Source organism: Solwaraspora sp. WMMD937 (genome assembly GCF_029581175.1).
Lineage (GTDB): Bacteria > Actinomycetota > Actinomycetes > Mycobacteriales > Micromonosporaceae > Micromonospora_E.
The window spans coordinates 5,466,623-5,524,293 of sequence record NZ_CP120738.1 but is presented as its reverse complement, the minus strand read 5'-3'; the positions used below and the strand labels follow the sequence as shown (position 1 = coordinate 5,524,293).

Below are 57,671 nucleotides of genomic sequence, written 5' to 3'. Positions count from 1 at the left end.
CGGGACCGCCATTGTCGACAGTGGGAAATGTCACTGTAACAATCTCGGGGGTGTCGGCGCCGACGGTCGGCAGTCCGGTGCCGGTACCGTCGGACGCGGCGAACGCGGCCCGGGCGATGGTGAACCAGGTGGTGAGATCGGCCGCGAAGTCGGATGAGTCCGGGTCGAGCAGCCGGACCGGCCGGTCGGCGAACCGGTCAACCGGGGGCAGAACGGCCGGGTCGAGCACCATCAGCGGTGCCTGCCGCACGCCGAGCCCGGCCGACCTGGCCACCGCCAGCAGGTCCGGGTTGATCTCGTGGATCCACTCGAAGGACTCGGGAAGGCCCAGTTCGCGCTGTCGGGCGCGTACGGTGGTGATGTCGGCGGCGGCCGGCGGTGCGGTCACGCCTACCCGGGGGCGGGCGTAGAACGGCCAACCCGCCTCCCCATTCCGCACGAAAAGTACATAGTCACCCAGCTCTTCGGGGTGGGCGGCAGCACGCGGTACGGCATCGCAGAACCGGTCCAGCCGGCCGAGGAGTTCGTTCTCCTGGTTGGCCACCTTGTGAGACTACACGTCCCATACAATGGACGTGTGATCAATTCGCACTGGTGATGTCCGGTGGCCCCTCACGTAGACTCAGAAAACTCTCCAGGGCCGACGTCGTCCCGAAACCTGTTCATGCGCGAGTGACGACAGGAGGCCCGGTGGTTCTTCCGTACCCGCAGGGACCGCACCCCTGCCCGCCGCAGGCATCCCAGCCGCCGGCGCAGGGTCTCTACGACCCCGCCCACGAGCACGACGCGTGTGGTGTCTCGTTCGTGGCGGACCTCAACGGCCGCCGCTCGCACGACGTGGTGGCCAAGGGCCTGGCCGCGCTGTGCCGGCTCGACCACCGTGGTGCGCGGGGTGCGGAGCAGAACACCGGTGACGGCGCCGGCATCATGATCCAGGTCCCGGACGAGTTCCTGCGGGCCGTCGTCGACTTCGACCTGCCGCCGGCCGGGCAGTACGCCACCGGCCTGGTGTTCCTGCCCGCTGATCCGGCCGACGAGGCCCGGGTCCGCCGGATCGTCGAGAAGTACGCCCTGGTCGAGGGTGCCGACGTGCTCGGCTGGCGGGACGTGCCGGTGCAGCCGGACGGGCTCGGCGAGACCGCCGACGCCGCCCGCCCCCGGATCGCGCAGCTCTTCCTGTCCGCGCAGCGGCTGACCGACTCGGCGGCCGGCCCGGCCGGCACCCCGTTGGCCGGGCTGGACCTGGACCGGGTGGCGTTCTGCGTCCGCAAGCAGGCCGAGCGGGAGAGCGCCGAGCGCGGCGTGACCGCCTACTTCCCGTCGCTGTCCGGCCGGACCATGGTCTACAAGGGCATGCTCACCCCCGACCAGCTGCCCGAGTTCTACCCCGACCTGCGCGACGAGCGGGTGGCCAGCGCGATCGCCCTGGTGCACTCGCGGTTCTCCACCAACACGTTCCCGTCCTGGCCGCTGTCGCACCCGTACCGGTTCATCGCGCACAACGGCGAGATCAACACGATCCGGGGCAACAAGAACTGGATGAACGCCCGCGAGGCGCTGCTCGCCACGCCGGACATCCCCGGCAACATCCGCCGGCTGTTCCCGGTCTGCACCCCGCAGGCGTCCGACTCGGCCAACTTCGACGAGGTTCTCGAACTGCTGCATCTGGCCGGCCGCAGCCTGCCGCACGCCGTCCTGATGATGATCCCGGAGGCATGGGAGAACGACCCCGGGATGGAGCCGGCGAAGCGTGACTTCTACCGCTTCCACGCCAGCCTGATGGAGCCGTGGGACGGTCCGGCCTCGGTCGCCTTCACCGACGGTGAGCTGGTCGGTGCGGTGCTGGACCGCAACGGGCTGCGGCCGGGCCGCTGGTGGCGCACCAGCGACGGCCTGGTGGTGCTGGGCAGCGAGGCCGGCGTGCTCGACCTCGACCCGGCGACCGTGGTCGCCAAGGGCCGGCTGCGGCCGGGCCGGATGTTCCTGGTCGACACCGCCGTCGGGCGCATCGTCGAAGACGAGGAGATCAAAGCCGAGCTGGCTGCCGCCCACCCGTACGGCGACTGGCTGCACGCCGGCCTGATCGACCTGCGGGACCTGCCGGAGCGGGACCACATCGTCTACGCGCACGACTCGGTGCAGCGCCGCCAGCAGACCTTCGGCTACACCGAGGAGGAGCTGAAGATCCTGATCGCGCCGATGGCCCGCAAGGGCATCGAGCCGATCGGGTCGATGGGCACCGACACCCCGATCTCGCCGCTGTCGACCCGGCCCCGGCTGCTGTTCGACTACTTCCACCAGCTCTTCGCCCAGGTCACCAACCCGCCGTTGGACGCCATCCGGGAGGAGATGGTGACCAGCCTGCAGTCGACCATCGGCCCGGAGGCCAACCTGCTCGACCCGGGTCCGGCGTCCTGTCGGCAGATCGTGCTGCCGTACCCGATCATCGACAACGACGAGCTGGCCAAGATCCTGTCCATCGACGAGGACGGCGACCTGCCCGGCTTCAAGGCGGTCCGGGTCTCCGGCCTGTATCCGCTGCGTGACGGCGCCGACGGGATCAAGGCCCGGCTCACCGAGATCTGCCGGCACGTGTCCGAGGCGATCGAGGACGGCGTACGGATCTTCGTCCTGTCGGACCGGGACTCGACCGTCGACCTGGCGCCGATCCCGTCGCTGCTGCTCACCGCCGCCGTGCACCAGCATCTGGTGCGTGAGCAGACCCGCACCCAGGTGGCGTTGCTCGTCGAGTCCGGCGACTGCCGCGAGGTGCACCACGCCGCCGTGCTGATCGGCTACGGCGCCGCCGCGGTCAACCCGTACCTGGCCTTCGAGTCGGTCGAGGACCTGATCGCCACCGGCGCGCTGGCCGGTATCACCTCCACCGAGGCGATCCGCAACTACGTCAAGGCGCTCGGCAAGGGCGTGCTCAAGATCATGTCGAAGATGGGCATCTCGACGGTCTCCTCGTACTGCGGGGCCCAGGTCTTCGAAGCGGTCGGCCTGGACCCCCGGCTGGTCGAGCGCTACTTCGCCGGCACCCCGGGCACCGTCGGCGGGGTCGGGCTGTCCGGCATCCACGCCGAGGTCGCCGCCCGGCACGACCGCGCGTACCCGTCGAACAGCGCCGAACGCTCGCACCGCCGCCTCGACGTCGGCGGCGAGTACCAGTGGCGGCGTGAAGGTGAACTGCACCTGTTCAACCCGGAGACGGTGTTCCTGCTGCAGCACGCCACCCGCTCCGGGCAGTACGACGTGTTCCGCCGCTACACCGCCACCGTCGACGGCCTGGCCGCCGAGGCCGGCTCGCTGCGTGGGCTGTTCACCCTGCGCGACGGGGTCCGCGAGCCGGTGCCGATCGACGAGGTCGAACCGGCCAGCGAGATCGTCAAGCGGTTCTCCACCGGCGCCATGAGCTACGGGTCGATCTCCGCCGAGTCGCACGAGACCCTCGCCATCGCGATGAACCGCCTCGGCGGGCGGTCCAACACCGGCGAGGGCGGCGAGGACGTCGACCGGCTCTACGACCCGACCCGCCGTTCGGCGGTCAAGCAGATCGCCTCCGGCCGGTTCGGCGTCACCAGCGAGTACCTGGTCAACGCCGACGACCTGCAGATCAAGATGGCGCAGGGGGCCAAGCCGGGTGAGGGCGGCCAGCTGCCCGGCAACAAGGTGTGGCCGTGGATCGCCAAGACCCGTCACGCCACCCCCGGCGTCGGGCTGATCTCTCCGCCGCCGCACCACGACATCTACTCGATCGAGGACCTCGCCCAGCTGGTGCACGACCTCAAGTGCGTCAACCCGGCCGCCCGGGTGCACGTCAAGCTGGTCAGCGAGATCGGCGTCGGCACTGTCGCCGCCGGCGTCGCCAAGCTCAAGGCCGACGTCATCCTGATCTCCGGGCACGACGGCGGCACCGGTGCGTCCCCGCTGAACTCGCTCAAGCACGCCGGCACCCCGTGGGAGCTGGGCCTGGCCGAGACCCAGCAGACGCTGCTGCTCAACAAGCTGCGTGACCGGGTCACCGTCCAGGTCGACGGCCAGCTCAAGACCGGCCGGGACGTGCTGATCGCGGCGCTGCTCGGCGCCGAGGAGTACGGCTTCGCCACCGCCCCGCTGATCGTCTCCGGCTGCGTGATGATGCGCGTCTGCCACCTGGACACCTGCCCGGTCGGCATCGCCACCCAGAACCCGGCGCTGCGGGAACGCTTCACCGGCAAGCCGGAGTTCGTGGAGAACTTCTTCCTGTTCCTCGCCGAGGAGGTCCGCGGCTACCTGGCCGAGCTGGGCTTCCGGTCGATCGACGAGGCGATCGGCCGGGCCGACCTGCTGGACACCACGCCGGCCGTGGAGCACTGGAAGGCCAGGGGCCTGGACCTGTCCGCGGTGCTGCACGTGCCGGCGCTGCCGGCCGGTGCCGCGCTGCGCGGCGTCCGCGCCCAGGACCACGGTCTGGACAGGGCCCTGGACAACGAGCTGATCACCCTGGCCGGACCGGCGTTGACCGAGCGGACCCCGGTGCGGGCGTCGGTGCCGGTCCGCAACGAGCACCGCAGCGTCGGCGCGATGCTCGGCGGCGAGGTGACCCGCCGGGTCGGCGGGGCCGGGCTGCCCGACGACACCATCGAGTTCACCCTGACCGGCACCGCCGGGCAGTCGTTCGGCGCGTTCCTACCGCGCGGGGTGACGCTGCGGCTGGTCGGCGACGCCAACGACTATGTCGGCAAGGGCCTGTCCGGCGGCCGGCTGATCGTCCGCCCGGACCCGGCGGCCCCGTTCGCCGCGCCCGGTGGCGCCGGCGCCGAGGAGCAGATCATCGCCGGCAACACCATCCTGTACGGGGCGACCGCCGGTGAGTTGTTCCTCCGCGGGCGGGTCGGCGAACGGTTCGCGGTGCGTAACTCCGGTGCGGTCACCGTCGTCGAGGGCGTCGGCGACCACGGCTGCGAGTACATGACCGGCGGTACGGTCGTCGTGCTCGGCCCGACCGGGCGCAACTTCGCCGCCGGCATGTCCGGCGGTACGGCGTACCTGTGGCGCCTCGACGAGAACCTGGTCAACCGGGAGCTGGTGGACCTGGAGCCGGTGGCCGCCGACGCCGAGCCGATGCTGCGTGAGCTGGTCGAGCGGCACTTCGCCGAGACCGACTCGGCGGTGGCTGAGGCGCTGCTCAAGCGCTGGCCGGAGGCGGTGGAGGAGTTCACCGTGGTGGTCCCGCGCGACTACCGACGGGTGCTGGAGACGATGAGGGCCGCCGAAGCCGCCGGCCGTGACGTGGATGAGGCCGTCATGGAGGTGGCTCGTGCCTGACCCGACCGGATTCCTGCGGATCGACCGGCGGCTGCCGCATCGCCGACCCGTGCCGGTGCGGATCATGGACTGGCGGGAGGTCTACCCGCCGGCCACCGACGAGCTGATCCGCGAGCAGGCGACCCGCTGCATGGACTGCGGCATTCCGTTCTGCCACGACGGCTGCCCGCTGGGCAACCGCATCCCGGACTGGAACGACCTGGTCCGTACCGGTGGCTGGGCGGCGGCGATCGAGTCGCTGCACGCCACCAACAACTTTCCGGAGTTCACCGGCCGGCTCTGCCCGGCGCCCTGTGAGGCGGCCTGCGTGCTGGGTATCGCCGGCGGCGCGCCGGTCACCATCAAGCAGGTCGAGGTGGAGATCATCAACCGGGCGGTCGGCGCCGGCCTGGTCACTCCGCATCCGGTGCCGGAGCCGTCCGGCCGGCGGGTCGCGGTGGTCGGCTCCGGTCCGGCCGGGCTGGCCGCCGCCCAGCAGCTGGCCCGCGCCGGGCACGCGGTCACCGTCTTCGAGCGTGACGACGCCATCGGCGGCCTGATGCGGTACGGCATCCCCGACTTCAAACTGGAGAAGGAGCACATCGACCTGCGGTTGGCCCAGTTGGCGGCCGAGGGCGTGCAGTTCCGCACCGGGGTGAACGTCGGCGTCGACGTGACCGCCGAGCAGCTGCGCGCCGATCACGACGCGGTGCTGCTGGCCTGCGGGGCGCTGGCCGGCCGGGACACCCCGGCGACGCCGGGCCGGGCGCTGCGCGGGGTGCATCTGGCGATGGAGCACCTGGTCGAGTCGAACCGTGTGGTGGCGGCCGCGGCGGCGCACGCCCGCACGGCCGAGGCGGCCGGGGTGGTGGCCGTCGAGCCGCCGTCCGACGCCGGGTCGTCGCACGTGGACGGCGTACCGGTGGACCGGCCGGCGATCGACGCGGCCGGCCGGCATGTGGTGATCATCGGCGGTGGTGACACCGCCGCCGACTGCCTCGGGGTGGCGCACCGGCAGGGTGCGGCCGGAGTGTACCAGCTGGACCTCTACCCGGAGCCGCCGAGCGCCCGCGACGAGGCCCGGGATCCGTGGCCGACCTGGCCGTGGGTGCTGCGCGAGTACCCGGCGCACGAGGAGGGCGGCGAGCGGGTCTTCGCCGTCGCGGTGCAGGAGTTCGTCGACGACGGCACCGGCGCGGTACGGGCGGTCCGCATCGCCGAGGTGACAGTGACCAAGCGTGACGGCGAGCGGATCCTGACCGTGGTGCCGGGCACCGAGCGGGAACTGCCGGCGGACCTGGTGCTGCTGGCGATCGGCTTCGAGGGCACCGAGCAGCAGCCGTTGCTGGAGCAGCTGCGGCTGGTCCGTAACCGGCGCGGGGCGATCGACTCCGACGGTGACTGGCAGACCGCCACCAAGGGGGTCTTCGTCGCCGGTGACATGCACCGGGGGGCGTCGTTGATCGTGTGGGCGATCGCCGAGGGACGAGCGGCGGCGGCCGCCATCCACTCGTACCTCGGTGGGGTGGGGGAGCTGCCGGCACCGGTGGTGCCGACGGCGCAGCCACTCGCCGCCCGCTGACCCGGCGCCCCCGTTGCTGGCACGGACGGTTACTCTGCGTGGTCCGGCTCAGGGCGCACTCGCTCGAAAGCCTTGATGCCACAGGTGCATCTTGCTGCACCTGTGGCATCAAGCTGGAAACAGCACAGCTGCCTGCACCTCTTCCGGGGATGCAGATGTTTCGATAGCATTACCGGCTAGTAACAACCGTTACTCCCCACGGCCACGCGCGCGGCCACGAGGATCCCCCCATCCTTGTGAGGTCCGTCCATGCCCCTTCGTCCCCTGGCCCGCGCCGCCGTCGCGCTGGCCGTCACCCTCGGCGCCACCGGCGTCGGCGTCGGCGCGGCCATCGCTCCGGCGCACGCCGCACCCGCCGCCGTGCACTATGTCGCTCTCGGCGACTCGTTCTCCTCCGGCGTCGGCGCCGGCCCCTACGAGACAACCTGCCTGCGCAGCGACCGCTCGTACGCGCCGCTGTGGGCGGCCGCCAACGCGCCGGCGAGCTTCCGCTTCGTCGCCTGCGGCGGTGCGGTCACCGCCGACGTGCTCGACAACCAACTGTCCGCGCTCGACGCCGGCACCACGATGGTCACCATCACCATCGGCGGCAACGACGCCGGATTCGCCGACGTCGTGCTGAGCTGCCGGCTGGGCAGCGAGTCCTCCTGTGCCAGCGCGGTCGACCGGGCCGAACGGTTCGCCACCACCGAACTGCCCGGCCGGCTGGACGCCACCTATGCCGCTATCCGGCAGCGGGCACCGAACGCGCAGCTGATCGTGCTCGGCTACCCGCGCCTGTTCGATGAGGTCCGCTACTGCGGCCTGTTCAGCATGAGCCTGACCAAGCGATCCATCATCAACGACGCGGCGGATCTGCTGGCCGACGTCACTGCCGCCCGCGCGTCGGCTGCCGGGGCCACCTTCGTGGACACCCGGCCGCAGTTCGCCGGGCACGGCGTCTGCGCCGGCAGTCCGTGGATCAACGACTTCTCCGCGTTGATCGCCGCGTACCACCCGAACGCCGCCGGCTACCGCGACGGCTACCTGGCCGCGCTCAACACGGTCACCGGCTGACAGACGGTGCCGCCCGCCTGACGGCGCCGCGTACCTGGCGGTCCGGTCCCCGCCCGCACCACGGGGACCGGGCCGCCCGTCACGTGGCCGCCTGGTCCCGGTCGCTGTCGCCACCGCTGTCGTCGCCGGGAGTCGACCGGTTGCTGAGGAAGTAGGCGCCGAGTGCGCCAGCCAGGGTGCCGAAGACGACGACCGAGTACGCGGCCAGAATCAGCTCCATGCCTTGGGCGAACGGGTCCCGCGCAGCCATCCGCTGACCGGTGATCGTGGTAAGCGTGACGTCGTGCAGCGCCTGTGCGTAGCTCGGGTAGGAGCCGGAGACCACGAGCAGTTGGCCAGCGGCGAGGATGAGGCTCACCGTCACCGCGAAGAGCCAGGCGAGACGGTCGGTGAGCAACCGGCCGGCGGAGCGTGAACCCCGTACGGCTGCGGTGATCGCCGCACCGGCGCGGGCCGTCCGCAAGGCCAACGCCACCCGGGCGAACCGCAGCACCGGAACGGCCAGGAATAGCAACTGCCACCAGTTGCGCCGCCAGAACCGGCCCGGGTGATGTCGGCCCAACCAGGCCCGCAGCGAGAACTCGGCGACGAAGACCACCCACAACGCCCAACTGGCCGCGCCCAGCACGGCGGCCGTCGGCGGATGGGTGGTGACGAACTGGCCGATCACCAGCAGCAGGAACAGCACACCGAGGACACCGAGCGGCTTGTCGAGGCGGTCGGCGAGCCGGCGCAACATCGTGTCGCGTTCCGTGTCGTCGCGCTCAGTCTCGTCGTGCTCCGTATGGTCGCGGTTGCCGTGCCCGGTCTCCCGGCCGTCGGCGTCAGCGCCGTCGTTGTCGCCAGGTCGCATCGATCGCACTTCCGACGGTGGTCGGGACACTCCGATTACGGATACTAGTACGGCAGCCGCCATTAGGGCTGTGACCAGGTAGGACGCGTTGGCAGGGTGGTGCGACGTAGACGCAGCCGCCTGTTGATCATGTGTTTGTGAGGACAACAAGATCGAAGGCGGCTGCTGCTGCCAGGGTAGCGGCCGCCCGCGCTGAGCGCGCACGGGCCGAACTGTTGGAGCGAACGCGGTCCTGTTTCGTCCAGGTGCGGACGTGGCTGCACGCGGGCCGGTACGTGTCGGCGCTGGTCAGCAGGATGCCGAAACGCAACGGGTGGACCATCGCCGAGCATGTCGGGGATGCCACGCCGGACCGGACTCAGCGGTTGTTGAACCGGGCGGTGTGGGACGCCGAGGGTGTGGCGAGCCAGGTGCGGCGGTACGCGGCGGCCGGGTTGGACACGGCGGCCGGCCGGCGGCGTGGGTTGGTGGTGGGGGCGCTGGACGAGACCGGGCAGCCGAAGCAGGGCACCGGGACGGCCGGGGTGAAACGGCAGTACATGGGATGCGCCGGTCGGGTCGCCAACGGCATCAACACGGTCCACCTGGCCTATGTGCGGGAACGGACCGGGCACGCCCTGGTCGCCGCCCGGCAGTGGATCCCCGCCGAGCAGATCACCGACCCGGACACCGCCGCGCGGACGGGGCTGCCGACGGACACGCAGTTCCGCACGAAGGGCCAACTCGCGATCGACCTGTGCACCCACGCGTACGCCGACGGCTTGACCTTCGACGTGATCTGCGGTGACGAGGTGTACGGCGGCTGTACCGAACTGAGGGAGTTCCTCGAACAACGTGGGCAGGCGTACGTGCTGCGGGTCGCCTCCACGTTCATGATCCAGATGCCGTCCGGTGACAGGCTGGCCTGCACGCAAGCCGTCACGGGACTCGCCGGCAGGCGCGGTCGTGGCTGGCAGGTCCGCTCGGCCGGTGCCGGGTCGAAGGGACACCGCTGGTACGCGTGGGCGTGGATCGCCACCGCCTCACCCCGCCACCATCTCCTCGTGCGTCGTCACCTGGCCACCGGTGAACTGGCGTTTCACTACTGCTTCGTGCCCGAGGGGCAGCCGGTGGTCGTGTCGCGGCTGGTCCGCGCCGCCGGCCTGCGGTGGCCGGTCGAGGAATGCTTCGAGTTCGGCAAGGACCACTTCGGCCTGGACCAGTGCCAGGCCCGCCTGCACGGGGCGATCGCCCGGCACACCGTGCTGGTCATGGCCGCCCTCGCCGTCTGCGCGGTCACCGCCGCGCGGCTACGCCACCGCACCGACAGCCAGGCACCCCCACCGACCACACCCGACCAGCCGCCACCGACCGAGCCCGGACTGATCCCACTGACCGTGCCCGAGATAGGACGGCTTCTCGCTGACGCCCTCCACCACCCACAACCACCCGACCACGCCCTCAACTGGCTGACCTGGCGACGACGCCACCAGGCCCGAGCCCGCTGGTTCCACCAACGCACCCGACTCAACCGCGAATACGCCCTGGTCAACTAGCAAATGGCGGCTGCCGTACTAGGCGCATTTCGGGCTCGATGCCGGCACTACCGTCCGCTGAGGGGTTGTCGACCATGCCGGTCGGGTCCCCCCGGCCGGCTGCTATTTATGCAAGCGAATGCGCCTTGTCTGTCAATATCGTCAGCGATAAGATCATCGCCGGGGAGCTTTGATGAGTGCGACGCCAGGGCTGGGTGTCCGCTCGGTGAGGAGCACCATCTTGCGTCTCCGTCAACTATTGGCAGTGGCCGTGACGGCACTCGTCGCCGCTGTCACGACTCCGTCGACAGCCGCTGCCGCACCACAGCAGATCATCGGCGGCGACACCGTCTCGTCGGCACCCTGGGCAGCCGCTGTCTACAGCGACGGCTCGTTCAGATGCTCCGGCTCGATCATCGCCTCCCGCTGGGTGCTCACCGCCGAGCACTGCATCGGCGGCTCGATGTCGGTGCGGGTCGGCAGCGTCCATCACGCCGCCGGCGGCCAGGTGAGCGCGGTCAGCGCGACCTACTCCCAGTACGGATACCTCTACGACATCGGGCTGCTGTATCTCAGCACACCGATCAGCACCACGTACGTCACGCTCGCCACCAGCGACCCGCCGGTCGGCTCGACCAACACCATCTACGGCTGGGGCCGTACCTGCCTCAACTGTCACCTGTCGCCGCAGCTCAAAACAGCCTCGGTGCAGGTGGTGTCGGTGCGGGGCCGGGACGCGTACGAGGGACCGGCGCTGCGCAGCTCCCCGGTGACCGGCATCGCCTGGCAGGGGGACTCGGGCGGTCCGCAGTTCTACAACGGACAACAGGTCGGTGTCTGCTCGAACTCCAACGGGTCGAGCTCGCAGAACTACTCCTCGGTCGCTGCCAGCCGCGACTGGATCACCTCGATCACCGGCGTCTGACCGTCGGGCAGCTGACTGCCACGGCGGAGGTGGTCCGGTCTCCGATGGGGCGGGGACCGGACCACCTCGACCTCCGTTGTCGACGGCGAGACGGACAGAGCGTCCTTCGCGCCGCAGCTGTCCACTACAGGGCTGCGGCCAGGGACGACCAGGCGTTACTCGGCGTAGTCAGGAACCAGGTATCGTCCCAGGCGCCTCGGACGGATCGGGGGGAAGCATGGTTCGGGCCTTTTCCGTCAGGTCACTCAGGAACTCGTCTGCCGGCACCACTCGATCTTCCTTCCCGACCGGCGAGGGCTCCAACGGAATGATCAGGTCCCGTCGGGGAAGGTGCAGCCACAACGCCATCACGTACAGGGCTGGCACCCGCAGTAGACGTAGCTCGTATCGGCCGGTCCTGAGCGTGGCCAGTTTGAGCACACCCTTGAGAGCCTTGTTGGTCGACGCGACGAACGGTCCCTCGGTGAACTGCGACATCTGCTCGGTACCGTCCGCCGCGGAAGCAGTCTCGGCGCTGGCGATGGGTTGTCCAGCTTCCTCGATCAGGTACCGCCAGCCTACCGGCTGCGCGCTGTCGAGCCCATTACCAGCGATAATGTCGTCGAGGCCCAGCACATAGATCTGGTGCGGGTTGGACAACTCGAGCTGATCTTTGCGGGCGTTGCGCAGCGCCTTGGTGGAGAACTTGGAGGCGTCGGCGAACGTGCGCATCCTCGACCGGATCCGGTCGCGCACGCCGCTCGGTGGCTCGGGCATTTCGAGTGGCATGTCGATCTCCTAGCGCTGGGTCTTGTAACTGACGTTCCAGGTTCCGCTTCCCTGGTACGCGTCGCGGAAGGTGTTGTACGACACGTCGGAGTCCCCGTACCACGGGTCTGCCACGCTGACGTATTCCTCCCCATCGAGGAAAAAGCGTCCGCGGATCGCCAGGATATGCCCGCCTCCGCCCCGCCAGGAGGTATTCAATCCGATCGGGGTCGCGCTGGCCATCTCGGCTCCGATCTCGGCGGGGGTCAAGGCACGGTTTTCGCGTTGGCGCAGGACGCCGACCCGCTGCAACGCCGTGTCCGGCCACCGACCCTGGTTGCCGGGCGACACGACGCCGGGTGGCACGCAGCAGTCGTTTCGCTCGAGCTCCGCGTTGGCGAGGGTGCACTGGGTCCAGTCGGTGTTCGGGTCGTAGTAGGCCGCGAGGCTCACGGTGGCCGCCGACCAGCACCACATGTTCTGCTCCTGGCGCTGCATAGCGAAGTCGAGTCGCTGATCGATCATCGAGATGACGAACGTCTCGTGGACCCCGCCGTTAGCGTTGAACTGGCAGTTGACGCGCCCGCCGCCGTTGTCGGTGGAGGTGGTCACGCCGGTGCCGTTCATCCGGAGAAACACGTTGGAGGTGAGGGTGGACTCGAACGAGAACGCGTCGCCCGCGTGGGGGTGGAGCCGGAACCTCTCGGCGGAACCGCCGTTGGCGTTGAACTGCGCGTTGACCAGTCCGCCACCGTCTGCGGTCTGTGCCGTCACGCCTCGGCTGTCCATTCGAAGCCACACGTTTGGGAAGGCGGCCGACTCGAACGAGTACGTGCCGTCGGCCTGTCGGCGAATCTTGAACCTTTCGTAGGGTCCGGGCGTTTCGGCGCTGAACTGGCAGTTCACCAGTCCGCCACCGTCCGCGGTCTGTGAGGTGACCCCTCGACCATCAAGGCGGAGATAGACGTTCGGGAAAGCCGTCGATCGAATCGTGATCGGGGTCTCGTCGATCACGGCAAGATCGGCCGCTGACAAGGGCATGAGTGTCTCCAATCCGTGTTGCGATGCCGAAGAAGCTCTCGTCGGCGCAACTCATGGCAAGGCGTCATAACTATAGATCACCTCGCGATTACCTCAAGTGTCCGGAGCGCGACTGTTAAGGGGTTGACAAACGAGGGTTTGAAACAATGCTACGGTTGTTAACCGTTCCGCTTTTTCGGTGTTCAGAAGGCAAGTTGTGATGTGCTGGGCGATCGTACGAATTGCCGCCAAAGGCCGGCCAGTGTCCGGGCTCGCTGCGGTCGATCGCCGGGCGACGCCGTACGACGCGACCAGGCCACCCGACGCCTCGCGTCACGACACCCGCCGGCTCGACCGGCCAGCGCATCGCCGTACCGGCCCGGGTCGGCGACCCACAGTCGATTCGGATAGTGTTTTCCCGACTACCCGAGGGCAGGTGGGGTGCGGGTGAACGATCGATGCGGGGCACTGGCGCAGGCGGGCGGGGCACTGCTGAGGACGGTGGGATGAGCTTCGGTGCCGCGTACCGTCGGGCGGTCGCCGCCCACCGGCAGGCCGTGACCCATCTGACCACCGCGCGATCGGCCATCGCGGACAGCCCGGCACCGCCGCCACCGGACCTCGGCGACGTCACCGAACGGCTGCGCCACGTCGGCGAAACCCTCACCACCGGCGCGACCAGCGCCACCCAGGACCTGTCCGCCGGCCCAGCCCCGGTGCGGGTCGGCATGGCCCGCCCGGTCGGACTGGCCGGCACGGGCGACCCGGTCGAATTCCCGGCGCTGGTGCCGCTCGGTGCCGGCGCGCATCTGGCCATCGACGCCGACGCCCGCCAGCCACGGATCGCCGCCCTGCTGCGCAGCCTCGTCGTGCGGCTGCTCGCCGCCGCCCCACCCGGCACGGTACGGGTGACCGCGCTGGACACCACCTCGATGGGCGCCACCTTCCTGCCGCTGCGCCCGCTGGTCGAAGCCGGCGTGCTGGCGGCACCGGCCGCCACCGACGCCGAAGCCAAGGAACGCCTCGACGACGCCGACCAGCACGTACGCGCCGCCCAGGCCCGCACCGGCGGGCAGCCGGGGGAGCTGCTGGTGGTGGTCGCGGCGGCGCTGCCGGACAGCCGCGCCGAGCTGATGCGCCTCGCCGCGCTCACCCACGCCGGCACCGCCGCCCGGGTCTGCGTGATCGTCGCCGGCTACCCGCCGACCGGCACCGGAGCGCAGCCGCCGACGCTCGGCCCGACCACCCAGTTGCGACTCGACGGCAACCGGGGCTGGGTCGGCGACCCACCCGGCCAGCCGTTCAGCTCCGACGGCACCGGGCTGGCCGCCCCCGTCGCCCTCGACGGCGACCCGCCGGCCCGGGTCGTGCAGGCCCTCGCCGACCGGCTCGGCGAGATCCACCGGCGCGGCTCCGCACTCGACTTCGCCGACCTGCTGCCGCCCCGGATCTGGACCGAGACCGCCGGCACCGGCCTGCACACCGTCGTCGGCCGGGCCGGCCGGGAGCCGGCGATCCTCGCCTTCGACGACGTCACCCCGCACTGGCTGGTCGGCGGGCGCACCGGCTCCGGCAAGACCGTCTTCCTGCTTGACCTGCTGTACGGCCTGGCCGCCCGCTACCCGCCCGACGAGTTGGCGCTCTACCTGCTCGACTTCAAGGAAGGGGTCAGCTTCACCGAGTTCGTGCCGACCGGCCGCGACCCGTCGTGGATCCCGCACGCCCGCGCCGTCGGCATCGAATCCGACCGGGAGTACGGCGTCGCCGTGCTGCGTGAGCTGCGCCGCGAGCTGAACCGGCGGGCGTCGGCGATGAAACGCCACGGCGTGACGAAGCTGGCCGACCTGCCCCGCGACGGCGCTCCGACGCCGCGTACCGTCGCCGTGATCGACGAGTTCCACGTGTTGTTCGACGGTAACGACTCGGTCGCCCGCGAGGCCGCCGCCCTGCTGGAGGAGCTGGCCCGCAAAGGCCGGTCGTACGGCGTACACCTGGTCCTGGCCAGCCAGAGCATGTCCGGCATCGAAGCCCTCTACGGCAAGACCGACTCGATCTTCGGCCAGTTCCCGCTGCGGGTGGCGCTGCCCGGCGGCAACGGCGTCCTCGACCCGCTCAACCAGACCGCCGGCGGGCTGCCGGTCGGGCAGGCGATCGTCAACGCCTCGGCCGGCATCGCCGGCGCCAACACGGTCGTCCGGTTCCCGGACGCGCACGGCGGTGCCCGGCGGATCGCCGCGCTGCGCCACGAGCTGTGGCAGGCCCGCGCCGCCGGCTCCCGGCCACCGGCGATCTTCAAGGGGTACGAGGCGGCGCACCTCGACGGCGACCCGACGTACCGCTCACTGGCCCCCGGCGGGCGGCGCCCGCTGGCGCTGGTCGGCCGGCAGGTCGACGTGGATCTGACGTCGGCGGTGTTCCCGCTGGACGCCACCCCGGGCCGGCACATCGCGGTGGTCGGCACCACCGGCCACGCCGCCGACGTTCTGCACGCCGCCACGGTCAGCCTGGCCCGGCAGGAGCCGCCCGGCCACGCCCGGTTCCTGTTCGCCCCGCTGGTCGCCTCCGCCGACGAGGTCGCCGATGAAACGGCCGACGCGTTGCATGCCTTCGGGCATTCGATCACCCGGTTGACCGCCGCCGAGCTGCGCGAGGAGCTGCGCCGACTGGCCACCCCGGACGTTGCTACGCCGACCGACGGCGGGCGGACGTACCTGGTGGTGTTCGGGATGGACGCCGCCGCCGGGGTGCTCGGCGCGAAGGACGACATGTTCAAATCCGGACTGGACGACCTGCAGGTGGTGCTGCGTCAGGGGCCCGGCCACGGCGTACACCTGCTGGGTTGGTGGCGTGGGCTGCGCCGGCTCGCCGACGACCTGGGCGGCTCACACAACCGCGACGACCTGGCCTGCCTGGTGGCGATGAACGTGCCCGGCGGTGAGCTGGGCTCCTACCTGGGCACCCACGACCTGGCGTACCGGCCACGGCCGAACCGGGCGCTGCTGATCGACCGGCACGACCAGCGGACCCGGCTGATCGTGCCGTTCGCGTTGCCCGGCCGCGAGCTGGACGAGGAGGGCTGAGCGCGGTGAGCAGCGACTTCGACGAGTACGCCGCCCTGGCCCGGCACCTGCACGAGCTGCACCGCACCGGCCAGGCCGGTGCGGCGCAGCACCAGACGCGCCGTCAGCGGCTCACCGGGTACGCCGATCAGCTCGGCCAGCGGCTGTACGCCCAGTGGCAGCGGCTGGCGGCGATCGCCCAGGCCGCTGGCGAGCAGGCACCGCCCGCGCCGCCGCCGATCGCGGCGACCCCGGCCGCCGGCTCCGCACCGGGCCAGCGACAGTCCGGCGGGTACGGCGCCTCGCCGGCCGGTGTCCCGTGGCCACCGCCTCCGCCGCCACCGCCGGGGCCGGCGGTGCCGGGGCCGGCCGGGCTTCCTCCGCCGCCACGCCGCCCCGAGCTGGCCACCGGCGAGCAGCGGGTGCCGCTGCCGACTGGGGCCTCCGGGCCGCCTGCCCAGGCCGGGTCGGTACAGCCGTACGGCGGCGGCGCGGGCGCCGCCGGCCCGGTGCCGGTGGCACCGGTCTCCGGCGACCCGGCTGCGGCAGGCGGGTTCCCGCCGGACGCCGAGCAGGAGCTGGAGGCGGCCCGCCGGCAGCTCGACGAGGCCGACGCCGCCGCCACCGAGGCGGAGCAGGCCGCCGGCCGCCCGCCGCTGCTGCCCGGCTGGTCACCGCTGGCCCGGGCGGTCACCGTCTACCTGGGGTTCGCCGCCGCCGTCGCCGTCCTGCAGTTCGGGTTCTTCCTGAACCCGGTGACCGCCGGCGTCGACTACAGCACCAAGTGGATCTGGTCCTGCGCCGGCTTCCCGGCGACCGGCTTCTTCGCCGCGTACTTCGTGATCAGCAAGTGGGGCACCGCCCGGCTGGAAACCGACGGCGGCCCCCGGTTCCCGAAGCTGGGTTTCCTGATCAGCTTCGCCGGTGCCGCCGTCTCGATGCTCCTGCTGCTGGTCTTCCTCCAACTCGACGAGTTTTGAGGCGATTCGGTCAGGAACCGCCATTTGCGACGGCGAGAAGGTCGTCGGGGTTCCAGACGTGCTTGGCGATGGCCTGATAGAGCTTACCTCGTTCGATGATGTCGGCTGCCTTGAACTCTTCGTGCGCCCTAAATGGGAGGCCACTGGACTTGATGAAGGCGAGGAAGCCCGGGTTCTTCTCGTAGGTTTGGGGGTCGAGGCTGGCGGCAAGCAGGTTCTGGCTGTAATAACGGGGCCGCTTCATGACGTATGTGTCGTCGCCGTAGCTCGCGTTGAATTGTTTGGGTAGCAGGAGCAGATCGCCGATGCGGTTGCGATGACGAGCAAAATCAGCCTCGTGGGTGAATTCGTCGATATGGCGCGACGCGTGATCGGCCCACACGTGCTCCACCTCGTACTTCACGTTCGAGTCGTTGGTCAATTCGATGTAGTTGGACGCTTGATTTGAGCCGACGGTGATGTAGTCGGTTATTCTGGCGAGGATCTTATGGATTTGACTGCGGTTCTGTTGGTGGACGTAGAGGTCTTCGTTGCTGTCGAAGGTTTCGGCAACCCCCGTCAGGTAAGTGTGCAGAAATTGTCCGAGTTCCTCGACGCCCAATCTGCGGATGCCACGCATTACCGTAAACATCGCGTACTGCATTGTCGAGTAGGCGGTGGTGCGAAAGTTCCAGATGCGCCGGGCAAGCAGGATGTCGGCGAACCGGCCGACCAGTTCCAGCTTGCGGTTAATGGTGGCGAGGTCGTCTTCGATGTTTAGCGGTGCAAGCAAAAGCTGGTCTTGGAGTGTGAATCGGTGATCGGAATTGTAGCGGATGAAGCGTAGTGGGCTGGTGGGGTCAAACGAGCCCCGAGTGGCTTCGATGATGCGTTCATACTGGTGGCTGTAGAAGTCGAAATCAATGTGGATGAAGTCGTAGAAGGCGTTCCTGCTTGTCAGCCCGATACGCTCACTGTCGCCGCGGAGCCATCGGTGAAACTCGGTGCCGATCCGATCCCAGTTCTCTGGGCGGGCGTTCCTCTTGCGCTCACGGATTCTTGTCGAGTACTGGCTACGCAACCAGTTCTTCAAAAAGTCGGAGCTGGCGTCCTCGCTCTTGTCGTCGAGCTCACGCAAGCGCCTGCGCCAGAGATCGTTGGCCTTGGTGCGCGGTTCGCCGTCCTCTACGTTGGCGAGCAGGTACCCCTTGAGCATGTCGGCTGGGGTGAGGCGCAGGCCACGGTCGTTCATGGTCTCGAAGATTGCATAGGCATCATCGTCATCGTACGCCGTGATCTGTACCAGCTGCACGCGGTCCTTCAGCCAGTCGATGAAGTAGGGCAATGTCTTGCGGCGTAGCTCCTCGGGGAACAGTCCTTCGAGTTCCTGGTAGCGTGCGACAAGTGTATGCACCGATGTCGGGTCGTCGGGCTTGGGATTGTAGGCGCCGTGACCGAACAGTGCCTTCATGCATTCCGTGCGGTCACCCACATCGAGGTTAAAAGATTTCTCGCCATACATCTCGGAGTAAATCAGTGGGTCGACGTCGACCTTGTCGCTGCGGTCAGCCTGGAGGCGACGGAGGAAGGTGAGAAGGAGAGTGAGGCTCGTCAAACGTTGTTGGCCATCGACGATGAATGGCCGATTTTCCTTCTGTGAGATGATGATGGAGCCAAGGAAGTATCCAGGGTAATTCGCGACGTCCTTGCGGACGTGTCCAGCATCATAGAGATCCAGGAACTTGGTCGTCAGATCCGCGACGAGTTCGGTGATCTGCTTGGATTCCCAGCGGTATTCGCGCTGGTAGTAGTCGATCTCGTACTTTTTATTGGCCAGCACCTCGTTGATGGTCTTTGCTCCACCCTCGATGCTGCGGTCAACGGTAGCCAAGATATACCCTTCGCGTTTCCGGCGACGAGGTCGTCGATCAAAATTTCCTGGTCACGACCGCCAGACGGCCGTGGTCGGCGTTTTTCACCAGCCAGCTCCCCACTGCACCGCGATGCGTAAAGTTCCGTCAGAACGTGTCACGGGCAGAGTAGGCGGGAGATTACCTGCCGTTGTGTGTCTGTATCAAGGGAGTGCTGACAGCGACATCGGTTGGGGGTAGGGCCCGATGGTGCTGGCGAGTGGGCTGACGTGCGCCGACCGCGACGCACTGTGTCGGTCAGTGTCCTCGGGTGGTTGGTAGGATCGGCACCATGACCAAGCCCGTGCTCGCCTACCGATGGAGCCAGAGCGAGTTTCTGCGCGCCTCGGAAGCGGGGGCGTTCGACCACCGGGTGGAGCTCGTCGAAGGAGAAATCTGGCCCGTGGTGATCGGATCATGGCACGGTGACACGGTCGGTCAGTTGCTGGCGACGCTGCCGCGAGACGGGGTGCGGGTGACGACCGCGACCCTGCCGACCGGGGAGTCGCTTCCCGACCCGGACTGCTGGGTGCGTCGCGTCGATGCTGGTCCGATCGGGATGGTCGGGTCGCGGTTGTCGGTCTGGGCCGCCGTCGATGTGTTGCTCGTGGTCGAGGTCGCCGACGAGACGATGATCCAGGATCTCAACGTCAAGACCAGGCTGTACGGCCAGGCAGGCTATCCGGTGTACTGGGTCGTCACCCAGCGGGCGGTCTACGAACACACCGGGCCCATCTCGACCGGTTACCGGACCCGGGTCGAGTACCTCCCCGGGGAGCGCATCCCGGTCCCGTACGCCGGCATCGAGCTTGCCGTCGACGACCTGATCGCCCCGCCCGCCACCTGAGCGGATCGCTGTGGTCCGACCGGCCGACGGTGCCGTTCGGTAACGCCGTTGAAAACAACCGCCGGGACCATGGGTGGATGGCCGACGAGCCGGTGCGACTGGAGATCCGGACGCTGGGCGGGTGCCTGTTCGACTCGCCGCTGGCCCGACTGCTGCTCGGGCGCAACACCAGCTGGCACTACGTCGACGAGTCCGACCGGGTGCTGCTCGACGACACCGTCGGGATGCTCACCGGCCGGGGTCTGCCCATCGACGAGCTGCCCAGCCTGGAGCCGGGCGGACCGCGACAGAAGATCTTCTTCGAGCCGGCCCGGACCCGGGTCGGGATCGTCACCTGCGGTGGGCTCTGCCCGGGCCTGAACAACGTCATCCGGGCCCTGGTGCTGGAGTTGACCGCCGGCTACGGGGTGCGGCAGATCGTCGGCTTCCGCAACGGCTATCAGGGGTTGGTCGCCCGGCACGGCCATCCGGTGGTGCCGTTGACGCCGGCCGTCGTCGACCGGATCGACGAGTACGGCGGCACGATCCTCGGTACGTCGCGGGGCAACCAGGACCCGGAGGAGATCGCCGACACCCTCGACGAGCTCGGCATCGACATCCTGTTCGTGATCGGTGGCGACGGTTCGATGCGCGGCGCGTCGAGGATCACCGAGGTGCTCGCCCGTCGGGGCCGGCCGGTCGCCGTCGTCGGGGTGCCGAAGACGATCGACAACGACATTCCGTACATCGATCAGAGTTTTGGTTTTCAGACGGCGGTCGCGCACGCCACCGAGGTGATCCGGGCCGCCCATGTGGAAGCCACCGCGTTCCCCGGCGGGATCGGGCTCGTACAGCTGATGGGCCGGCACTCGGGTTTCATTGCCTGCTACGCGGCCCTGGCCACCCACGACGCCGATTTCGTCCTGGTGCCCGAGGTGCCGTTCGCTCTGGACGGCCCGGGTGGCCTCCTGGCGCGCCTGCGCCGGCGGGTCGCCGACCGGGGGCACGCGACGGTCGTCGCCGCCGAGGGCGCCGGCCAGGAGCACCTGGCCGGCGAACCCGTCGGGCACGACGCGTCCGGCAATCTGCGGCTGCACGATTTCGGCCGCTACCTGCGGCAGCGGATCGTCGAGGACTTCGCCGACGCCGGGCGCGAGGCGAGTGTGAAGTACATCGACCCGAGCTACACGATCCGTGGGGTGCCGGCGAACCCGTACGACAGTGTCTACTGTATCCGGTTGGCCCATGCGGCGGTGCACGCGGCGATGGCCGGTCGCACGGACCTGGTGGTGGGTCGGTGGCGGGGCAGGTTCGTGCATGTGCCGATGCCGCTGGCGGTGAGCACCCGTAACCAGGTCGACCCGCACGGCGACCTCTGGCTGTCGGTCCTGGAGGCCACCGGCCAGCCGCCCTCGATCTCCTGACTCGAGCGGCTGGGAGCCCATGCCGGCGCGGGCCGGGTTCCGGCGACTCGTCACTGTTTTGTCACGACTGCGATCACACTCTGTGCATATTGTCGCCGATTCTAGTTACGTAGAGGTGGCAGCACGCACGTCATGTGCGCCAGGGCGTTGGGTGGGTTGGGAAGCCATGGCTACCAGTCAGGTGCAGAATGACCAGTTCGGGGATCTGCTCCGGGCCCTCCGCCTGCAGCGGAGACTGACCCAGGAGGAGCTTGCCGAGGCGGCGGGTTCCAGCGTCCGTGGCATCCGGGAGATGGAACGGGGCCGGGTGCGCAGCCCACAACGACGGACGGTGGTGCTGCTCGCCGACGCCCTGCGGCTGGCCGGGTCGGACCGGGACCGTTTCGTCGCCCTGGCCCGGGCCGAGCGGCAGCCGCACGACGGCGGCACGGTGCCGCCCGACCGCCCGACGGTGACCGTACCCGGGGAACTGCCCTCCGCGGTCCCGGACCTGGCCGGCCGGACGGAGATCCTGCAACGGCTCGCGGCGCTGGCCACCGAGGTTGCCGCCGGGCGTTCGGACACCGCCTCGGTGGTGGTGTTGCACGGGCCGCCGGGGATCGGTAAGACCAGTCTCGCCGTGGTGGCCGGACATCGGCTCAGCGGTGCCTTCGCCGGCGGCCAGCTCTTCGTCGACCTGCAGAGCGCTTCGCCGGACGGCCCGGTCGACCCGGCCGAGGCGCTGGCCGGACTGCTGCGGTCGCTCGGGGTGCCGGACAGCAGGGTTCCGGCGTCGTCGGCCGAGCGGGGCGGACTGTTCCGTACCCTGACCCGGGACCGGTCGCTGCTGGTGATCCTGGACAACGCCGCGAACGAGGCACAGGTACGCCCACTGCTGCCGGCCGGCCGGGAATGCCTCGTGCTGGTGACCTGTCGGCGTCCGCTGGCCGGCCTGGCCGGTGCGGTCCGTCAGCCGCTCGACCTGCTCGCCCCGGCGGCCGGCCGGGCGCTGCTCGCGGCGATCGTCGGTGCCGACCGGATCGGCGCCGAACCGGCCGCCGCCGACCAGCTCGTCACGCTCTGCGGTCGGCTGCCGCTGGCCGTCCGGATCGCCGGAAACCGGCTCGCCAGCCGACCACAGTGGTCAGTCGGTTGGCTGGTGGACCTGCTCCGCGACGAGCGTCGGCGGCTGACCTTGCTCACCGCCGGGGACCTCGGGGTCCGCTCGGCGTTCGCGGTCTCGTACCGGCAACTGGACCCGGTGACCGCGCGGGTGTTCCGGCGGGCCGCGCTGGTCGCCGGCGGCGACTTCGCACCCGCGCTGGTCGCCGTCGTGGCCGGCATCGACGAGGAGACCGCGGCGGCGGCCCTGGAGGAGCTGGTCGAGGCGGGTCTCCTGCTGACCCTGGGCGACCGGTACCAGTTCCACGACCTGGTTCAGCTCTACGCCCGGGAACGCCTCGACGCAGAGGAGGCCCCGACCCACCGGACGAGCGCGCACGACCAGCTGGTCGGCTGGCTGCTGCGACGTACCCGGCAGGCCGGCGCACTGTTCGAACCGGCCGCCGCCCGGTGCGCCGACTCCCCGTTCGACGACGACCGGGCGGCGGCGTACTGGCTGGACCGGGAGTCCGGCAACTGGCTGGCGGCGCTGCGCGACGCCGCCCGGCGCGGTCGGCACACCGAGGTGGTCGCGGTCGCCAGGGCACTGCACTGGTACTCCGACGCCAACAGTCACCGGCACCCCTGGGACGAGATCTTCTCGCTGGGAGTCGCCGCCGCCCGGGCCGCTGGAAGCCCTAGCGACGAGGCCGTACTGCTGAACTGCCTCGGCTGGGCCCGGTACTTCTGTCAGGACCGCAACGTCGACGGCCTGGCCGCGCTGGCCCGGGCGCTGGAACTGGCCCGGCGGATCGGGGACCGCCGCGAGCAGGCGTGGGCGTTGACCTACACCGCCGCGATCCTGGTCCGGACCGGCCGGGCCGGGGCGGCCGTCGACCACAGCCGCCGAGCGGTGGGCCTGTTCCGCGAGATCGGGTACGCCCTCGGCGAGCAGAGCGCGGCGAGCGCGCAGGGCGGGGCGCTGGCCGCGCTCGGCCGGTTCGCCGAAGCAGCCGAGTTGCACCGCGGCGTGCTGGCGTTCCACGGCCGGGGCACCGGGCTCAGCCGGACCGGCGCGGCGGTGGCCCGGGCCGGCGCGATGATGAGTCTCGGGGCGGCGCTGGCCGGCATGGGCCGGCTGCGTGACGCCGCCGACCAGTACGCCCGCGCCCGGCGGGTGTTCCACCGGTGCGGTGCGACGTTCAGCGAAGCCAACGCCGTGCACCGGTACGGGCTCGCGCTCGCGTCGTTGGGCGAGGCCCACGCGGCGGCCGAGGCGCTGCGGGCGGCGCTGGACCTGTACGCGGCACTGTCCTGCCCGTGGTGGGAGGCGCAGACCTTGTCCGCGCTCGCCGCTCTGGCCGGCGCGGCGTCGGACCCGGCCGCCGCGCGCCTGCTGCGCCAGCGGGCGCTCGACCGGTGCGGTGAACTGGACGCCCCGCAGGTGCGGACCCTGCGCGCCACCCTGCGACGGGAACTGGCCGGGTCCTGACCGGGATTCTGATCCGCGCCGAGATGCTGATCCGCCTCGAAGGGGACCGGGCCCCGCCGCGATTCGGCGGGACCCGGTGTCGGTGGACAGGGTCAGTTGCAGGTGGTCCCGTTGAGAGTGAACGGCGCCGGGACGGTGGGGGAGCCGTCCGCGGTGAAGCCGAAGTTGACGGCACCGCCGGTCGGGATGGCGGCGTTGTGGTTCTCGTTGGTGACGGTCACCGCCGATCCGGTCTGCTGGAAGACGCCGTTCCAGTGACCCTGCAGGAGCTGCCCGCCGGGGAAGGTCCAGCCCACCGACCAGCCGTTGACGGCCGGGCCGTCGTTGTAGACGGTGACGCTTGCGGTGTAGCCGGTGCCCCACGACTGGGTGACCACGAAGGAGACCCGGCAGCTGCTGGCGATCGCCGTCGCCGGCACGAGGTTGCCGTAGTCGTCGCGGGCGGTGGCGAAGTCCTGGAACCCGAAGCCCGGGCCGGCCGACCGGGTGGTGGTGCCGGCGGCGAGGACGGTGCCGTCGGGGTTGACGAAGTAGACCGGGCCGCCGCTGTCGCCACTCCGGGCGGAGTCCTGGCCGTCGAGCTGGGTGGCCTCGACGAGGTCCTCGATATCGTCGTAGTGGTAGTCGACCCGCAGGTTGCAGATGGGTCCGCCGAGCACTCCCGCCGAGGTGTACCCGGACTGGCACAGCAGCTGACCGGGGAAGACCTCGGTCCAGCCGACCACTTCGGCGCGGACCTCGTCGTGCTGACCGCCGACGTAGATGTGGCCGCCGGGTGCCGACGTCGAGATGATCATCGTGTCGTGGTCGTCGTTGCTGTCGACCGCGTAGCCGACCAGCGTGCCGGTGCCGGTGGTGGTGTCCCAGCCGGTGTGCCAGGCCGAGCCGATCGACCCGCAGTGTTCGGCGGTGAGGATGTAGCCGGCGGTGGTGTCCGCGTCACGTACGCCGAAGCCGGCCGTACACCAGGGCGTGGTGGGCCCGATGCCGGCCCCGCCGTCGAACGGTGCGGCGTCGTCGGTCCGCGACCGTTCGACCAGCTGGTCGCGTTCGACGAAGGTGGTACGGACACCGGTCTCCGGCAGCGTCGGCAGCTCGGTGCTCGAGCTGTAGTCGACGCCGATCTCGATGCCGGTGCCGTCGGTACGCAGCCGGACCGAGTGGCTGGCGTCGGTCGGGTCGGCCTCCACCACCGGGGCGATCCGGGCGGCTGCCGTACGCAGTTCGGCGCGGGAGTAGGTGGCGTCGGCCACCTCGACCGGCGCGGTGCGGCGGGCGGCGGCGACGGCTGCGGCGATGTCGGCGGGTGGCTCTCCCTTCCACCACAGGGTGACCTGGTCGTCGACCAGGCCGATGCCGGCGTAGCCCCGGCCCGGCGCACGGTCGACCGCAGTGCGGATGACGTTGGCCGCGTCGACCAGCGGAGCCTGGGCGACCATCCGGTCCAGGGTCGGTGCCGGGATGAGGTCGAGGATGGACTCGGTGGTCCCGGCCGGCTCCGGCTGGTGGGCCTCGGCGTTGGCGGAGGTGGGACCGGCGAGCGTGGTCGCGCCGACCATCGCTGCGACGACCACCGCAAGGGTGGTCACTTTTCGAACTGATGCCATGACGCTCAGTCAAGCAACGTCTGATGTGGGGTGACAGGCAGGACGCCCGGCAGGAGTCGACCTGCCGGGCGTCCTGCCGGTAGTTGCGTACCGGCTCATGGCCGGGCCGATCCGTGCGGTAGCTGCTCATCCGGCGGTCGACCGGGGATATCCGCTGCCGGCCCACCCGTTTCTTGTACGGTTGTACATGTACGTGTGTACAAGAACGGAGACGATCATGGCGTACGTGTTCCTCGCTGCCGCGATCACCGCCGAGGTGATCGGGACGAGTCTGCTCAAGTCGACCCACGGGTTCACCCGGCTGTGGCCGACGCTCGCCCTGGTCGCGGCGTACGTCACCGCGTTCGCCTGCCTCGCCCAGGCGGTGAAGACGATCCCGGTCGGTGTCGCGTACGCGCTGTGGGCCGGGCTCGGCACGGCGGCCATCGCCGCGATCGGCGCGGCGTTCCTGGGTGAGCCGTTGACCCTGGCGAAGGTGACCGGGATCGGGCTGGTCATCGCCGGTGTGGTGGTGCTCAACCTGGGCGGTGCCCATTGACCGCCGACCCCGGTGGCGCGGCCCACAGCCAGGACCGCCGCCCGGCCAGCAGCCCGGCTCCCGGCTCGTCCGGCGGCCGGGACGGCCGGGCGGTGCGGCCCCGGGATCCGGAGGGTCGCCGCCGGGCGCTGGCCGCCGCCACTCTGGAAGTGGTCGCCGAGGTCGGGATCGGGCGGACCACGCACCGGGCGGTCGCCGCCCGCGCCGGTGTCCCGCTCGGGGCGACGACCTACTACTTTCCGACCCTGGCCGATCTGATCGTGGCCGGGCTGCGGCAGGCACAGACGGACGTCGAGGCCGAGTTGCGCCGCTGGGCCGATCAGCTCGGCGACGGTACCGACCTGCCGGCCCGGCTCACCGGGCTGATCGGCGAGTACCTGGCCGACCGGGGCCGGGCGCTGACCGAACTGGAGCTGTACCTGGCTGCAGCCCGCAGCCCCGAGCTGCGGCCACTGGCCCGTGCCTGGCGGGACCGTCTCTGCGAGATCCTGACGCCGCTGACCGGCGACCGCGCGGCGTACGCGGTCGCCGTCTTCGTCGACGGTGTCCTGCTGCAACACTTCGCCATCGGTGAGCCGCTGGACACCGCCGCCGTCGAATCGTCGATCGCCGCTCTGGTCAGGTCGGATCAGCCGGCTGCTGCTCGTGGTCGTCGGGCTGCTGCTGGTCGGCTGGCTGCCCGTCCGGGGTGACGGCGGCCGGCCCGTCCGGGGTGACGGCGGCTGGCTGGTCGTCCGGCTCGGCGGCGATCATCGTGGTGGTGTCGTCGATCAGGTCGGCCAGGCCGGCCGGGCTGAGTCCTTCGTCGGTGACCAGGGCGACGACGAGCAGTGTCTGTGCGGTGATGGTTTCGGCGGTGGCGGGCAGGGTGTCGTGTTGGCCGAGGGCGGCGTACATCAGGGTTTCGGCCACGGTCGGGTCGATGGCGGTGCCGGCGGGGTCGAAGCGTTCCCGGACGCTGGCGACGAAGCGGATCGCCGCGGCCGGTTCGCCGGGCCGGAAGCGTCGTTCGGCGGTGAGGACGAACAGTCCGCTGAGCAGGTCGAGGTATTCCTGCCACTGGTTGTCGTCGAAGCGGGCGAGTTGGCGTTCGTGTGCGCTGGTCTGCCCGGCAACCAGGTAGGTCAGGGCGGCGCGAGTCCGCGTACGCCGGCCGGTGGCTGCCGTGCGGCGGCGTCGGCACCGTCGCCGGGCGGATCGCCGTCGGTGTCGGCGGTGGCGTGGGGTGGGTGCTGGTGAGCGGGCGTCGTGCGGCGAGCCGGCGTAGCCGCTGCTGCGGCGGGTCGTAGCCGTTGGCGAGGGCGTTGAAGTAGCGGTCGATGGCCACGGTGCCGATGCCGAGGCTGCCGCTGAGCTGGTCACGGCGCAGTGGCGGCTGCCGCGCCAAGCCGCCTATCAGCGTCCTGACTCGCAGTTTTCAACATCGCAATGATTCTGTCAGACGCGCACTAAACAAGTTGCCAGCGCTAGCCGATCCGAGACCTGCAGTCGTCGTTGCCGGTCTGTGGCCAACCTAGACCTCGATGCTTGCGTCTTCTTGCGCTGTCGGATAGTCTCATGTCATGTAATTGGCGGGGGTAATTTCCAATGAGTTGCAAATGCTTAGGTGCTGCCGCGCTTCAACGCCACCCCCGTCCACGTCGCTCGGTGCGGATCGGGAGGTGATTGTCTCGTAAGATTCCTGCCGCCGAATGGTTCGGCTGTTGCGTGGACGCTGAAACGTGCCGCGTCTCCGGTCTGCTACTTGCCTGCGCCCGGCCAAGTTTCGCCACTGATTGCGATGATCTTGCTGGTAGCCTAATCGAGAGCTGGCACAATTGAATTGGAGGCAAATTGGGGATCGCGTACCTTTCTGGCCGTTCTGTCCGTGGACTCCTGGCTGCGTTGAGTCTTGGCGTTATCGCAGTTCTCGCATTGCCATCTCCTGGGGTGGCATACAGTTGGGGTACGCTCACTGTGTACTCGGGAAGTGTAGCTCAAGGGGCGGGGTATGGGTCATGGTCGATGCAGGGAAGCCTTTCGAATGGTGACGGCTACCTCATCGATTATCAAGCAACCGGAGAGTCGATCTACTACCGCGTAAGCACCGACGGTTCGAGCTGTAACTGGAGTTGCCCAGGAAGGTCTTGGAGCTACGCCTACAAGGAAAGTACGAGGTGGAACGGAGACTACTGGCGCTTCTGGGACGCCGACACTACGATTAGTCCGAATCTGGAGTACGAGGCCGCCAATGTGAGGGTCTGTGAAGACCAGCGATTTTCTCCTGATGACTGTTCTAGCAACGCGCACATGGGTCAGTTCTAGTCAGATATCAGATGGACTTAGAACCTAGGGGTGACATGCCTTCAAAAACTCGCGGCTTCAACCGATTTGCAGTGCTGTCCATCGTGGTGGCAATGCTGGTACTCCAGGCTGGTCCGGCATCGGCGCTAAATACCGTCAGAAATTGGGCTAGCCAGTCTAACCCGTGGGTCCTCACTGTTGGTGGTGTCGATCAGGGTGCGGCTTACGGGAATTGGCGACTGACTTATCAGGGAACCAATCTTCGGTCAGTTGCGAATGGTTACGTCCGAGACTATCGAGTTGGCGGTGCATCTATATACTTCGAACTTAGGACGCAAACAAACTCTGGGATCTGTATTGCGCCGGCTTGGACATCTTGCAGCCAGCCGTGGCATACATACGGATTTCCCACTGGCTCTGCGCATTCGAATTCGGATCGTTGGGTGAGCACCTCGGCTTCCACCTCGGTGAGCGGGACTGCGGACTTCGCGAGGGGAAATTTGAGGACCTGTGAAGAAGTGAACTACTGGCCCGATGACTGCAGCGGCTATTACTACACCGCCGGTGATAGCTACACGTGATTTGTAGAGCGTTCCGGTTGGTCCATGGCGGGGTCGACCGGAACGCTTCAACCCGGATTGGCGAATCAGCTTGCTCAAGGTATCAGTCGAAGGAATATCGCAGGTTTACAGTTCCGGCTTCCGGTTAGAGAAAATGGACCTCTCTCTCCGCTCGGGTGTCACCTGCCTGATTGGATCCAACGGCTCGGGGAAGACTACGCTGCTGCGAATACTGTCAGGTATCGACATGCCGGCAACTGGTAGGGTTCGCGTATCCGAGAGAGATTTGTCGACATCAGAACATCTTCCCGGATTTCTTCCGCAGGACTTCTCCGCCCCAAAGAAAGCTACCTGTCTAGATTTTCTCTACTACGTTGCATGGTCTCGGCGGGTGCCATCAACTCGTCGCCGGCTCGTTATCGAGAACGCGCTGTCCCACACCGGCCTCAAGGATCAGGAAAAGCGCAGGATTGGCGCTCTCTCCGGTGGCATGCTGCGGCGCTTGGGTATCGCTCAGGCAATCATTCACGATCCGAAGTTCCTGATCCTCGACGAGCCGACAGTCGGCTTGGACCCGGGCCAGCGCCTTGCCATCAGGGATCATGTCCGAAAACTCGCAGAAGATGGCGTCGTCGTCTACTCGACGCATATTGTCGAGGACGTCCGTGCTCTGGCCGACCGAGTACTCGTCTTGCGGTCCGGGAAACTGATCTTTGACGGCACGGTTTCCAGCATCAAGGAGTCAGCTCACCGACCCGAACCTGGCGAGGACGGCCTAGAGCAGGCGATCGGATCGCTCATGGGAGCGCAGGAGTGAGACTGACGACTTTTCTCTTCCGCACGCACTCGGCGCCGAAGGTTGCCCTGCTGCTACTCGCGGTCGAAATGTTCAACGTCTTCAACCGGGGTATGCCGTGGCGCGGTGAACTGGTCTGGTCCGTGGACTGGGCCGGCACTGTGCTGGTGTTGGTTGGTCCGGTGCTGGCCGGCGCGGTGGCGGTCGACGCCGGCCGCTACGCCAAGTCGGGCGTCGACTACCTCGCCGCCCAGCCTGGCCCAAGAAGCCGTGTGTCCATCCTCACCTGGGCCGCAGGCGTGGTACCCACAATGATCGCTCACCTCGTCGCAGTCGGCTTGATCCTCACGATTTCCCGGCCGCAGTCGGAAATCTCGCCTTGGCCGAGTTTGCTCGCGGTGGTCGCACAGTTAGGCGGGATCGCCTTCTACGGTGCCGTCGGCTCGGCCTGCGGACGATACCTCGGCTCTGTGGCGGGCGCTCCGGCCGCCGTCTTGCTGAGCGTGCTGCTGTTCTGGCAGTTCGGCACATCGCCCGATCGTTTTTCGCCACTGTTGTTCGGCCGCGCAACGAGTTCGGTTCTCGGCCTTCAGTTCAACGTTGTTCAGATTCTGTATCAGGTGGTCATACTGATTCTGCTCACCGGCGTGCTACTGGCACTTCCGGTGCGGGTGATTAAGGGGATCCGCCGCCCACCCCACGTGATCACTGCGGTGTTGCTGGTTGCCGTCATCGCCGCCTACGTGCTGACACCGCTGACCTCGGTGAACCGTTTCGATCGAGTCGCTGTGGCGCCATCCTCGTGTGCCGGTCAAGAGCCGGTGATCTGTGTTTTTCCAGACCATGAGCGGTTCCTCCCCTCAGCCGAAGCTGCGATCAGCGAGCTTTACGCCGGAGCGGCCAGTCTTGGCATTCGTGATCTTCTTCCAGAGAAAGTTCAGGAACGCGTCCCCGGGGAAGGCTCTGCCCAGGATGGGAATGGTCGATTCCAAATCCCGGTCGCCGCATTCAGCGGTGACAAGCTGTCAATCGACGATCTTGCGATAGAGATGGTGGTGCCACATCACTGCCCGGCACTGTATGGGGACGTCCCTCCCTCGATGCAGTTCGGTGAGGATCTGCATCGAGCCGCACAGACCCTGGTTTTGGCGGCAGTCGGGCAGGCCGGATCAGGGCCATGGGGGGGCGAGGTAGATCCGATGTCCTCGAACGAGCTAAGAGAGGTGCTCGTCAACTTCCAGAAATGCAGTCTCTAGTGGGGCACCTGCGCGGTCCGCTCGTTGACGTTCCAAGGGCATGGTGCGCCGTCCACCATGCACGAGTGGCCGCGGCACTCTTCATCGTCGCAGGTGTGTCGAGCCTGGCATTCCGTGATCAGGTTCTCAACCGGTTCGTTGTCGACCTAGTGGTCCCGGTTCCGGTACCGATCTTGGTGCCGGTCGTCGTGGGTATGGCGGTTGGCCTGGGAGCAGCCAGCCAGGTGGACCGCAGGATTCTTCCGGCCCGGTCGATGGTCCTTCCGCGGGTCGCCTGGGCCACTGTCCTCCTACTGACCGGGTTGCTTACTGTCCTTCCGGGAGTAACCGGCTTGTCCGCAACCCCGAGCGGGCTGGCACGCAACTGTCTGGCATTCAGCGCGTTGGGTCTGGCGAGCACCGTGTGGCTAGGCGCGGTTGGTGCATGGGTGGGACCCGCCCTCGTCGGACTCTTCGTCATCCTGTTCGGCGGTGGACGCCCGGAAGGTCTTCCTGTCTGGGCCTTCTTCTTGAGTGAGGAAGGCGGTCCAGCCGCTCTCGTCGGATCGGTTGTCGGGTTTGTCCTCGCGGTGGTGCTCTACTCCCTAGCGGGCACGGGCCATGTCCGTATCACGAGTGGGTGGACCTGACCGATCACCGTTCGGTTTCGCAGATCTGGCCAACGACGAGCTGATTGCTTCATGTCTGGCCGGACGAGGCGCAGTGGGCGGCTGCCCGGCCGCCCACTGCGCCCGCGACGGGTCACTGCTGCGCTGCGCGGTCGTCGTCTGCTGTGGTGTCGGGTGCCGGCAGATCGGCTTCCTCGGCGGGCGCGGGGTCGACGGCCTCCGGCGGTTTCTCCAGCTCGGCCGGTTCGGATTGCAGGGCGATCATCGTGGTGGTGTCGTCGATCAGGTCGGCCAGGCCGGCGGGGCTGAGTCCTTCGTCGGTGACCAGGGCGACGACGAGCAGTGTCTGCGTGGTGATGGTTTCGGCGGTGGCGGGCAGGGTGTCGTGCTGGCCGAGGGCGGCGTACATCAGGGTCTCGGCCACGGTCGGGTCGATGGCGGTGCCGGCGGGGTCGAAGCGTTCCCGGACGCTGGCGACGAAGCGGATCACCGCGGCCGGTTCGCCGGGCCGGAAGCGTCGTTCGGCGGTGAGGACGAACAGTCCGCTGAGCAGGTCGAGGTATTCCTGCCACTGGTTGTCGTCGAAGCGGGCGAGTTGGCGTTCGTGTGCGCCGGTCTGCCCGGCGACCAGGTAGGTCAGGGCGGCGGTGGGTGCGCTGGTCACCGGCTCCTCCAGGTGCGAAAGGCGTCTTCCCAGATGTGGTGGCGGACGAGCTGCCAGAAGGTGCGGAACCTGACGTGGTGGCGGCCGGTGGCGACCAGCGACGCGGCGGTACGGGCGGCGACTCCGCGTACCTCGGTCGGTGGCTGCCGCCCGGCGGAGTCGGCGCCGTCGTCGGGTGGATCGCCGTCGGCGGTGGCGGTGGCGGGTGGGGTGCTGGTGAGCGGGCGTCGTGCGGCCAGCCGGCGCAGCCGCTGCTGCGGCGGGTCGTCGCCGTTGGCGAGGGCGTTGAAGTAGCGGTCGAGGGCGCCGGTGCCGACGCCGAGGCTGCCGCCGAGCTGGTCGAGGCGGGCCAGGGCGGTGCGCAGCCGGGCGGCGGCGGCCTGGGCGTACGGGTCGTCGCTGCGGGCCAGGCGGTCGGCGGCGGCCAGCACCCGGGGCCGGGCGTCGCAGGTGGTGCCGGCGGCGTGGACGGCATGCTCCCGGGCGGTCCGCAGGCCGCGCATGATGGCGGCGACGCCGACCGGGCGGCTGCCCGGCAGCTGCGGCCGGGCGACGGTGACGGCGTCGAAGACTTCGCCGTACGCCTCCCACGCCTGGTATAGGGCTTCCTCATAGCGGTCGACGGCGAGCCGGGCGTCCGGGGCGAGGGTGTGGGCGTCGCCGAGCTGCTCGGTGACGTGGGTGACGGCGGTCTCCAGGGCCAGGCAGACCGCCCGCAGCGCGCCGATCGTGTCGGCGGCGACCTGCAGGGCTGCGGCGTCGGCGGCGTACTCCCGGGCGCTCATGCCGACCTGCTCAGCCAGGAGAAGCGGGGCCGGTCCGGGGTGTCGGCGACCCGGCCGGGGTCGAGCAGGGTCGCGCCGGGGCGGCGGAACGGCAGCCGGTGGTAGCGGTGCATCGTCGCTTCGGCTTCGGTCAGGTCCGCGCACGGTCCGGGCCGTCCACAGCCGAGACAACACCCGGTGTACGCCGAGGTGGTGTGACTGTCGATGGTGCGTTGCGCCTCGACGACGCGAGCGCGGGCGTACCGGGTGTAGTAGGTCGCGGAACGCTGGTCGCCGGCCGGGCGCAGCAGGGTGGGTGGTGGTGGGACGGTCGGGGTGGGGCGGGGGTCGGGTGTCACCGGACGTTGCCTCCCGTACGCGTGGAGATGGCACCCGCCGCTGATACGGCTGTTGTCGCAGGTGGCGGGCAGGTTGACGCACCCGGCCGACCGACAGGCGACGCCGGCCGACCGGGCTCTTTGCGGGAAAACCAGCTCCGGGTTGCTGACCAGGGAGCCGATCGATGGGAGCCTACGATAGCAGGCTATCGCAGTCAAGCTATCACTTGCGATCGTAGGTGCAGAGGTGATCAAATGGCGGTGCTGACCAGGGAGTACCGCCATGCCACCGAACGCCAAGTGGGTGGGTCTCGCCGCCCACATCCGCAAGCAGATTGAGACCGGCGAGCTGCCGCCGGGCGCGAAGCTACCGTCCACCTCGCAGCTCTGTGCCGAGCACGACGTGTCGGCGATCGTCGTCCGTAACGCCATGATCGCGCTCAAGGCCGAGGGCTTGGTTGTTGGCGTACCCGGCGTCGGTGTCTTCGTAGTTGATCCGGATGAGTCGACGACGTAGGTCGTTCGATCTTGTAGCGAAGGCTTTTCGGCACCGAGTGGTAGTGCATGCCGTTGATGCCATATGCTTTCTGGGCCGCGTTTCGACCGACCCTAGGTTCGCTAGCAAACCTAGGGACGCTGGCGGCATCGGAATTGACTAGACGTAGGGGTGGTCCGGTATCGATGCGAGTTGAACTACGATGTTCTTGATCATCTTTCGCGTATAGCGAAGTGGCCCAGTGTCCTCCAACGCTTGGTATGAACGTCGCTTCCTAAAATCGAATAGAACACCCGATGAGTTCGTCGATCGGCGCGGATACTCGGCTAGCAGCTAATAGAATGCCATTTGCTACATTTGCCTTGGAGTGCAGGTGGTCTTTCAGGTTCTGGCGCCTGCGCGTTGTCTCAAGGAGTTCGTTGTATGACCACTCTGCCATTGATATACAGAATTCCCTAGTTCTGTTGGTGCGATTTTCGGGGATGGGACCGCCATGGGCTACGGAATTTCGATACCGCACAAAGGTATTAACCATCAAAGTGAAATCGCTACGCAGGTTTCTGGCTGCGTTCTCGAAGGCCGCCGAAGTCGTTAGCTGTTTCAGGCGCTCCTTCAATAGCAGAGAAAGAAGTGAATCTCGATCGCCAGAGGCTAGTTCGACGCAGAGTTTCAGTTCCTTGAGTGAGCTCTGTGGGTCGTTTTCGTCCAGGCGCAAGAATGCCTGGCGAGCTTGGTCGGGTCCGTCCGGGCCAGTAGTTCCTCGCGTTGCAAGAAACTGCCATATCCATCTATGTGTTGTTCTCGCGATTTGATGGAGAATCCATCGATCAGGGAGGTACATAAGAAACCTATCCCATGTCATGTCCGCTCGACTGGCTACGTATTCGACAACTCGGCCAGCCATGAGGAGGCTTGGCGCACCTTTAACATCGTGACACGCTCGCAGCCATCGTGCGGCGTCCAGGGAGCCTGCGGGCAGCCCATTGTGCAGGACCAACTCACCGTTTCTTTTCATTTGCCAAACGATGGCGTCGCCATTCTCCTCGTGTTGCCAGGTAAGTGAGGCGATATCAAGGTTTGGAAGGAAGGGGATCGCTGATACGAGACGCCCGTCGAGAAAGTGTAGGTGTCCTTGTAGTTCTCGCCAACCGTGCAAGCCCTCGGGTCTCGCGAGGCTGGCGAGCCATTCCATTGCTAGGTTTGCCTGCTTAACTGCTGTCGCTGCGGTGCCTGACCCTGTGTCGAGTCGTACATACGTAAGGTCGGCGCCTTCGGGAAGGTCGAAGAGCAGCAATCCTAGTACGGCAGCCGCCATTAGGGCTGTGACCAGGTAGGACGCGTTGGCAGGGTGGTGCGACGTAGACGCAGCCGCCTGTTGATCATGTGTTTGTGAGGACAACAAGATCGAAGGCGGCTGCTGCTGCCAGGGTAGCGGCCGCCCGCGCTGAGCGCGCACGGGCCGAACTGTTGGAGCGAACGCGGTCCTGTTTCGTCCAGGTGCGGACGTGGCTGCACGCGGGCCGGTACGTGTCGGCGCTGGTCAGCAGGATGCCGAAACGCAACGGGTGGACCATCGCCGAGCATGTCGGGGATGCCACGCCGGACCGGACTCAGCGGTTGTTGAACCGGGCGGTGTGGGACGCCGAGGGTGTGGCGAGCCAGGTGCGGCGGTACGCGGCGGCCGGGTTGGACACGGCGGCCGGCCGGCGGCGTGGGTTGGTGGTGGGGGCGCTGGACGAGACCGGGCAGCCGAAGCAGGGCACCGGGACGGCCGGGGTGAAACGGCAGTACATGGGATGCGCCGGTCGGGTCGCCAACGGCATCAACACGGTCCACCTGGCCTATGTGCGGGAACGGACCGGGCACGCCCTGGTCGCCGCCCGGCAGTGGATCCCCGCCGAGCAGATCACCGACCCGGACACCGCCGCGCGGACGGGGCTGCCGACGGACACGCAGTTCCGCACGAAGGGCCAACTCGCGATCGACCTGTGCACCCACGCGTACGCCGACGGCTTGACCTTCGACGTGATCTGCGGTGACGAGGTGTACGGCGGCTGTACCGAACTGAGGGAGTTCCTCGAACAACGTGGGCAGGCGTACGTGCTGCGGGTCGCCTCCACGTTCATGATCCAGATGCCGTCCGGTGACAGGCTGGCCTGCACGCAAGCCGTCACGGGACTCGCCGGCAGGCGCGGTCGTGGCTGGCAGGTCCGCTCGGCCGGTGCCGGGTCGAAGGGACACCGCTGGTACGCGTGGGCGTGGATCGCCACCGCCTCACCCCGCCACCATCTCCTCGTGCGTCGTCACCTGGCCACCGGTGAACTGGCGTTTCACTACTGCTTCGTGCCCGAGGGGCAGCCGGTGGTCGTGTCGCGGCTGGTCCGCGCCGCCGGCCTGCGGTGGCCGGTCGAGGAATGCTTCGAGTTCGGCAAGGACCACTTCGGCCTGGACCAGTGCCAGGCCCGCCTGCACGGGGCGATCGCCCGGCACACCGTGCTGGTCATGGCCGCCCTCGCCGTCTGCGCGGTCACCGCCGCGCGGCTACGCCACCGCACCGACAGCCAGGCACCCCCACCGACCACACCCGACCAGCCGCCACCGACCGAGCCCGGACTGATCCCACTGACCGTGCCCGAGATAGGACGGCTTCTCGCTGACGCCCTCCACCACCCACAACCACCCGACCACGCCCTCAACTGGCTGACCTGGCGACGACGCCACCAGGCCCGAGCCCGCTGGTTCCACCAACGCACCCGACTCAACCGCGAATACGCCCTGGTCAACTAGCAAATGGCGGCTGCCGTACTAGGTCGTAGGCTTCCCTCAGCTCAGACGGAACACTCGCACGGTTGGCGCTACCGATGGAGGTGAGATTGGGAATAAGCCAATCTGCCGGGAAGATCTGGATTTCCGGTGTGGGAATCCAGTTCCCTCTAATGACGGTTCGATCGTAAGCCAGCCAAATAATGTTGACGCCCCTCGGCTGATCGGCCATCAGAAAGGTGGCAGCGAGCCTTGTCGGCTGATCGTATGACGGGCCACCTGACTCTGATGCTTGGGTCGACTCCGCCTCTTCGGGACGGCTCGGCTTTAGTGTCTCCAACGCCCTATCTACGTGCCACCGATCACCCCCAAGAATGCCGGTCAGCTGCATAGCGGTCTCTCGGCGTGACCACTCGGCCATGTCCAGCAAATCCAACAGGGTATCTCTGGTATAAAGCATTCTGCGCGAGGAGGCCGCCTGCCTGGTTGAAGAGACGAAATCCATGAATGCCTGTTCGCGACCGCGCCCGGATTTCGTGATCTGGATGACGTCATGCAAAGCCGCAGCAAATTTTGAACGGATACCCTTATCTTTCCGTTGTGATTCGTTCTGTGGGAACGCGTGTTCGACCGCCTGAAATTCGTCGCGGATAAGTGCTACTAATTTAGGCCCGCAGTTCTTGTGGGCCCATTTGAGCGCAGCGTAGCAGGTTTCCCATCCCGTCGCATGGTTGTGATGTTCGTAAGAACGCTCGTCGCTTGCCCAAGCCTCCATTTCGAGTAGGGCTGTTGTTAGGGTGACCGGAGCTGGTGACATATCGTCATCGGGCTTCTGCAACAGTTCGAGCATTCTCCGCTGATGAGCCGAGGTCGTTGGATGGGCGAAGTTGGACATAGCTTGCCTTTCTGCCGCAACCGAGACTAGCGCAACTGTGCCGGCATGGATAAATGGGCGAACTCCAGCTGGTCTAGCCGTTTAACCTATAGGCACGAGTGGCCGGTGACGCTGTGCCGCATCCCCTGGTCGCTATACACTGCTGCCCCGGGCATCCGGAGGGGAGACGATTTGCTGACAGACCTGATCATCAAAATTCGGGTGCTCAAGCGTCGTAGACTTGGAGGACTTCGTCGCCGTAGTGATTGATTACCTTGACTGCGAACTTGCCTGACTGGGGTCGAGGGAAGGGCCGCGATCGGGTTGAGTACAGCGATGCCCATGCGGCATCGTCGACCTCTGCTCGCAGGACTTTGCGCAAGCGGGCGTACGGGTCGAGACCGTCAGGCTTGCCCTCGCTACCAGCGAAATAGATGTGCCTGACGCAGAACTCTTCCTCGTTGTAGTCGGTGTCGAGCATCCACATCGCGATGTCGTCGGTACCGCCCTCGCCGCGCAGCTCACCGGTCGTAGGGTTGTAGACGTCTACGCCGCGGATCTCGACCACTAGCCCGTCGGGAGTCTCGTGCTTGGCGACGTCCGGCTCGCCGAAGACCGTGAACAGGTTTGCGGTCCCGGTTTTCTTGAGCAAAGTGTCACCCATCGCCAGGTCGGCGTTCATCCGCACTAGGAGGATGGGCAGCCGACCGAGCTTCCGCTGCTCCGCAACCGTAGCGAAGTCGTCACTGCTCTCGGGGGTAAACTCGTTGACGGCCGAGCCGGCCAAGGCGTCAAAGCTGAACCCGCAGACAAGCAGCATGTCGAAGCCGACACCACGCAGCGATTCGCGGGCGGCCTGCTTGATCCAGTCCGCATCCACGGTGCCGTACTGCGGTCCCACACTGACCGCGATCCGAGTTGGTGTCTCCTCGCCTCCGTTGCGCTGTGCGCCTTCTGCGTGGATGAGCTTCCCAGCGTGCGGAGTGAGCGAGGCGAACTCAAGCCGATCCTTGCGCCAACCATTCTGGACGCCAGCCTTCGTCAGATTGTCAAAGATCGTCTTGAGATAGCTGTCGGCATCGGCGGTAGCAGGCTGATCAGCGCCGATGTTGAACGTGGGCGAGCGGTGCGGTGACAGACTCTCGACCGTAAACTTGCCAGCTACTCGGAGCTTCTTCTTGTCCTCGTAGGGTCGGTCGTAAAGCAGTTCCGTGTCGGCATGACGCTTGATCGCTGCGTCGATTTCTTGCCGAGTCATTCCTTCCTTAATATCCGGATTGTTCGCTATCGACTTGAGTGTAATGTGTGGCACGCGCTCATAGACGAAACCCTTGCGGACATCGCTGGTGGGTGGTCCGAGCGGAGCGTCGGCTCCGGACAGTTCCCGCTCCTTTGCGCGGCCCTCGTGCGAGTCTGCCAGCAGATACGCGGGGTACTTCGCGCCAATGATGCGCTGCCGGGCGAGTGCGAGAGCCACCCGGGAGGTGTCGATGGTGATCCATCGCCGCCCCCACTGTTCCGCAACGAACGCTGTCGTCCCCGACCCGCACGTTGGATCTAGCACGAGATCCCCTGGATCCGTACACATCAGCATGCAGCGTTCAACAAACTTTGTTGCTGTTTCCACTACGTATCGACGCGCAAAGGCCGGCGGTGGGTCATTCCAGCAGTTCTCTATCTTAAGAAGATCAAAGTCGGAGGCGTAGCGCTTGAAGTATGGATTACCTCCCAGGACGAAGATCCTGTCAAGGTCAAGTAGTTGACGCATTCCGGCCATATTGGTCCGCCAACTTTTATTGCTGAACGGACGGTATGTTTTTCCTTTGAATTCAAAGTCAAAGGTGCAGGTTGGAGTGTATCCCGAAGATGTCAGGGTTGATCGTCGAAACAGGCCTTTGTAGCCTTCTGGGAGTGGTTCTCCTGTAGCAAGCGTTCGGTACCCAGTGAGCGATTTTGGGTCATCCACGTAGCGGTATTCCGGATCTCCCTCGAATCTTTGCTTCTGAAATAGGGGTCTAAACTTTATGTGTTGAGCGTTTGATGCGTACCAGATCAAATAGTCATACGTCTTGGCGAGCCCGCTTTGCCCGAGCGCCCCCATGCTCTTAAAGCTAATTAGTGCCTGGAAATTTTCGGGACCGAAGACCTCATCAAGAAGGGTGCGAACCAAGTGGACGTTCTCGTCGCCGATCTGCACGAAGATGCTACCCGACTCGGTAAGCAGGTCTCGAGCGACCGTAAGACGGTCTCGCAAGTAGGAAAGGTAGGAGTGGATGCCCAGCTCCCAGGTGTCACGGAATGCCTTGATCTGCTCCACCTCCCGAGTGGTGTCGGAAGGACTTCCATCCTTGACATCTCGTTTGCGGATGGACCGCTGCCAGTTCGAGCCGAACTTGATCCCGTACGGCGGGTCGAGGTAGATCATCTGGACTTTGCCGCGCATCCGTTCCTTTTCGGCCAGCGATGCCATTACCCGCAGCGAGTCGCCGAGGATCATTCTGTTGGACCAGTCCGCCTCGTGTTGGTAAAACTCGACTGACTCCCACGAGTCGAGCCCGTCGAAGTCACGGTAGTCGTTGGCGAACAGGTCAAGCTGATCGGCGTCTGGTTCGGCGCGTTTCGTCGCCTGACGTAATTCGTCGATCAACGTACGCGGGGCGATCTTCTCCTGAATGTAGATCGGCGGTGCCTCGACGACCAGGTCCTCGGTGTCCTGAGCTTCCTTGCCGGTCCAGACGAGCTGCGGATCCAGGTTCGGGTCTCGCTTCGCAATGTACTGATCGATGCGGGCAGCCTCCGGAGTCAGCAGGTCCTGATTGCCTGCCGTCGGGTTGTTGACCCGCTTGTCCTCGTGGCGGATGACCTGAAGCGGAGCACCCGCTTTGGCGGTCGTCCCCTTCGCTCTCGGTGGCATCAGGTAGCCCCTTCCTCGTCCAGCATCAGATCAGTAAAAGTAGAGAGCCCGGTCCCGGCGTACAGCGCGGCGATCGCCGGGGCGAGGTCCAACTTGGCCCGGGTCGGGTCGCGCAGCTCGCAGAAGCTCCACCGGCCGAACCGGCCGCTGTTGTTGACCGCCGGGACCCACATGTTGCGCGCCGCCCACGCCTTCTGCGCCGTCTGACCTGGTGCCTTACGGCCGCCGGAGACCTCGACCATCAGGGTGCGGGTGACCCCGTCGCCTCGGTCGGCCAGCCGGACCAGGAAATCCGGGTAGAACCGGTGGGTGCGGCCGGCATGCTCGTACGGGATCGCGAAGTCGAGGTGGTCGTTCTTGACATACGCCGCGACGTCATCCATCGACTCAAGAGCCTGCGCGACCGACCGCTCCCAGGCGTTGCCGCCGGAGCCGTCCAGCGTGACGAAGTTGACCGGGCAGCGGTCGGGCCGGGTCACGAAGACCTCGCGGGTGGTGTGGAAGTCGACCACTGCGGTCGAGCCGACCGGGTCAGCTGAGCGCAGCACCGGCAGCACGTACTTCTCCCGGTCGCCCTGCTGACTGATCGTCTGGTAGATCTTCTCCGCAGCCTCGGCCTCGCGCAGCCTCAACATCCCGTAGAAGGCGTCGTCGTGCAGCGTCACGCACTCGTCCATCCACTGTCGGGTGATGGTCAGTAGCTGCGGAAAGTACCACGGCTTCGGGTCCTGGTCGCTGTTGCGCAACTTGCGTTCCAACACCCGAGCTGCGAGTGCGTACGCGATCTGCTGCTCCCGCGCTTGCCGGAGCTTCTCCAAGTCGTGCTCATCGGTTTCGCCTGTCAGCCCGGAAACGACAGTGACCGTGGGGAAATCGGCCTTGGACAGCACCATCCTGGCCTCGGGCACCGACAGATCGGCGATCAGCTTCTGATCCGGCATCTCCACGTGGTAACCGACAACCCTGGGGAAGGTGATCGTCAACTTGGCCCGGTCCGGTTCGGCGCGAACGTGTCGGGTCGGCTTAAGTGTCAGCTCGCGGCTGGCGGCCACCGTCGGGATGAACTGGAACGGCACGCCGTAGACGTCGGCGTACTCGGGGGTGAACATGCCGTTCTCGTCGACGGCGTACGACCTGCGCCGCAGCCCTCGGCCCACTACCTGCTCGCAGATCAACTGGGTGCCGAACGCGCGGACGCCGAGGATGTGCGTGACCGTGTTGGCGTCCCAGCCTTCGGTCAGCATCGACACGCTGACCACGCAGCGCACCGGTTCGCCGAGCTTGCCCGCCTTGCCGACGGTGTTCATCACCTCGCGCAGCAGCTCCACATCGCCGAGGTCGTCGGCGGATCGGCCAGGGAAGCGCTGCGCGTACTCCTGCTTGAACTCCTCGATCTCACGACCTGCGGCGCGGCGGAACTCGTCGGACAGCTTGCCTGACTCGAACTCGGCCGCGTCGACCAGGATCGTACGTGGCCGGTGCAGCCAACGGCTGTCCTCCACGTTGGAAAACAGCGGTAGCTTGCCGGGGACCGGCACGGTGGTGTCCTGGACTTCCCGATCCCAACCGCCGATGTAGTCGTAGACCGCCTTGGAAACCGTCGTGTTGCTGCACACCACGATGAACACTGGCGGCGGCTGGCCCTGCGCGGCAGCCTGCGACGTCTCCCAGGCTTTGAAGGATTTCTCGTACGAGCCGTAGAGGCTATGGATCGCAGCGGTCAGATGATCCGGCAGATCCTCGGCGCTGAACGGTTCCGACTTGCGGCGCCCGCCGCGCGGCAGCTGATCGCGGATCTGTGACCACAGGTCGAGGTAGGCGACGTCGCGGGACACCCGGTCATCGTCCACCGGCACCCGGGGGATCTTGACAATCCCGGACTCGATCGCGTCGATCAGGGAGAAGTCGCTGACCACCCAGGGGAAGAGGGTGCCCTCGCGGTAGCCGGAGCCGGCCAGGAAGAAGGGCGTAGCGGACAAGTCGTATACCCGCTTGATGCCGACCTTGTCCCGGATCATCTCCAGGCCGGTGAACCAGATCCGTGCATGCTCGGCCTCTTCCTGGGCCTGCTTGCGCTCTTCGCCGGTGAGGTTGTCGATCATCGCCGCGCCGTCTTCCGGCTGGGCTGACCTGCCCCGGTAGCAGTGGTGCGCTTCGTCGTTGAGCACGACGATCTCTGAGCTGCCGGCGAGCGGCCGGAGCACCCGCGTCACCATCTGGGCAGGTGTCTCCTGGAACGGGTTGGGTCGGTCCGGGTTGAGGAAGGCTTTCGTGTTGCCGTGCAGCCCTCTGCCGGCACGGGTCTCGCGCTGCTGGAACGAGTGGAAGTTGGTGATGACGATCTTCGCTTGTCCCAGGTCGGCAAGGTATTCGGCGGGCACCAGATCCCGTAGCTTGTAGTAGTTCTCCGGATCCTCCGGCAGCAGCACTCGCAACCGGTCACGGATGGTCAGGCCAGGCGTGACGACCAGAAAGCGCTTGGCGTAGCTACGGTCGTACGGCGCGTTGACCTTGTTGATGGTGTGCCAGGCGATCAGCATCGCCATCACCACCGTCTTGCCGGAACCGGTGGCCATCTTGAGCGCCAGCCGGGGCAGGCCGTTGTTGTGCTCGGCGTTGACCGCGTCCAAGTCGTTGTTGACCCAGGCACCGCTCCACTTCGACGCTGCCTCGGCCAGGAAGATCGCTGTCTCGGCGGCTTCCCGTTGACAGAAGAGGATCTTGTTGTCCCGATCCGGATCGGCCCAGTGCTCTAGCAGTCGCCGGGTCACTGGCGTCACGCCTGGCCAGCCGTCCCGCCGCCAGTTGTCCACCCGCGCCCGAATCTCGTTGACCTGCTTGTTCTCCCTGATGTCGTCGTAGGTGACAACCTGTGGGATCTCCAGCTGTCGGGAGCCCTTGCGGGGCCGGGGGACCGGCACGAAGTAGCTGGACTTACGGCGCTCCGGGACGATCTCGCTGGTGATGCCGTCCCGGTCAAAAGCGAAATGTCGGGTAGGTGGAACATATGGTGAGTTGATGATCGGGTTTTCGATCACCGTCTCGCTCATCGCGACCTCCCCGTACCACTCGATGCCGTCGAAGCTCCAGAGCTTATACGCTCGGTGGTTGTTGACCTCCTGAGGTGACCCTGAGCCTCGTCGGCTGATGGTCAGAGGCCGGAGAGGTACGACTTCAGGCTCTTCGTGGCCTGGTGGGTGAGGACGGCAGCTTCTTCGATGTTGGCGCGGGACAGCTCTGCCCAGGTGTAGATCTCCTGCGTACGGTCCTGCCGTCCGCCAGCAAGCAACTGGGCCAGGCCGAGCTGGCTCGCCCGCATAGCGTTCGCAACGTTTGCCAGCTTCGCCTGCTGGGTCTCGATGTCGTCGAGGATTCGGCGTAGCTGGTGTAGGTAGGAGCCCGTGTTGCCGCCGCCTCCGCTCGTACGACCCGAACCACGCCTGATGAACGTGCTCCTTGCCGCAGGGTCTCTGCCCTGGTGCCCCGGGTACCGGCTGCGGATGCTGGTCAGCGGCTGGCTGCTCCCGGAACCGCCCGAGCCGGCTTCGGAACCACCTCCGCTCGTTCGAGTTTCCCGCCGTCGGTCAAGGATCGTGTTGACCAGTCCTTTGCCGACCACACTCACCGCGTTGCCGAGGAGGGCACCGGCGATCGTGACCGCAGTCGGGGGCAGACCCCATCTGCTACTCAGCAGCCCTGCGAGGGCACCGAGCCCTGCGCCCAACTGCTGGACGACCGTTCCGCTGCCTTCCTTTGCGATCTCGTGGCCCCACTGGCGTGAGAATGGTTGCTCGGTCTGCTTCTGTCGCCGATTGCCCTTCCTCCAGCTCATGCCGCCGCCACAGGATCCAGGAACGCGCAGCCGGCAGCTATCAGCAGTGGCAGGTGACCCGCGATGTCCCGCGCTACCTGGCTCGGCGTCATGCTCATAGGCTTGTCGCCGTCCTCGATGTTCTCCGAGTCGTCGGCGTAGAGCACGCAGGCACGCCAGAGGTTTTCGTCGCGGTAGGAGAACGACCAAAGTCCGTACACATCGACAGGCAGCGCAACGAGGGCGTGGTCGCCGATGCCGATGCGGTGTTGGTGGGGGGCTTCGGGAGTGGCGCCGAGGCCCTGGGCGAGGGGGAGCAGCTTGTGTCGGCTGAAGACTGGTTGCAGGTCGCCGTCGGGGTCGAACTCGACGAGCAGGCCACGGGCGATGAGGTCGTCGACGTAGCGTGCGGCGTGCGGCTCCGGCTTCGGGGCGGTTTCCAGCATGCGTACCAGGGAATTGCGGTTGACCGTGAGCTTCGCGTGCTGGTCCGGGTAGAGGAAGGCGGCGGCCCAGACGGCGGCCTCGGTTTCGGTCAGCTCGACTAGGTCGTCACCGAGGTGCACCTCGTAGCACTCCGGGTTCGGGTCCGGTGGGCGGACGTACCGGTAGCGGGGACCCATGCTCAGCCCGGCGGGCACGATCACAGTCGACATCAGGTGATCCTCCCAGCCAGTCAGAAGCTCGCAGCGTAGCCACGGCTGGACTCGATCGCGCTCTGCGTCAGCGCCGCCGCCTCGGCCAGCTTCTGCTTCGCCTGCTCGACCTTGGCGATCGTCTCGGACACCTGCGAGTGGCTGGACCCGCTGGTGATGCCGCGCAGCGCCGCCGTACTGCGGTCGAGGGCTTCCGCGCTAGCCCGGATCGCACCGACTTGCTGGCCGACCTCGTCACCGAACCGGGCGACCCCCGCCTTGACCTCTTCAACCGAACTCACGCCGACATCCTCCCCATCGGACCGTCTTGGCTACCCTGACCGTACAGCGAGTGAACAACGGGAGCCATGACCTCCGGTAGGCACCCGGTGCACGGACCATGGGACAGACTGCCGGGTGGGCTGCAGTGTCAGCGCTTGAAGACTGTGTCGGTGTGCCATTCGAGCAGGCCGTGGTCGGGGCGGCGGGCCTTCTGCTCGGGTACGGCGATCTGGGTGCCGGCGCGGGCGTAGAACTGTTCGCCGTTGCCGAAGTCGTCGCGCAGGCGTCGGCTGACAAGCAGCCGGTATTTCGGGTCGACGCCCAGGTAGCCCTGGTCGAAGAGGATGTGTACGTCGGCCCGCAGCAGCATGCCGTTGTCGATGCGGTGCTCGCCGCCGGCGGCGACCGGGCGGATGTGCGCGGCCTGCAGCGCAGGCCGTAGCTTGCTGTCGGTGATCGCGTAGCGCCGGGAGTAGGTGTCGAGGACGACCGCCTTGAACGACTGCTGGCCGAGGCGCTGCGGCCGGAGCCGGGGGTCGCCGAACACCGGACCCGGCCGGTGCCAGGAGCCCTCCGGGTCGCCCCGCACCTCGCCGCCGAGCAGCAGTTTCATCAGGTGCTCGAAGTAGTCGAAGTGCGTGCCCGCCGACAGGTCGTACGTTTTGCCCTGGGTGAGGTTCGGCGAGAACTCCGGCGGCGGCTCCGGCTGCCGGCCCTCGGGGAAGAAGACCGTGTCGCGGATGAAGATGCAGCCGATGACCGGGTCCTCGCCGGGCCCGATCGGATCCTTGCGGCACTTGCCGATGTCGCGGGCCATGTCGGCGAGCGAGCCCGCGCCGTTGGCCTCGCCGAACAGCCCCCACGCTTCCGAGAGCCGCAGCTTCGCGAAGCCGCTGAAGAAGCCGCCGCCGACGATCCGGTTGTGCGGGTAGCGGCTCTTGAAGAAGAACGGCTCGCCGGGAGTGAGGACCTTGAAACTGCCGCCGCCCGGCCGCCAGAAGTTGACCTCGTTGACCTGCGGCCGGGCGGCGAGGAAGCTGCGCCACTCGCCGTCGGTGACCCCCACGAACGCCTTCACCCGGTCATCCTGCTCGGCGGGCGGCGCAACCGGAATGGGTCGACCGGCTGACAGTCGAGAGTGCACCTTGCCGGCGCGGGCCGTGCACGGTTGGATGCGGGACTATGCGGGAACTGCCGGCGTTCGGAGTGCAGTTGGCGCTGCTGGCCGGGCGGCGCGGCCTCGATGCTGGCGATCTTGCGCGCAGTACGGGCACCGCCGACACCGTGATCGCGTCGGTGCTCGACGGTGGCGAGCCGGACCCGGTGCTGCTTCGTCGGCTCGGACCCGTCCTCGGCCTGCATCGGAGCGACCTGTTCGTGATCGCCGGTCAGCCGGTGCCGGACGATCTCACCCCGCTGGACGCCACCGCGTCGAGCACGCTCGGATCGCTGGCCTGGTCGTTGACGTACCTGCCGGGTGCCGTGCCGGAACTGCACCAACTCGTACGCGCGATGCCGCAGCAACCCCGTCCGGCCTCGCCGCCAGCGGTGCCACCGCGCCACCGACGCCGGCGCGGTGCTGGTGGCCTGGTGGTGCGCCTGCTGCACAACCGGAACCTGAACCTGCACGGCTCAGCCAAGTACCTGTTCGGCATCGGCAACGGTCCGGCGCTGTCGGGGTCGACGATCGGCTTGATCGGCGGTGCCGAGAAGGTGTTGACACCCGAGCTGCTGGCCGGGTTCGCCGCGTTCCTCGACGTTGCTTGGGACGACCTCAGCGCGCTGACCGGGATCAACCTGGCCGGGGTCGACCAGCCGACGCACCCGGACGCGGCCGAGGTCGCCGAGCTGATCTGGGCGGCCCGCCGCCTGACCGCCGACCAGCTGCGACAGGTCGGCCGTCACGCCCACGCCATCCGGCATCGACTCACCGACGAACTTGAACCGGGGCTTCGGTGCAGCTGCCCCAACCCCGCCTGATGCCAGGCCGCGTGGGACGGACACGTGCACCTACCGTGGCGTCGTGACGGACGTGAGGTATCCCCAGCTGTCCGGGCTGGGGAGGAACCGGGCGACCCCAGACGATCTCCTGGTACGCCTGGCAGCCCATGCTGCCGGCCGCCACGGGATATCGCTGCGGCGAGGTCGGCTGGCAGACGCCGTCGTGGAAGCTCTGCTGGAGCATGGCGGCAGCGAGTCGGCCATCCACCTCAACGGCGAGCGCATCTCTATCCGGATGCGGAACGTGATCGCCGAGCATCCTGATCCTGCCATCCGGCACGCGTACGCCAACTTCGTCCGGGACCTGGTGGACCTGAACTCGTCGCTGGGCATCGAGTCGCTTGAGGAGACCTTCGAGGAGAGCCGGTCCAGCTTGGTCGACTCGCCGGATCCGAAGCTCCGAGCGGCGGTCGCGGACACCTGGGCTGATCGGCCACTCGCGGTGCAGCTGCGGCTGCTCGCCGACCCCGACCCATCGGTACGTGCTGCGGCGACCCTGCGCCGCCACCCAGGGGTACCCGCCGAGTGGCGGGAGAGGTGCCTCACCGACCCGGCTACCCGGGTCAACGTCGCGCGCTATGTGCCGTTGACCGTCAAGCAGGCGACCGAGCTGATCAGCAGCGGGGATCTCGAAGCGTGTCGGGCGGTGGCAGCCAATCCTGAGCTGCCTGCCGAGGCGGTCGAGCTGCTGATCGAGTCGGACGAACCGCAGGTGCGGGTGGCAGTCGCGTACAGCACGCACCTTGACGCCGCCACGAGAGACCGGCTGTTCGCGCTGGTGGCGGCCGAGGCCGACGCTGGCAGCATCGCCGCCTACGTTGCGTTGAGCTGGAACTTCGACGAACCGGGCTGGCTCCGTGAGGTGCCGATTACCGAGCGGCTGGCGTACCTGGACTGCCCGCATCCGCCGTTCCGTCGGGTGCTGGCGAGTTGCCATGACCTGCCGGACGCCGCCTGGGAACGGCTCGACAACGACCCGGACCTGCGGGTGCGCCGGTACGCCGCCGCCCGGCCGGACGCCCCCGCCGCCGTCCTTGAACGACTCGTGCGTACGGGTGGCGCGATGTTCCATATCCGGCCGCCGATCGTCGAGCACCCGAACTTTCCACGCCACCGGCTGCGGGCCTTCGCCGACGATCCGGACCCTCATATCCGGTACATCGCCCTTGAGGATCCTGACCTGCCGACAGCGGTGCTGGAACGGCTTGCCGCCGACTCCGAGGCGCTCATCCGGCGCGGAGCGGCGCGGCACGCCCATGCCACCCCGGCCCTGTTGGAGCAGTTGCTCGCCGATGCTGATCCCGAGGTCGTCGACGAAGCCGCCGCCAACCCGCAGCTTCCCCTCGGGTCTATGCGCCGCATCCTCGACGAGTCGGCGTTGTAGTCGTTGCGCGACAGACCTATTGGTTTGGCGGGACGCGACGTGGCGCGCACGGACGACGCCGGTGGTTCGCGTCGGCGCATGATCAGCGGGCTTCCCGACGGATCGCGACCGTCCTCGGTGCTGCGGGGAGTCGGCGCGGCCGTGTAGTCACGCCCGCAGTGCCGGCTGCGGCGGCTGGCAGTTCGGCTGTGAGCAGGGGGCTCGGTTCGTCTGCGGAGGCGTCGTACGGAAGAGTACGCTCACGGCGGGTCGTCGACACCCCTGGCCCGGCGGTTCCACCGATCAGCTGAGCGCGTCTCACAGAGGGATTCCTATGAGTTCGTCGACACCGTTGTTATTCCTGCACGGATATTGGCACGGCTCCTGGTGCTGGAGTGAAGTCACCGCCTGCGTCGCGGCGACCGGGCGGGCCAGTGTCGCGGTGGACATGGCCGGACACGGCCTGCGGGCCCGGCGGCCCCGTTCGGTCTACGCGCGCCCGTTCGACCCGCAGGCGATCGCCACCGAGGTCTCCCCGGTGGCCGCCGTCGACCTCGACCAGGCCGGGGACCTGCTCGTCGCGCAGCTCAAGCAGGTCGGCCGGGGCGGCCCGGTGACGGTGGTGGCGCACAGCATGGGCGGCACGGTGTTGACCCGGGTGGCCGAGCAGGCACCCGAGCTGGTCGCCCACGCCGTGTACCTGACGGCGTTCATGCCGGCGTCGGACCTACCGGCGATCGCCTACATCGACATGCCGGAGAACGCCGGCGAACTCATCGGGCCGTCGCTGTGCGCGGACCCCGTCGCGGTCGGTGCGCTCAGGCTGGACGTCGCATCCGTCGAGCCCGGCTACCGTCAGCAGCTTCGAAGCGTGTTCTTCGGCGACATCGATCCAGACTCTGCCGACGCGGCCATCGCGCTGCTGACCCCCGACGCGCCGGCCGGTATCGCGCTCGGCGCCACCGCCCTGACCCGGTCCGGCTGGGGCTCCGTCCCCCGCACCTACGTCACCTGCGCCCAGGACATGGCGATCAGGCCCGCGCTCCAGCAGAAGTTCATCGCCGACGCGGACGCCGCGTTCCCCGACAACCCGACGTCCGTCGAGGCGCTCGACGCGTCCCACACGCCCTTCCTGTCCATGCCCCAGCAGGTCGCCGACATCGTCACCGCAGTGGGCTGATCGGAATCGGTCCGTTGGGTCAGCCGGTCACCCGGGACGCGACGTGACCGGCGCGGACGGTTGACGGCGGTGGTTAGCGTCGGGGCCATGATCAGTGGGCTTCTCCGACGAATCGCGACCGTCCTCGGTGCTGCGGCGGTCGGCGCGGTCGCCACCGTCGCGGTGGCAGCGCCGGCTTCGGCGGCCGCAACCCCGGCCGTCTCCGGCTACGTGTGGGCCAGCAGCCCCACCGCCGCCAGCTACACGGTGCCGACGTGGACCTCCGGCGGCCACACCTACTACTCGTACGCCAAGAATCCCGGCGGCGGGCCGATCACCGTGACCCGGTCCGGTGCCGGCGCATACCAGGTGCGGTTCGGTGGGCTCGGCTCGCTGGTGACCGGCGGCGGGGGAGTGGCCCACGCCCAGGCGTACGGCGCGGCGGCCCGGTTCTGCACCGTGGGCTCCTGGTACCCGTCCGGTGCCGATCTGCTGGTCAACGTGTACTGCTTCGGGGCCGGCGGTGCCCGGCAGGATGCGTACTTCGTGGCGAACTTCGTCGAAGCCAGCGGCTCCACGCTCGCCGTCGACGGCGTGTCGTACCTCTGGTCCAACAATCCGACCTCGCCGATGTACACCCCGAGCGGCCGGTACCGCTACGACGCCGGCGGCGGCACCCCGTGGGTGGCGCGGGACGCGCCCGGCTCGTACGCGGTGGAGCTGCCCGCCTCGGCCGCCCAGACGCAGACCACGTTCTACCAGATCACCGCCTACACGTCGGCGGCCGTGAAGTGCAAGGTGGACTCGTACCTCGCCGACGGGATCGCCCGGGTGCGGTGCCGGGACGCCTCCGGAGCCTTTGTCGACTCCCGGTTCACCATCACCTGGACGATCCACAACCTGCTGCAGCAGATCGCCCCGACGGCGCTGGCGACGGTCGACGACACGTACCCGTCGGGTGGGCCGGCACCGGCGATCACCTGGACCAACGACAGCTCGGTGAGCGGCGACTACGCCGTCACCCGCACCGGCACCGGACGGTACGCGGTGCACTTCCCGCAGATCATCGACTACTCCGGGCACGCCGTGGCGTACGCGCTCGGCTATCAGGACGCGCACTGCCACGTGCAGTACTGGCACCCGGTCGGCACCACCGACATGAACGTCGGCGTGACCTGCCTGAACAGCGCTGGCAGCCCGGTCAACACCCCGTTCACGGTCGGCTTCACCTGGTAGTGCGGACCTGGCAGGAGAGTTTGCCGTTCCGGTGGGACCTGGTCACACCGGACCAGCTCGGAACGTTGCTCGACGGTGCCGCACCGCCGGACCTGTGGTTCCTCGATGAGCTCGTCACCTGCACCGGGAAGGTGCTGGCCCGCAGCGGAAACGGTGACCTGTACTTCGTCGGCAGATCGTTGGACTCGATGTTCGACCTGCTCGGCGGAGTCCTCGCCGGACTCGTCGGCGTCCAGCGACTGCATCGGCTGCCGCTGTCGTTCCAGCGCCCGGCAGTGAGGTCCGGGAGCCGGTGGCGGCGGCGTCCGTTGACCCGCGCCGAGGTGGCCCAGGGGCGAGGGTTCCTCGCCGCGGTCGGGCTGACGCCACACACGCTGGCCCGACGGGACCGGCCGGCGGTCCTGGTAGACGTCGTGTATCGGGGTGCGACGTTCACCGAACTGTTCACCCTGCTGCGCGACTGGATCGACGCCGAACGGGAGCCATGGCCGGTCATCCGCCGCAAGCTGCGCTTCGTGGGTGTCACCCGCCGGACCAGGACCAGCCCGAACACGTACCGGTGGCAGCAGCACGCCGACTGGACCCGGACGCTGCCCGCCGCCGCCGTGACCAACGTGTCGCTGGATCCGTGGGTCTGGTCGCACTTCGGCGACCGTCAGGTGAAGCTGACCCGCTCGTTCTACCCCGACCGGTGGCTGGCCGAAGACACCGGACCCGGCCGCGACGAGCGCACCCGGCAGGCCCTTGCGGAGGCCGCCGCGCTGGTGGCGTACGGACGCAGTCGGGCCGGCCGCCACGGCGTCGCCCGCGCCGTGGGACGCGACCACGCACTCGCGCAGCCCTGGCTGCGCACCCTCGTCACCAACCTCACGAGGAGCTGACCGGCAGCCTCAGATGCTCGGCTAGGTTCCTTGGCATGAGTCACGATCGTCGGGTTGGCAGGGTCCGGCAGCTGTCGCGCTACCCGGTGAAGTCCATGCTGGGAGAGGACCTGGACCAGGCGTACGTGGACGAGGCCGGCGTCGACGGTGACCGGGCCTTCGCAGTGCTCGACTGTGTCACCGGCAAGGTGGCCAGCGCCAAGAACCCGCGCCTGTGGCGGGACATGCTGACCGTACCCGTACCCGTACCCGTGCTTCAGCGCGCGCGGCGGTAGTGCAGGGCCACCGCGCCGTTGCGCAGCGGCTGCGCCGACAGCAGTTCGAGCTGGCGGGTGCCGGGCAGCCCGCCCTGGAACAGCGTCGGGCCGTGGCCGGCGATCCTGGGATGGACGAGGAGCTTGTACTCGTCGATCAGGTCCAGCCGGTCGAGCTCGGTCGCGAGCGTGCCGCTGCCGAGGAGGACCCCGGCCGGGGTCGCGTCCTTGAGTTTCTGCACGCCCTCACGCAGGTCGCCGGCCATGTGGTGGCTGTTGGTCCATGGGAAGTCGGTACGCGTCAACGACACCACGTACTTGGGTTTGGCCTCCAGCTTGACCGCCCACGCGCGGATTGCTGGCGGCGCCTCCTGGTCGCCGCGGGCGACGGCCGGCCAGTAGCTCTCCATCAACTCGTAGGTGACGCGACCCCACAGCATCGCCCCGGCCTCGTCCATGAGGCGGGTGAAGAGGGCGTGCGTCTCATCGTCAGCAATCCCCTCCCGGTGGTCGACGCAACCGTCCAGGGTGACGTTGAGGCTGAAGGTGAGCAGGCCCATGGCCGGCGAGTCTAACGCCACGGCAGTGCGGACGGTTGCAGTCGATCCGACAGACGCCCAGGCGGGTGTCATCACTTCCGGAGTTGGCGTAGCCACTCGACACCGAGCCGGTGGCCGTCGGGGAGCTGGTCGTGGCGGGCAGGTCGACCCGGCGCATTCCGGCGTGCAGACGTCCGAGCGCTTCCAGCGCGGCCACCGGGCTGCCGACCTCGAACAGTCGCTGAGCGGTGTCCACTTCACGCTTGGCGCACTGGTGCGCCGCCGGTGCCACCTGCGGCTGCCTGCGTTGCCCGCCGGGTCGCCTCCGCCTGCATGGGACCACCGTAGATCAGCGTTCTGGGTGCAGCGGCCGCACGTTCCGGTCTCCCGTGCGTCAGGGAACCAACATGAATTGCTCTTGTCGGCAACCTGATAGATCATCGCCATGTTGTCGAAACCAGAATTAATCGATGATTGGCCATCATGCCTGATGGTTGGCGGGTTGGACCTCGAAGCGCCCATGATCGAAATCAAAGTGGATCGGACCGGAGCCCGACATCCTCGTACCTTCGGTCAAGTCGATCTTCCCGGCTGGACGGCAACTGAGCCTGATCTCTTGATCCTGGAGTGTCTCGTCCGGCTCTAATCTGGCCGTCCTTCGTGTAGTCACCGACCTTGGGACGCTTTCATGATCGATAGTACCGAGACCGATGGATCGAAGTCGGGAGAGCAGCATGTCCCGTTCTTCTACACGCCAACGCCTCCCCAGCCCCCGCCCACGTTCAGCAAGATAACCCGGATGCTGTGCAGCGCGGCCTATCTCAACAACGACTTTGCGCGTACGGTGATCGACGAGGTGGTTGGAGACGAGCAACGTGCCGTCGCGAACTCTGTCGACTTCGACCTCGACCCGGTGGTCCGGCATTCCTTCCAGGCCCGGAAGATGTTGTTCATCAGGGATTGCGTCCTGACCGGGCTGCTGCTGGTCGGCCTCATTACCTTCCCGTTCGTGACGCTCGCCTGGATTCTGGTGGCGGCAGGGCTCCTCCACCGGAGTAAGTACCGCGGAGCCCCCAAGTACACGAGGGGGCCTCGTGGCACGGCGTACTTCGTCGCAGCGGTCATCGTCTTCTGCTGCCTCGGCATCTACTCGCCGCTCCTGCTCCTGTTAGCCAGTCTGGCGCCCGAGAACAACAATCCGACGGGGCAGGCCGGCGACGACCCGTTGAGTGGTGCCCTGCCGGTGATCGACGCGTTCCTCACGTTCGCGCTGGCCCTGCCACTGGCCCTCGCGGTCGGCACCCTGGCCGCCCTCGCCGTGCACCGGATGATGGCCTTCCGGACGATTCTGCAGGCGTTCGGCGCGGATGTGCCGGGCAGCGCTCCGCAACTGCCGAACGAGCGGATCGCCCAGCGGCTGCACTGGGTGCGCGGGACCCAGAACGGCAACGTCACCGTGCACGCCCGTAACCCGCTACTCGGAGCGGGCGCCTCGGTCGGCAACGCCTCGTGGACGATGGCCCTGAGCCTTCGGACCGACCCGACCCTGCTGCCCCCCACAGATTCGACGCCCCAGCCCCGCGTCAGCGTCCACGACTCGGTCGATCCGTACGAGATTCACGTCGCGATCCGCAAGCGGGTCTGGGCGCTCACCGATTCCGCGTTGCCCGAGCACCAGCGGGTGCCCGGCGTACGGGTAGCGGACCACATCGTCGCCGACGGCGAGCGCCGTGAGGGCGACCCGCTCCTGGAGCCGGCCCGCCGGCCGCACTCGGTGGCCTCACCCGAAGCCATCGCTGCGATCATCCGCCACCCGCAGGGCGGACTGCGCTACTACCAGCGGATCACCATCGGCGTCGAGGGCAAACCGGTCGTCACCGGCGACGGACGCCTCGTGCTGCCGGCGCAGAACCAGGAAGTCGTCATATCCGCCTTCGTTCATGTGGCGGTCGAAGGCGGCCGGCTGTACGCCGAGTTCCTCGGCATGATGTTGCCGCCGATCCTTGAGGAATACCATGTCGCAGACCGGCTGCGGAAGTCGGCGGCGCTGCGGTTCGGTGAGGCGGTGTCGAGCGCGGTGAAACTCTGGCCGGACACCGTCAAGGCGCCACTGCACGCGGCGCGGTCACTCTGGCAGATCGCCACGCTGTCGAACCGGATGGACCGGGCGCGTGAGGACAGCCAGCAGAACCTCGTTCACGACTACGGTGCGCGGATCAGCGTGCGGGAACTGGCGAGCGAGGAGACGCCGCAGAAGTTCCTCCAGTCCCTGGACGCCGAGAAGTACCTGAAGCTGGTCGAGAAGGCGGTGTCCGAGGCGCTGATCGACTACCTCGAGGAACACCACGTCGACACCTCCGAGTACCGGACCCGGATGACCTACATCCAGAACAACAGTACGACGATCTCGGAGAGCACGTTCGTCAACAGTGCCGTGGCAGTCGGCTCCCACTCGTCGGCAAGCAACTGAGAGGTGTGGCCGAACAATGGGCGGTGACAACTTCAACATCAGCAACATGAACGTCGACGAGTCGGCGGTGGCCATCGGCAACAACGCGAAGGCCGAAAGAAGCGCGGCGACGGCCGAAGGGAAAGCGCCACCCGGCGTAGGCCAGGCGCCGTCCGCGCCGACCGACGCGGTGCCCACGGCCGGCTCCCCGCAAGCGGCCGGGTCGCTGCGAATCCTGTACCTGACCGCTGCCCCCCACGGTGACCTGCGGGTGGACCAGGACCTCCGGATCGTCCGGGAAGCGGTGCGGGCGGCCACGTACCGTGAGCTGGTCGCCGTCGAACCGATGGCTGCCGCCACCGACACCGATCTGCTGGACGGCCTGGCGCGCTGTCGCCCGCATGTTGTCCACTTCTCCGGGCATGGCAGCAGATCCATGCTGGAATTCGACGGCGGCAGCGGCTCACCTGCCTCCAGCTCGGCGATGAGCGCCAGGACGTTCGTGAACGCGCTGAACGCCGTCGACCGGCCGCCCCGCCTGGTGGTGCTGAACTCGTGCCACTCGGCGGCACAACTGGAGGTGCTGACGACGGTGGTCTCCGCCGCCGTCGGGATGAGTGATCGGATCAGCGACAAGGCAGCGATCGCGTTCGCCGCCCGCTTCTACGCCGCCCTGGCCGAGGGGCAGTCGGTCGCCAGCGCTCTGGCGCTGTCCAGAGTCGGTCTTGAGATGAGCGGGTTTCCCGACGCGGAGCTACTGACTCTCCGCACCGCACCCGGCGTCGACCCGGCGAGCCTGTTCCTGGTCGACGCAGGTCGATAGCCCAGGCGGGAGGATCTGACCAGGCGGGACCCGAGCCGGGTCCCGCCTGGTCAGCTTCGCCAACAACGTCGTGCGGCACCTCACAGCCTGATGGGTGAGGACTGCGGCGTCGGTGTTGCCGGTGGCCGACGTCCGGCTGACCATCTCGGACGACGCTTACGATCGGATCATGGCCTTGATGGCGGACGACGTCGACCGGTTCGAAGCGGCCAGGCCGCGCCTTGCGGCGATCGCCTACCGCCTGCTCGGCTCCGCCAGTGAGGCCGAGGACGCCGTACAGGAGACGTTCCTGCGCTGGCAGGCCGCCGACGTCGACCGGATCGACGTCCCCGAAGCGTGGCTGACCAAGGTCCTCACCAACCTGTGTCTCAGCCAGTTGACCTCCGCGCGGGCCCGCCGTGAAACGTACGTCGGCCAGTGGCTGCCCGAGCCGCTGCTCGCCGGCGACCCGATGCTCGGCCCGGCCGACACCGCCGAGCAGCGCGAATCCGTCTCGTACGCCGTCCTCGCCCTGATGGAACGCCTGACCCCGCACGAGCGGGCCGTGTACGTCCTGCGGGAGGCGTTCGACTACCCGCACCGCGACATCGCCGGCATCCTCGGCGTATCCGAAGCCGCCAGCCAGCAGATCCTGCACCGGGCCCGGCGGCACCTCGCCGACGGCCGGGCCCGCACCGAGGTCGACCGGGTCGCCGCCCGGCGGGTCGTGGAAGAGTTCCTGGCCGCCGCCACCAGCGGTCGGATCGAGCCGCTGCTACGCCTGCTCACCGGCGACGCCGTCTCGATCGGCGACGGCGGCGGACACATCCCGGCCCGCGCTGTGCCGGTTGTCGGTGCCGTCGCGGTCGCGAAGTTCCTGCGCGGCCTGTTCACCCCGGGCGCGGCCAAACGCGCCCTGCTCGGCGGCTCACCCGAGGTGTACGCCTGGACCGCCAACGGTGACCCGGCGGTCGTGGTCGTCATCGACGGCCGGGTCATCGGCGTCATGTGCCTGCAGGTCACCGCCGACGGCGTCGCCGTGGTCCGCAGCCAGGTCAACCCCGACAAGCTGCACCGGGCCACCGCGTCCTGGGCCGCCGCCGACCACGGGGAACCGCTGTTCACCGCCTTCTGACCACACAGTGTGAGGTGCTTCACGCCGCTGTCGCGTCAGCAACCGCGGGGCTGCCCGGTTCAGGTGGCGTCACACCCCGTGCAGACAGACAGGAGCAGGACATGCGACACCGCATCGTCGTCCTCGGCGCCGGATACGCCGGAGCCAGCGCCGCCGGCCGCCTCGCCCGGCGGCTCGACCCCGGAAACGTCGCCATCACCGTCGTCAACGCCGAGACCGACTTCGTCGAACGCGTCCGGATGCACCAGTTGGCGACCGGCCAGGACCTCAAGCCCCGACCGCTGCGGGAGACGTTCGCCGGCACCGGCGTCGAGCTGCGGATCGCGAAGGTCACCGGTGTCGACGTTGACGCCGGAACGGTCACGGTCACGGACGCGGCCGGCGACGGCTCCGACGGCAGCGGAGCCGACGTGCTCGGCTACGACACCCTCGTCTACGCCCTCGGCAGCGGCTGGAACCCGGGAGCCGTCCCCGGCGTCGCCGAACACGCCGCCGAGGTCGCCAGCCGGCCCGGCGCGCTGCGGCTGCGGGACCGGCTGGCCGGCCTCGCCGCCGGGCAGCCGGTCGTCGTGGTCGGCGGCGGCCTGACCGGCCTGGAAGCCGCGACCGAGATCGCCGAGGCCCGCCCGGATCTCGACGTCGCCCTCGCCGTGCGCGACGGCCTCGGCGGCGCCCTCTCGCCGAAGGGCCGCGCGCATCTGCGCAAGGTCCTCGCCGGGCTCGACATCACCGTGCACGAGCACACCGCCGTCACCGGCGTCGCCGCCGACCGGGTCACCACCGCCGACGGCGGTGCCGTCCCGGCCGCGGTCACCGTCTGGACCGCCGGGTTCGCCGTCCACCCGATCGCCCGTACCACCGGATTGACGCTCGCCGACAGCGGCCAGATCGTGGTCGACGAAACCATGCGTTCGGTGTCGCATCCGA

The 57,671-nt window shown here is 67.9% G+C and carries 45 protein-coding genes (2 of these 45 running past the window's edge); 27 read left to right on the top strand and 18 right to left on the bottom strand.

Annotated features, from left to right (window positions below; genetic code table 11):
• Window positions 1-544: the 5' portion of a GNAT family N-acetyltransferase gene (locus tag O7621_RS24330; protein ID WP_282231400.1), read on the bottom strand. Its footprint begins 452 nt before the window's first position; 544 of the gene's 996 nt are visible here — the first part of the coding sequence; its start codon is at window positions 542-544; its stop codon lies beyond the left edge, outside the window.
• A gap of 146 nt (window positions 545-690) precedes the next feature.
• Between O7621_RS24330 and gltB the strand changes: the two genes are divergently transcribed.
• From gltB to O7621_RS24315, 3 genes are all read left to right on the top strand, one after another.
• Entirely contained in the window at window positions 691-5,310 is a 4,620-nt protein-coding gene (gltB, locus tag O7621_RS24325) for a glutamate synthase large subunit (protein WP_282231399.1), read from the top strand.
• Window positions 5,303-6,871 (top strand): glutamate synthase subunit beta, encoded by a 1,569-nt coding sequence (locus O7621_RS24320; RefSeq protein ID WP_282231398.1) that lies wholly within the window; start codon window positions 5,303-5,305, stop codon window positions 6,869-6,871. The genes gltB and O7621_RS24320 overlap by 8 nt, the downstream gene beginning before the upstream one ends.
• 249 nt (window positions 6,872-7,120) lie before the next feature.
• Complete coding sequence (locus O7621_RS24315; protein ID WP_282231397.1) at window positions 7,121-7,927, top strand: SGNH/GDSL hydrolase family protein; 807 nt, start codon at window positions 7,121-7,123, stop codon at window positions 7,925-7,927.
• A 79-nt stretch (window positions 7,928-8,006) separates the two neighbouring features.
• On the opposite strand, the gene O7621_RS24310 is transcribed toward O7621_RS24315, so the two are convergent.
• Window positions 8,007-8,780 (bottom strand): hypothetical protein, encoded by a 774-nt coding sequence (locus O7621_RS24310; RefSeq protein WP_282231396.1) that lies wholly within the window; start codon window positions 8,778-8,780, stop codon window positions 8,007-8,009.
• Between the two features lie 245 nt (window positions 8,781-9,025).
• On the opposite strand from O7621_RS24310, the gene O7621_RS24305 reads away from it, so the two are divergent.
• A complete protein-coding gene (locus O7621_RS24305) occupies window positions 9,026-10,315 on the top strand; it encodes an IS701 family transposase (RefSeq protein ID WP_282230471.1) in 1,290 nt (429 codons plus the stop codon).
• 220 nt (window positions 10,316-10,535) lie between these two features.
• Window positions 10,536-11,219, top strand: coding sequence for a DUF1986 domain-containing protein (locus O7621_RS24300; RefSeq protein WP_282231395.1), 684 nt, complete (start codon window positions 10,536-10,538; stop codon window positions 11,217-11,219).
• Between the two features lie 168 nt (window positions 11,220-11,387).
• Here the strand turns inward: O7621_RS24300 and O7621_RS24295 are convergent, their stop codons facing one another.
• Window positions 11,388-11,987: a hypothetical protein gene (locus tag O7621_RS24295; protein WP_282231394.1), complete on the bottom strand. Its 600-nt coding sequence runs from the start codon at window positions 11,985-11,987 to the stop codon at window positions 11,388-11,390.
• 9 nt (window positions 11,988-11,996) lie between these two features.
• Window positions 11,997-12,980, bottom strand: a complete 984-nt coding sequence (locus O7621_RS24290; RefSeq protein ID WP_282231393.1) for a papain-like cysteine protease family protein — start codon at window positions 12,978-12,980, stop codon at window positions 11,997-11,999.
• Window positions 12,981-13,492: 512 nt separating this feature from the next.
• On the opposite strand from O7621_RS24290, the gene O7621_RS24285 reads away from it, so the two are divergent.
• Together O7621_RS24285 and O7621_RS24280 are read left to right on the top strand one after the other, a co-directional pair.
• Entirely contained in the window at window positions 13,493-16,066 is a 2,574-nt protein-coding gene (locus tag O7621_RS24285) for an FtsK/SpoIIIE domain-containing protein (RefSeq protein ID WP_282231392.1), read from the top strand.
• 5 nt (window positions 16,067-16,071) lie between these two features.
• Window positions 16,072-17,025: a hypothetical protein gene (locus tag O7621_RS24280; protein WP_282231391.1), complete on the top strand. Its 954-nt coding sequence runs from the start codon at window positions 16,072-16,074 to the stop codon at window positions 17,023-17,025.
• Window positions 17,026-17,035: 10 nt separating this feature from the next.
• Here O7621_RS24280 and O7621_RS24275 read toward each other — a convergent pair whose 3' ends face one another.
• On the bottom strand, window positions 17,036-18,895 hold the full coding sequence (locus tag O7621_RS24275) for a DUF262 domain-containing protein (RefSeq protein ID WP_282231390.1): 1,860 nt from the start codon (window positions 18,893-18,895) through the stop codon (window positions 17,036-17,038).
• Window positions 18,896-19,206: 311 nt separating this feature from the next.
• Between O7621_RS24275 and O7621_RS24270 the strand changes: the two genes are divergently transcribed.
• From O7621_RS24270 to O7621_RS24260, 3 genes are all read left to right on the top strand, one after another.
• The gene (locus O7621_RS24270; protein WP_282231389.1) at window positions 19,207-19,761 is read left to right on the top strand and encodes a Uma2 family endonuclease; all 555 of its coding nucleotides are present in this window, start codon (window positions 19,207-19,209) and stop codon (window positions 19,759-19,761) included.
• A gap of 77 nt (window positions 19,762-19,838) precedes the next feature.
• Entirely contained in the window at window positions 19,839-21,164 is a 1,326-nt protein-coding gene (locus O7621_RS24265; protein WP_282231388.1) for an ATP-dependent 6-phosphofructokinase, read from the top strand.
• A 166-nt stretch (window positions 21,165-21,330) separates the two neighbouring features.
• Window positions 21,331-23,736 carry an XRE family transcriptional regulator gene (locus O7621_RS24260; protein WP_282231387.1) on the top strand — a complete coding sequence of 802 codons (2,406 nt, stop codon included), beginning with the start codon at window positions 21,331-21,333 and terminating at the stop codon, window positions 23,734-23,736.
• A gap of 92 nt (window positions 23,737-23,828) precedes the next feature.
• Here O7621_RS24260 and O7621_RS24255 read toward each other — a convergent pair whose 3' ends face one another.
• Window positions 23,829-25,343, bottom strand: coding sequence for a cellulose binding domain-containing protein (locus O7621_RS24255; protein ID WP_282231386.1), 1,515 nt, complete (start codon window positions 25,341-25,343; stop codon window positions 23,829-23,831).
• Between the two features lie 214 nt (window positions 25,344-25,557).
• Between O7621_RS24255 and O7621_RS24250 the strand changes: the two genes are divergently transcribed.
• Window positions 25,558-25,881, top strand: a complete 324-nt coding sequence (locus O7621_RS24250; protein ID WP_348775329.1) for a multidrug efflux SMR transporter — start codon at window positions 25,558-25,560, stop codon at window positions 25,879-25,881.
• Complete coding sequence (locus O7621_RS24245; RefSeq protein ID WP_282231384.1) at window positions 25,878-26,573, top strand: TetR family transcriptional regulator; 696 nt, start codon at window positions 25,878-25,880, stop codon at window positions 26,571-26,573. Before O7621_RS24250 ends, O7621_RS24245 begins: the two co-directional genes overlap by 4 nt.
• On the opposite strand, the gene O7621_RS24240 is transcribed toward O7621_RS24245, so the two are convergent.
• Window positions 26,500-27,243 (bottom strand): hypothetical protein, encoded by a 744-nt coding sequence (locus tag O7621_RS24240; protein ID WP_282231383.1) that lies wholly within the window; start codon window positions 27,241-27,243, stop codon window positions 26,500-26,502. The genes O7621_RS24245 and O7621_RS24240 overlap by 74 nt on opposite strands.
• Window positions 27,244-28,878: 1,635 nt before the next feature.
• Between O7621_RS24240 and O7621_RS24235 the strand changes: the two genes are divergently transcribed.
• The 3 genes from O7621_RS24235 to O7621_RS24225 all read left to right on the top strand — a co-directional run bounded on the left by O7621_RS24235 (window position 28,879) and on the right by O7621_RS24225 (window position 31,405).
• On the top strand, window positions 28,879-29,541 hold the full coding sequence (locus tag O7621_RS24235; RefSeq protein ID WP_282231382.1) for an ATP-binding cassette domain-containing protein: 663 nt from the start codon (window positions 28,879-28,881) through the stop codon (window positions 29,539-29,541).
• Window positions 29,538-30,776, top strand: a complete 1,239-nt coding sequence (locus tag O7621_RS24230; protein WP_282231381.1) for a hypothetical protein — start codon at window positions 29,538-29,540, stop codon at window positions 30,774-30,776. Before O7621_RS24235 ends, O7621_RS24230 begins: the two co-directional genes overlap by 4 nt.
• 65 nt (window positions 30,777-30,841) lie before the next feature.
• The gene (locus O7621_RS24225; protein ID WP_282231380.1) at window positions 30,842-31,405 is read left to right on the top strand and encodes a hypothetical protein; all 564 of its coding nucleotides are present in this window, start codon (window positions 30,842-30,844) and stop codon (window positions 31,403-31,405) included.
• A gap of 112 nt (window positions 31,406-31,517) precedes the next feature.
• Here O7621_RS24225 and O7621_RS24220 read toward each other — a convergent pair whose 3' ends face one another.
• From O7621_RS24220 to O7621_RS24210, 3 genes are read right to left on the bottom strand one after another with little or no spacing between them, the layout of a single operon-like run.
• The gene (locus O7621_RS24220) at window positions 31,518-32,048 is read right to left on the bottom strand and encodes a hypothetical protein (RefSeq protein ID WP_282231379.1); all 531 of its coding nucleotides are present in this window, start codon (window positions 32,046-32,048) and stop codon (window positions 31,518-31,520) included.
• Complete coding sequence (locus O7621_RS24215; RefSeq protein WP_282231378.1) at window positions 32,045-32,833, bottom strand: hypothetical protein; 789 nt, start codon at window positions 32,831-32,833, stop codon at window positions 32,045-32,047. Before O7621_RS24215 ends, O7621_RS24220 begins: the two co-directional genes overlap by 4 nt.
• A complete protein-coding gene (locus O7621_RS24210) occupies window positions 32,830-33,171 on the bottom strand; it encodes a hypothetical protein (RefSeq protein WP_282231377.1) in 342 nt (113 codons plus the stop codon). The genes O7621_RS24215 and O7621_RS24210 overlap by 4 nt, the downstream gene beginning before the upstream one ends.
• Window positions 33,172-33,433: 262 nt before the next feature.
• Between O7621_RS24210 and O7621_RS24205 the strand changes: the two genes are divergently transcribed.
• Together O7621_RS24205 and O7621_RS24200 are read left to right on the top strand one after the other, a co-directional pair.
• On the top strand, window positions 33,434-33,667 hold the full coding sequence (locus O7621_RS24205; protein WP_282231376.1) for a winged helix-turn-helix domain-containing protein: 234 nt from the start codon (window positions 33,434-33,436) through the stop codon (window positions 33,665-33,667).
• Between the two features lie 1,476 nt (window positions 33,668-35,143).
• Window positions 35,144-36,433, top strand: a complete 1,290-nt coding sequence (locus O7621_RS24200; protein ID WP_282230471.1) for an IS701 family transposase — start codon at window positions 35,144-35,146, stop codon at window positions 36,431-36,433.
• Here O7621_RS24200 and O7621_RS24195 read toward each other — a convergent pair.
• The 7 genes from O7621_RS24195 to O7621_RS24165 all read right to left on the bottom strand — a co-directional run bounded on the left by O7621_RS24195 (window position 36,426) and on the right by O7621_RS24165 (window position 46,003).
• On the bottom strand, window positions 36,426-37,259 hold the full coding sequence (locus O7621_RS24195) for a hypothetical protein (RefSeq protein WP_282231375.1): 834 nt from the start codon (window positions 37,257-37,259) through the stop codon (window positions 36,426-36,428). The genes O7621_RS24200 and O7621_RS24195 overlap by 8 nt on opposite strands.
• Before the next feature lie 250 nt (window positions 37,260-37,509).
• Window positions 37,510-40,197, bottom strand: coding sequence for a site-specific DNA-methyltransferase (locus O7621_RS24190; RefSeq protein ID WP_282231374.1), 2,688 nt, complete (start codon window positions 40,195-40,197; stop codon window positions 37,510-37,512).
• Window positions 40,197-43,247 (bottom strand): DEAD/DEAH box helicase family protein, encoded by a 3,051-nt coding sequence (locus O7621_RS24185; RefSeq protein WP_282231373.1) that lies wholly within the window; start codon window positions 43,245-43,247, stop codon window positions 40,197-40,199. Before O7621_RS24185 ends, O7621_RS24190 begins: the two co-directional genes overlap by 1 nt.
• 101 nt (window positions 43,248-43,348) lie before the next feature.
• Entirely contained in the window at window positions 43,349-43,516 is a 168-nt protein-coding gene (locus tag O7621_RS24180) for a hypothetical protein (protein WP_282231372.1), read from the bottom strand.
• A 509-nt stretch (window positions 43,517-44,025) separates the two neighbouring features.
• Window positions 44,026-44,664, bottom strand: coding sequence for a hypothetical protein (locus O7621_RS24175; RefSeq protein WP_282231371.1), 639 nt, complete (start codon window positions 44,662-44,664; stop codon window positions 44,026-44,028).
• Between the two features lie 20 nt (window positions 44,665-44,684).
• Window positions 44,685-44,945 carry a hypothetical protein gene (locus tag O7621_RS24170; protein WP_282231370.1) on the bottom strand — a complete coding sequence of 87 codons (261 nt, stop codon included), beginning with the start codon at window positions 44,943-44,945 and terminating at the stop codon, window positions 44,685-44,687.
• A gap of 128 nt (window positions 44,946-45,073) precedes the next feature.
• Window positions 45,074-46,003 (bottom strand): HNH endonuclease, encoded by a 930-nt coding sequence (locus O7621_RS24165; protein ID WP_282231369.1) that lies wholly within the window; start codon window positions 46,001-46,003, stop codon window positions 45,074-45,076.
• Window positions 46,004-46,107: 104 nt separating this feature from the next.
• Here O7621_RS24165 and O7621_RS24160 point away from each other — a divergent pair, with 104 nt between their 5' ends.
• The 6 genes from O7621_RS24160 to O7621_RS24135 all read left to right on the top strand — a co-directional run bounded on the left by O7621_RS24160 (window position 46,108) and on the right by O7621_RS24135 (window position 51,840).
• The gene (locus O7621_RS24160; protein WP_282231368.1) at window positions 46,108-46,905 is read left to right on the top strand and encodes an XRE family transcriptional regulator; all 798 of its coding nucleotides are present in this window, start codon (window positions 46,108-46,110) and stop codon (window positions 46,903-46,905) included.
• 43 nt (window positions 46,906-46,948) lie between these two features.
• Window positions 46,949-48,310: a hypothetical protein gene (locus O7621_RS24155; protein ID WP_282231367.1), complete on the top strand. Its 1,362-nt coding sequence runs from the start codon at window positions 46,949-46,951 to the stop codon at window positions 48,308-48,310.
• Between the two features lie 313 nt (window positions 48,311-48,623).
• Window positions 48,624-49,469: an alpha/beta fold hydrolase gene (locus tag O7621_RS24150; RefSeq protein WP_282231366.1), complete on the top strand. Its 846-nt coding sequence runs from the start codon at window positions 48,624-48,626 to the stop codon at window positions 49,467-49,469.
• An 87-nt stretch (window positions 49,470-49,556) separates the two neighbouring features.
• Window positions 49,557-50,684 carry a hypothetical protein gene (locus tag O7621_RS24145; RefSeq protein WP_282231365.1) on the top strand — a complete coding sequence of 376 codons (1,128 nt, stop codon included), beginning with the start codon at window positions 49,557-49,559 and terminating at the stop codon, window positions 50,682-50,684.
• A gap of 20 nt (window positions 50,685-50,704) precedes the next feature.
• Complete coding sequence (locus O7621_RS24140; RefSeq protein ID WP_282231364.1) at window positions 50,705-51,565, top strand: hypothetical protein; 861 nt, start codon at window positions 50,705-50,707, stop codon at window positions 51,563-51,565.
• 35 nt (window positions 51,566-51,600) lie between these two features.
• Window positions 51,601-51,840, top strand: a complete 240-nt coding sequence (locus O7621_RS24135; protein WP_282231363.1) for an MOSC N-terminal beta barrel domain-containing protein — start codon at window positions 51,601-51,603, stop codon at window positions 51,838-51,840.
• Here the strand turns inward: O7621_RS24135 and O7621_RS24130 are convergent.
• Entirely contained in the window at window positions 51,822-52,379 is a 558-nt protein-coding gene (locus tag O7621_RS24130; protein WP_282231362.1) for a dihydrofolate reductase family protein, read from the bottom strand. The two genes, O7621_RS24135 and O7621_RS24130, sit on opposite strands and share 19 nt — an antisense overlap.
• 667 nt (window positions 52,380-53,046) lie before the next feature.
• On the opposite strand from O7621_RS24130, the gene O7621_RS24125 reads away from it, so the two are divergent.
• From O7621_RS24125 to O7621_RS24110, 4 genes are all read left to right on the top strand, one after another.
• Complete coding sequence (locus O7621_RS24125) at window positions 53,047-54,828, top strand: hypothetical protein (protein WP_282231361.1); 1,782 nt, start codon at window positions 53,047-53,049, stop codon at window positions 54,826-54,828.
• Window positions 54,829-54,844: 16 nt separating this feature from the next.
• Window positions 54,845-55,630: a CHAT domain-containing protein gene (locus tag O7621_RS24120; protein ID WP_282231360.1), complete on the top strand. Its 786-nt coding sequence runs from the start codon at window positions 54,845-54,847 to the stop codon at window positions 55,628-55,630.
• A 169-nt stretch (window positions 55,631-55,799) separates the two neighbouring features.
• Window positions 55,800-56,744 carry an RNA polymerase sigma-70 factor gene (locus O7621_RS24115; protein WP_282231359.1) on the top strand — a complete coding sequence of 315 codons (945 nt, stop codon included), beginning with the start codon at window positions 55,800-55,802 and terminating at the stop codon, window positions 56,742-56,744.
• Between the two features lie 101 nt (window positions 56,745-56,845).
• Window positions 56,846-57,671, top strand: the 5' portion of a protein-coding gene (locus O7621_RS24110) for an FAD-dependent oxidoreductase (RefSeq protein WP_282231358.1). 374 nt of this gene lie beyond the right edge of the window; the window shows 826 of its 1,200 coding nt (coding positions 1-826); the start codon lies at window positions 56,846-56,848; its stop codon lies beyond the right edge, outside the window.

Excerpts from the sequence above, each read along its gene's own strand:
- O7621_RS24315 (WP_282231397.1), top strand. The coding sequence starts at position 7,121 with ATGCCCCTTCGTCCCCTGGCCCGCGCCGCCGTCGCGCTGGCCGTCACC.
- O7621_RS24310 (WP_282231396.1), bottom strand. The coding sequence starts at position 8,780 with ATGCGACCTGGCGACAACGACGGCGCTGACGCCGACGGCCGGGAGACC.
- O7621_RS24295 (WP_282231394.1), bottom strand. The coding sequence starts at position 11,987 with ATGCCACTCGAAATGCCCGAGCCACCGAGCGGCGTGCGCGACCGGATC.
- O7621_RS24285 (WP_282231392.1), top strand. The coding sequence starts at position 13,493 with ATGAGCTTCGGTGCCGCGTACCGTCGGGCGGTCGCCGCCCACCGGCAG.
- O7621_RS24270 (WP_282231389.1), top strand. The coding sequence starts at position 19,207 with ATGACCAAGCCCGTGCTCGCCTACCGATGGAGCCAGAGCGAGTTTCTG.
- O7621_RS24265 (WP_282231388.1), top strand. The coding sequence starts at position 19,839 with ATGGCCGACGAGCCGGTGCGACTGGAGATCCGGACGCTGGGCGGGTGC.
- O7621_RS24260 (WP_282231387.1), top strand. The coding sequence starts at position 21,331 with ATGGCTACCAGTCAGGTGCAGAATGACCAGTTCGGGGATCTGCTCCGG.
- O7621_RS24255 (WP_282231386.1), bottom strand. The coding sequence starts at position 25,343 with ATGGCATCAGTTCGAAAAGTGACCACCCTTGCGGTGGTCGTCGCAGCG.
- O7621_RS24235 (WP_282231382.1), top strand. The coding sequence starts at position 28,879 with ATGGACCTCTCTCTCCGCTCGGGTGTCACCTGCCTGATTGGATCCAAC.
- O7621_RS24215 (WP_282231378.1), bottom strand. The coding sequence starts at position 32,833 with ATGAGCGCCCGGGAGTACGCCGCCGACGCCGCAGCCCTGCAGGTCGCC.
- O7621_RS24205 (WP_282231376.1), top strand. The coding sequence starts at position 33,434 with ATGCCACCGAACGCCAAGTGGGTGGGTCTCGCCGCCCACATCCGCAAG.
- O7621_RS24195 (WP_282231375.1), bottom strand. The coding sequence starts at position 37,259 with ATGCTCGAACTGTTGCAGAAGCCCGATGACGATATGTCACCAGCTCCG.
- O7621_RS24190 (WP_282231374.1), bottom strand. The coding sequence starts at position 40,197 with ATGCCACCGAGAGCGAAGGGGACGACCGCCAAAGCGGGTGCTCCGCTT.
- O7621_RS24185 (WP_282231373.1), bottom strand. The coding sequence starts at position 43,247 with ATGAGCGAGACGGTGATCGAAAACCCGATCATCAACTCACCATATGTT.
- O7621_RS24180 (WP_282231372.1), bottom strand. The coding sequence starts at position 43,516 with ATGCGGGCGAGCCAGCTCGGCCTGGCCCAGTTGCTTGCTGGCGGACGG.
- O7621_RS24175 (WP_282231371.1), bottom strand. The coding sequence starts at position 44,664 with ATGTCGACTGTGATCGTGCCCGCCGGGCTGAGCATGGGTCCCCGCTAC.
- O7621_RS24160 (WP_282231368.1), top strand. The coding sequence starts at position 46,108 with ATGCGGGAACTGCCGGCGTTCGGAGTGCAGTTGGCGCTGCTGGCCGGG.
- O7621_RS24150 (WP_282231366.1), top strand. The coding sequence starts at position 48,624 with ATGAGTTCGTCGACACCGTTGTTATTCCTGCACGGATATTGGCACGGC.
- O7621_RS24145 (WP_282231365.1), top strand. The coding sequence starts at position 49,557 with ATGATCAGTGGGCTTCTCCGACGAATCGCGACCGTCCTCGGTGCTGCG.
- O7621_RS24135 (WP_282231363.1), top strand. The coding sequence starts at position 51,601 with ATGAGTCACGATCGTCGGGTTGGCAGGGTCCGGCAGCTGTCGCGCTAC.
- O7621_RS24130 (WP_282231362.1), bottom strand. The coding sequence starts at position 52,379 with ATGGGCCTGCTCACCTTCAGCCTCAACGTCACCCTGGACGGTTGCGTC.
- O7621_RS24125 (WP_282231361.1), top strand. The coding sequence starts at position 53,047 with ATGATCGATAGTACCGAGACCGATGGATCGAAGTCGGGAGAGCAGCAT.
- O7621_RS24120 (WP_282231360.1), top strand. The coding sequence starts at position 54,845 with ATGGGCGGTGACAACTTCAACATCAGCAACATGAACGTCGACGAGTCG.
- O7621_RS24115 (WP_282231359.1), top strand. The coding sequence starts at position 55,800 with ATGGCCTTGATGGCGGACGACGTCGACCGGTTCGAAGCGGCCAGGCCG.